Origin of the sequence: Arenimonas malthae CC-JY-1 (genome assembly GCF_000747075.1) — a bacterium.
In the GTDB taxonomy this organism is placed as follows: domain Bacteria; phylum Pseudomonadota; class Gammaproteobacteria; order Xanthomonadales; family Xanthomonadaceae; genus Arenimonas; species Arenimonas malthae.
This window is the reverse complement of the sequence record NZ_AVCH01000073.1, coordinates 1-44,352: the sequence shown is the minus strand read 5'-3', so window position 1 is coordinate 44,352 and position 44,352 is coordinate 1. Positions and strand designations below refer to the sequence as shown.

The window sequence follows — 44,352 nt, the reverse complement described above, 5'->3', positions numbered from 1 at the left end:
CTTCGGGGCCTCGGCGGCCTTCGGCGCCTCGGCCTTGGCGGCCGGGGCCGGCGCGGCGGCGCCTTCCTCGATGATGGCCACGACCTGCTGGCTGGTCACGGTGTCGCCGGCCTGGAACTTGAGCTCCCTGAGCACGCCGTCGACCGGCGAGGGCACTTCCAGCACCACCTTGTCGGTCTCGAGGTCGAGCAGGTTCTCGTCGCGACGGACGGCGTCGCCGGCCTTCTTGTGCCAGGTGGCGATGGTGGCGTCGGACACGGATTCCGGAAGGACCGGGACTTTGACTTCGATGCTCATGGACGAGGTCCTGGGTGCGTGGAAAGGAATGGCTTATTCAGCGGTGTGGGTGTTGGGCGCGTTGACGAGGGCGTCCTCGATCAGCTTCGCCTGTTCGATGTTGTGCGTGTTCAGGTGGCCCGCCGCCGGCGAGGCCGAGCGCGCGCGCCCGGCGTAGCTCAGCGACTGGCCCTTGCCCAGGCAGAAGTCGAGGTGGTGGCGGATCTGGTACCAGGCGCCCTGGTTCATGGGCTCTTCCTGGCACCACACCACTTCCTTCGCGCCGGCGAAACGCTTGAGCTCGGCCGCCAGCGCCTCGCGCGGGAACGGGTAGAGCTGCTCGACGCGCACGATGGCCACGTCGGTGACCTTCTTGGCCTCGGCCGCCTCGACCAGGTCGTAGTAGACCTTGCCGCCGCAGACCACGACGCGGCGCGCCTTCTTCGGGTCCTTGCAGGTGCTGTCGGCGATGAGCTCCTGGAAGCCGCCCTTGGCGAGTTCGTCGAGCGTGGACACCGACAGCTTGTGGCGCAGCATGGACTTGGGCGTCATCACCACCAGCGGCTTGCGGGTGGCGCGCAGCATCTGGCGGCGCAGCATGTGGAACATCTGCGCCGGCGTGGTCGGCGTGCAGACCTGGATGTTGTCGAGCGCGCACAACTGCAGGAAGCGCTCGAGGCGCGCCGAGCTGTGCTCGGGGCCCTGGCCTTCGTAGCCGTGCGGCAGGAACAGCACCAGGCCGCACAGGCGGTCCCACTTGGACTCGCCCGAGGTGATGAACTGGTCGATCACCACCTGGGCGCCGTTGGCGAAGTCGCCGAACTGGCCTTCCCAGATGTTGAGCGTGGACGGCTCGGCGGTGCTGTAGCCGTATTCGAAGGCCATCACGGCCTCCTCGCTCAGCAGCGAATCGATGACCAGCGCGTGCTCGGGGTTCTTCACCAGCGCGCGCAGCGGCATGTGCGCCTCGCCCGTGGCCTGGTCGTGCAGCACCGCGTGGCGGTGGAAGAAGGTGCCGCGGCCGGCGTCCTGGCCGACCACGCGCAGCTTGTAGCCTTCCGCGAGCAGGGTGGCGTAGGCCAGGTTCTCGGCGAAGCCCCAGTCCATGGCCAGCTCGCCGGCGGCCATCTTGCGGCGGTCGTCGTAGATCTTGGCGACGCGCGCGTGCAGCTTGAGTTCGGCCGGCAGGGTGTTGATGAGCGTGGCGAGCTTGTCGAGCTCGGCGCGCTTGACCTGGGTCTTCACCTCGTCGCGCAGCTTGCCCTTGAGCCACGGGGTCCAGTCGACCGCGTAAGGGTCGGGGCCGACCTTGACCAGGTCGGTGGTGACTTCGCCCTTGTCGAGCTTGTCGCGGTAGGCGTCGACCAGCGCCTTGGCGCCGGCGGCATCCACCACGCCCTCGGCGGCCAGCGCCTCGGCGTAGAGCTCGCGGGTGGTCTTGCGGGCGCGGATGTTCTGGTACATCAGCGGCTGCGTGGCCGCCGGCTCGTCGGCCTCGTTGTGGCCGTGGCGGCGGTAGCAGACCAGGTCGATGACCACGTCGCGCTGGAATTCCTTGCGGAAGTCGAAGGCCAGCTGGGCGCAGAAGGCCACGGCCTCCGGGTCGTCGCCGTTCACGTGCAGCACCGGCGCGCCGACGATCTTGGCCGGGTCGGTGCAGTACAGGGTGGAGCGGGTGTCGTCGGCGCGGTGGGTGGTGAAGCCCACCTGGTTGTTGACGACGATGTGCACGGTGCCGCCGACCGCGAAGCCGCGGGCCTGCGACATCTGGAACAGCTCCATCACCACGCCCTGGCCCGCGAAGGCCGAGTCGCCGTGGATCAGCACCGGCAGCACCTGCTTGCGCTGCACGTCCTCGCGGCGCATCTGGCGCGCGCGCACCGAGCCGGCCACGACCGGGTCGACGATCTCGAGGTGCGAGGGGTTGAAGGCCAGCGCCAGGTGCACCGGGCCGCCCGGGGTGGCGACGTCGGAGGAATAACCCATGTGGTACTTCACGTCGCCCGAGTGCGCCGGGTCGTCGTTGTGCTCGAACTGGCCGCGGAACTCGTTGAAGAGCTTGTGCGGCGGCTTGCCCATGGTGTTGATGAGCACGTTCAGGCGGCCGCGGTGGGCCATGCCGATCACCACGTCCTTGATGCCGTCGCTGCCGCCGCGGCGGACCAGCGTGTCCATCAGCGGGATCAGGGTGTCGCCGCCCTCGAGCGAGAAGCGCTTCTGGCCCACGAACGCGGTGTGCAGGTAGCGCTCCAGGCCTTCGGCGGCGGTGAGGCGCTCGAGCAGGCGCTGCTTGGCGGCCGCGTCGAAGCCGTACTTGCCGGCCGCGCCCTCGAGGCGCTGCTGCATCCAGCGGCGCTGGTTGGCGTCGGAGATGTGCATGAACTCGGCGCCTATGCTGCCCGAGTAGGAAGCGCGCAGGCGCGCCAGCAGGTCGCGCAGCTTGAAGCGCGGCTGGGCGAACCAGGTGTCGACGGTGAACTCGCGGTCGAGGTCGGCGTCGGTGAGGCCGTGGAAGGCCAGCTCCAGGTCGGGCGCGTCCGGGCGGGCCATCATGCCCAGCGGGTCGAGCCTGGCGCCCAGGTGGCCGCGCGAGCGGTAGGCGGTGATCAGCTTGCCGACCGCGGCCTGCTTGCGGGCCGACTCGTCGTCCAGGCCACTGGCCACGACCGGGGCGCGCGCGGCCGCCTGCACCTGGGCCATGACGGCCGAGTGCGGCACGTCGCCGGCCTCGCGGCCCTTGAAGCCGTCGAAGTAGGTTTTCCAGGCCGACGGGACGCTGTCGGGATCGACCAGGTACTGTTCGTACAGGTCTTCGATGAAGGCGGCGTTTCCGCCGGCGAGCTGAGAGGTCTGCTTAAACTGCTTGATCAGACTGTCCACGACCCTGGCCTGGCCCGCCTCAACGGCAGGTAAGTGATTGATGGAATGGGATGTCGCGGCGCCGCAACGGGGCGGCGACAAGGTCTGCGATTATAGCTGGCGCCGCCGGGCTTTAGAACCCGACGCAGGCTGTACGGGCGCCCCGCGGGGGCTGGACTTTGGTCGCAGGTTCGTACCCGCGCGCCTCAGATGCCCAGGGCCCTGAACTCGGTGACGCCGCGCGAGCGCTCCCAGACCCGGCCGAAATGGTCCACCAGCTGGCGGGTGCGGGCCGGGTTGGCCGGGCTCCAGTCGCCTTCCCAGCGGCTGCCGAGCTGGCGGAACAGGTAGCCGTCGCGGTCGTTGGCGAGGAAGGCCGAGGGGTACTGCAGGTCCACGTCGTCGGTGGGCGTGCGGAACTGGAACACCGAGGTCATGCGCTGGGCCAGGGTGAGCAGCGGGTGGCCCTGGCCCTGCACGGCGGCGGGGTCGAGCAGCAGGATGCGCACCACGCCACCGCGGCCGGCGATGGCGAACTCCTTGAAGGCCTCGAGCACGGCCGGCTGGCTGTAAAGCACCGGGTCGAGGTCGCGGCTGAAAAGCACCAGTTCGCGGCGGGCCGCCCGCACCACGGCCAGCGTGGCCTCGGTGGCGGCGGACAGGCTGTCGAATTCGGTGGAAGGCACCGAGGCCTCGCGCGCCCGGGCCGGGTAGCGCTCCGGGCCCGCCAGCGGTTCGAGGGCGCGGCGCATGGCCTGGTGCTCGATGCCGGCCTCCATGAAGCGCTCGCCGTAGGGCTGGAAGCCGTGCCGGGCGTAGAAGGCCTCGGCGCTGACCTGGGCGTTGAGGCTGACCTCGGTCCAGCCCAGGCTGCGGGCCTTGTCCATCAGCGCCACCAGCAGGGCGTCGCCGACGCCGCGCTGGCGCCACTCCTTCAGCACCGCCATGCGGCCGATCTTGTGTTCGGGCGTCAGCCGGCCGGTGCCGATGGGGCGGCCGTGGTCGTCACGGGCGATGACGTGGTGGCTGCGCGGGTCCAGGTCGTCCCATTCCTCGTCTTCCGGAACCTTCTGTTCTAGGATGAAGACGGTCTCGCGCACTTCCCTCAGGTCCTTCAGGTCGGCCTGGTAGTCGGCGGGCTCGATGCGGAAGTCGGTCGGGATCATGGGTTCACCGGCGGCGTTTGGGTTTGACCAGCTGATAGTGGCCCGCGGCCACCAGGCTTACCAGCGCTTCACGGCCGGCGGCATCGAGCCCGGCCATGTCGGCGGCGTCCAGGCGCTCGGCGCCGGCCAGGCGGCGGGCCGAGGCCACGCCCATCGGCAGCGACAGGCCGTTGGCGTGCAGGCAGGCCCTGCGGCCGTCACGCGCCCAGGCGTGGCGGGCATGCGGGTGGCGCAGCAGCATGGCGCCTTCGTCGAGCGCGGCGGTGATGGCGGCCAGGCCCGGCGGGCGGGCCGGGCGGGCGATCTCGCCGGCCGAGCGGTACTGGGTGATGAAGCGGCCGAACCAGCGGCGCAGCGTGGCCTCGTCGAGGTCCTGCAGGCGGGACAGGGCGTGGCGCACGCGGCCGAAGGCGGGGTCGTCGATTTCGTAGGGGTCGGCGGGCAGGGCCAGGTCCGGGTCGCCGTAGCGCGCTTCCTCGGGCGTCGCGGCGGCCAGTTCCTCGGCCAGGTCCACCATGAGCTCGGCCACCGAGGGCGCGCGCATGCCCACCGAAAGCGTGAGGCAGGCGTCCTGGGCCACGCCGTGGTGCGGCACGCCGGGCGGCAGGTACAGGACGTCGCCGGGGGCCAGCACCCAATCGTGGTCGGGGTGGAATTCGCTGAGCAGCTTGAGCTCGACGTCGGGGCGGAAGTCGCGCGGCGCGTCGGGGTTCGTGTCGATCTGCCAGCGGCGGTGGCCCAGGCCCTGGACCAGGAACACGTCGTACTGGTCCACGTGCGCGCCCACCGAGCCGCCGGGCGCGGCGAAGCTGACCATCACGTCGTCGACGCGCCAGGCCGGCAGGAAGCGGAACCGGTGCAGCAGGTCGCGCACGTCCATGTCCCACTTGTCCACGTCCTGCACCAGCAGGGTCCAGTCCTGGCGCGGCATGTCGGGGAACATGGCCTCGTCGAAGGGGCCGGTGCGCAACTCCCAGCGGTCGCGCTTGCGGTCGTGCAGCACCACGCGCGACAGCGCCGACTCCTCGCAGGCCAGGCCGGCCAGGTCCTCGGGCGTGATCGGCGAGACGAAGCCCGGGAAGGCGCCGCGGATGAGCAGCGGCCGCTTCTGCCAGTAATCGCGCAGGAACACCTCGGGCGGCATGCCCAGCGGGTGCTTCGGCGTGCCGGTGACTTCTATCGCGTACTGGGAGGAGGTTTTTTTGGCCACGGATTCACACGGACAAGGGCAGGTCGAGGGATCAAACGTCCCGGGCCAGCGACGCGGCGTGGCCGACGTAGCTGGCGGGGGTCAGGGCCAGCAGGCGGGCCTTGGCGTCGGCCGGCAGGTCCAGGCCTTCGATGAAGGCGCGCATGGACTCGGCGGTGATGCCCTGGCCGCGGGTGAGGGCCTTGAGCTGTTCGTAGGGGTTGGGCAGGCCGTGGCGGCGCATCACGGTCTGCACCGGCTCGGCCAGCACTTCCCAGGCGGCATCGAGGTCGGCGGCCAGGCGCTCGGGGTTGGCGCTGAGCTTGCCCAGGCCGCGCATGAGCGCGTCGAGCGCGATCAGCGAGTGGCCGAACGCAGTGCCCAGGGCGCGCAGCACGGTGGAGTCGGTGAGGTCGCGCTGCCAGCGGCTGATCGGCAGCTTTTCCGAAAAATGCGAGAGCAGGGCGTTGGCCAGGCCGAAGTTGCCCTCGGCGTTCTCGAAGTCGATCGGGTTGACCTTGTGCGGCATGGTCGAGCTGCCCACCTCGCCGGCCTTCACCGCCTGCTTGAAGTAGCCCAGCGAGATGTAGCCCCAGACGTCGCGGCACAGGTCCACCAGCACGGTGTTGATGCGGCGTTGCGCGTCGCACAGCTCGGCGATGCCGTCGTGCGGCTCGATCTGGGTGGTGTAGGGGTTGAAGTCCAGGCCCAGCGATTCGACGAAGCGCTGCGCCAGCGCCGGCCAGTCCACTTCCGGGTAGGCCACCACGTGGGCGTTGTAGTTGCCGACGGCGCCGTTGATCTTGCCGGGGAACTCGATGCCGTGCATCACCGCCACCTGGCGCTGCAGGCGCGCGACCACGTTGGCGATTTCCTTGCCCACGGTGGTGGGCGAGGCGGTCTGGCCGTGGGTGCGCGAGAGCATGGGCAGCGCCGCGTGTTCGTGCGCCATGGCGCGCAGCTTCTCCACCACTTCCCAGGTCTTGGGCGCGATGACCGTGGTGTAGGCCTCGTTGAGCATCAGCGCGTAGCTGAGGTTGTTGATGTCCTCGCTGGTGCAGGCGAAGTGCACGAATTCCAGCGCCGGGCCCAGCTCGGCGTCGTCCTTCAGGCGCTCCTTGATGAAGTACTCGACCGCCTTGACGTCGTGGTTGGTGGTGCGCTCGATCTCCTTGACGCGCGCGGCGTCTTCGACCGAGAAACCGGCGGCGAGGGCGCGCAGGCGGCCGGCGGCGGCCTCGGAGAAGGGCTTGAGCTCGGCCACGCCCGGTTCGGCGGCCAGGGCCAGCAGCCACTCCACCTCGACCCGCACGCGGGCCTTGATGAGCCCGTATTCGGAAAAGATCGGCCGCAGCGCCCCGGCCTTGCCGGCATAGCGGCCGTCGAGCGGGGAAAGGGCGGTGAGGGCGGCGTCGGACATCGGGCGGGCTCGGGTGGGGCGGAGAAGCGCCTATTCTACCCGCACACCCGAATCGGAGGACCGCCATGGCCGCCAAGACCCGCACCGAACACGACAGCCTCGGCGCCCTCGAAGTGCCCGCCGGCGCGCTCTACGGCGCCCAGACCCAGCGCGCCGTGCAGAACTTCCCGATCTCCGGGCTGGTGATGCCGCGCTATTTCCTGCGCGCCCTGGGCCTGGTCAAGGCCGCGGCGGCGACCGCCAACGCCAGCCTGGGCCACCTGCCGCCGGACGTGGCCGACGCCATCCGCGACGCCGCCCTGCAGGTGGCCGCCGGCGACCTGGACGGCCAGTTCCCGGTGGACGTGTTCCAGACCGGCTCGGGTACGTCGAGCAATATGAACGCCAACGAGGTCATCGCCACCGTGGCCTCCCGCGGCCGCAGGCAGGCGGTGCACGCCAACGACCACGTCAACATGGGCCAGAGTTCGAACGACGTGGTGCCCACCGCCCTCCAGGCGGCGGCGCTGCTGGCCTGCCGCGAGCGCTTGTTGCCCGCGCTCAAGCACCTGCGCCTCACCATCGACCGCAAGGCCCGCCGCGTCGGCAAGGTGGTCAAGACCGGCCGCACCCACCTGATGGACGCGATGCCGCTGACCCTGGGCCAGGAGCTCGGTGCCTGGTCGGCGCAGCTGGCCACGGCCATCGACCGCATCGGCGACACGCTCGACCGCGTGCGCCAGCTGCCCATCGGCGGCACCGCCGTGGGCACCGGCATCAACGCCGACCCGCGTTTCGGCAAGAAGGTGGCGAAGGAGCTGTCGGTGCTCTCGGGCCAGCGTTTCGTGCAGGCGCGCAACCTGTTCGAGGGCATCGCCGCGCAGGACAACGCCGTGGAACTTTCGGGCCAGCTCAACGTGCTGGCAGCCACGCTGATGAAGATAAGCAACGACCTGCGCTGGATGAATTCCGGCCCGCTGGCGGGGTTGGGCGAGATCGAACTGCCGGCGCTGCAGCCGGGCAGCTCGATCATGCCCGGCAAGGTGAACCCGGTGGTGCCCGAGGCGGTGTGCATGGTCTGCGCCCAGGTGATGGGCAACCACGCCACGGTGACCATCGCCGGCGCCAGCGGCAACTTCCAGCTCAACGTGATGCTGCCGCTGATCGCGCACAACCTGCTGCAGTCGATCGAGCTGCTGGCGAACGGGTCGCGGGTGCTGGCCGATTCGGCGATCCAGGGCTTCCGGGTGCGCGAGGACCGGCTGGCGGAGGCGCTGGCGCGCAATCCCATCCTGGTGACGGCGCTCAACCCGGTGATCGGCTATGAAAACGCCGCCGCCATCGCCAAGCAGGCCTACCGCGAGGGCAGGCCGGTGCTGGACGTCGCGATGCTGCGCACCGGCCTGGGTGAAAAGGCGCTGCGCAAGCTGCTCGACCCGGCCGCCCTGGCCCGGGGCGGCATCCACGGCAAGCCGGGCGGCGGGGGCGGCTGAGCCGCCTCAGTCCTCGCTGGGGACGTCCACCCGGCCGCGCACGCCCCGGTGGGACACGTCGCCGCTGCCGATGCGGCGCACGACCAGGTCGCCGCCGACGTCGCGCACGCCCGCGTCGCCCGAGTTGATGCGGCCGATGCGCACGCTGCCATCGACGCGGGAGACGTCGAGGTCGCCGGAGCCGATCTCGTCCACGTCCACGTCGCCCTTCACGTTGGCGAGCGTGAGGTCGCCCGAGCCCACCGAGCCGATGCGCACGGGGCCGCGGATGTCGCTGGCCTCGAAGTCGCCCGAGCCGACCGAGCGCAGGTCCAGTTCGCCGGCGCCTTCCACGGTCACGTCGCCCGAGCCGACGCTGGCGCGCACCAGGCCGGCGATGTCGCGCAATTCGATGTCGCCGGAGCCGACCTCGGCGCGCACCGACTTCATGCCCGATGCCCAGGCGTCGCCCGAACCCACGTCGAGCTCGATGTCCAGGCCCGCGGGCAGCTGGGCTTTGACCTCGAGGTAGGCATAGGTGGGCTTGAAGAAGATGCCGCTGGAAACGCCGCGGCGTTCGGCGCGCACCAGCAGGGTGTCGCCGCTGCGGCGCTGTTCCAGCACCAGCTGCGGGAAATAGTCCGGGTCGGAGGCGCAGGCGCGGGCGGTCAGCCCGGCGGCGCCGGTGGTCGCGCCCAGGCGCAGGTCGTTCTGGTTCACCTCGAAGCGCACCACGCGCACGCCTTCGAGGTCGAGCGCAAGGCTGCGCGGCTCGTTGAATTCGCAGTCGGCGGCCGAGGCGGCGACGGGCAGCAGCACGGCAAGCAGGGCAAGTCGTTTCATCGTTCGCTCCGGGGTCAGTTTTCGACGTGGCAGTCTTCGACGTCGCTTTCGTCCATCTGCGCGTAGGGCTCGAACTGCGGCACGGCCTGGCGCAGCGCCTGCTGCGAGGCGTACAGGGCCGGCAGGCGGTCGCACAGGGCCTTGGCGGTGTCTTCGATTTCCTTGGTGTGTTCCTTCATGCGCGCTTCCATCGAAGCGCCGTCGCCGCCGAGCAGGCCCTTGGCCGATTCGGCCACCGCGCGGGTCGCCAGTTCGGCGGCCTGCAGCCCGATCTCGGCGCCGGCTTCGGCCACGCCCGCCAGTTGGGCGCGGTACTCGAGCACGAGCTTGCGCTGCGCTTCGTCGAGCGGCACCGCCTGGCCGCCGATCAGCAGGTCGCCGGCGGGCGAGATCTCGGCCTTCGGCGCATTGCCGTCGCCGTCGCCCAGGCTGAGGTTTTCCTTGGCCAGTTCCTCGCGCATCTCGCGCAGGGCGGTTTCGGAAACCGCGGCCATGCCGGTCTTGCCTGGCTCGGCCGGGGGCTCGGACGAGCTGCAGCCCGCGAGGGCCAGCAGGGGGACCAGCAGCAGGGGAAGTCGGGACATGGGCAGGGCTCCAGCCGTGGAACGGAAAAAAGGCGGGACGACCCGGGGGTCGTCCCGCCAAGGGGGGATGTCAGCCTTCGTCGCGGGAGCGGCGGAAGTGGATGGCGCCGAACACCATCACCGCGCCGGCCACCACGCCGATCCACAGGTCCGGGGTCAGGAAGGCGCCCCAGGCATTCTGGGCCGAAAACAGGGCCACGATGTCCTGCGGGCCGTCCGGGTTGAAGTTCTGCATCGCCGGGTCGGAGGCGCCGCGGTAGACCAGGTCCATGCCCGGGGCCGTGCCCAGCAGGATGCGGCCGACGACGTGCTGCCAGAACCACTCGGCCTTGGAGCCGAACATTTCCATCACGTCGAACCAGCTGACCAGGATGCCCGAGAACACCGGCACCAGCAGCGCCCAGAGGAAGGGCTTGGTGCGGGCCCAGGCCGAAACCAGCAGCAGCCAGCCGACGGTGGGCATGGCCCACAGGGCGTAGACGGGCAGCGCGCCGGCCAGGTGCAGGGCGACGGTGAGCGGGCTCGCCGGGCCCCAGATCAGGTCGAGCGGGTTCACGCCGTGGAACAGCGCATAGCCGCTGAGCAGGACCAGGAAGCCGAACGAGGTGGCGATGGCCGCGAGCGTGGCGATGACCGGGGCCACGACCAGGGCGCTGACCAGCTTCGAGAGCACGGTCTGGCCGTCGGACACCGGCAGCGACTTCCAGAACAGCACGCTGCGGTCCTTGCGCTCGTCGTACAGCGAGCCGAGGCAGTAGAAGAACACCACGAACGCCAGCACGATGTAGGGCCAGGAGCCGGCGAGCAGGGCGCCCAGGTCGAGCGCGCCGCCCAGTTCCGCCGCTTCCTTGGGCGTGAGGGTCTTGGTGAGCTGGCTGAGCTCGACGCCGTTCATCTGCACCGATTCGCCGTCCACGCCGCGGCGGACGCTTTCACCGGCGATGATCGCCATCAGGCTGATCACCAGGAAAACCGCGCCGGCCACCACCGGGGCCCACAGGAAGCCGCCGCGGTGCTCCCAGGATTCGCGCTTGAGGAGCCATTTGAAGGTGTTCATGCGTAGGTTCCTTTCATGGTGGCGACGAACAGGTCGGCGATGCCGGGGTTGCGGACCTCGCCCAGGGCGGCCAGCTGGTCGCGCGGCACCCCGTCGAACAGCATCACGGCCTTGCCGAACACCGAGCGCTCGTCGATGGGCTTGAGGGCGCGGGCGGCCTCGGCCTTGTCGGCCGGGACCATCACCTCGCAGAAGCGCTCGCCGACTTCGTCCATGCTCGCCGAGAGCACGATCTTGCCCTCGCGGATGAACATCAGGTCGGTGAGGATGTGCTCGATCTCCTCGACCTGGTGGGTGGTGACGACGATGGTCTTCTGCTCGTCGAAGTAGTCTTCCAGCAGGTTCTGGTAGAACTGCTTGCGGTAGAGGATGTCCAGGCCCAGCGTGGGTTCGTCCAGCACCAGCAGCTTGGCGTCGATGGCCATGACCAGGGCCAGGTGCAGCTGCACGATCATGCCCTTGGACATCTGCTTGACCTTCATGTCCGGGGTCAGCTTGGTGTGGGCGATGTAGGCCTCGGCCTTCTTGCGGTCGAAGCGCGGGTGCACGCCGGCCACGAAGTCCACGGCGTCCTTCACCTTCAGCCAGCGCGGCAGCACGGCCACGTCGGCGATGAAGCAGACGTCGTGCATGAGCTCGTCGCGCTCGGTGCGCGGGTTCTTGCCCAGCACCTTGAGTTCGCCCTCGTAGGGCACCAGGCCCAGGGCGGCCTTGAGGGTGGTGGTCTTGCCCGAGCCGTTGGGGCCGATCAGGCCGACGATGCGGCCGGCCGGGATGTCGAAGCTGATCGAATCGACGGCGGGCTTGCCCTTGTAGCGCTTGGAAAGGTTGCGGGCGGAGATCACGGCGCTCATCACTTCTTCTCCTTGCCGGCCACGGCCACCAGGCGTTCGATGTCCAGGCCGAGGCGCTGGATGCGCTCGACGACCATCGGCCATTCATCCTTCAGAAAACGCTCGCGCTCGGAGGCGAGCAGCTTCTCCCGGGCCCCTTCGGTCACGTACATGCCAAGTCCCCTTCTTTTTTCCACGAGTTCCTCGTCCGCCAGCTCCTGGTAGGCGCGGGAGACGGTGATTGGGTTGAGCTGGTATTCGGCGGCGATCTGGCGGACCGAGGGCAGCGCTTCGCCCGGCTGCAGCACGCCGTCGAGCATCATCGCCACCACCTTGTCCTTGAGCTGCCGGTAGATCGGCGCGCTGTCGTTCCAGGCGATATTCATCTCAGGACTCCCGGCGCGGCATGAGGGAGGCCATGGACACGTAGGGCATGGCCATGTGCCGCTGAAGGGCGCCGCGGCGCAGCGAGCCGGCCCGCAGGGCCTCCTCGCTGGCGCTGGCGCCGAGGGTGGTCTCGTCGGCGGCCTCGTCGAGGGCGGCCAGCACCGGGTCCGGCTGGATGGCCACCGGCTGGCTGGGCGGCGCGCCGAAACCGTAGCCGGTGGCCAGGGTGCCGAGCGCCACGGCCAGGGCCATCAGGTTGGTCTTGAACTTGGGGTACATACCGCCTCCCGCTTTGGTGAGGTAATGAACAGGTGTTGTAGCGAACTATAACACCCAGATTCGGCATGTCAACACCCTTTGCACGCCAAAGGACCCAAACTGATGGCATAGACCCGGACCGTCCCGGGGGAGGGCACGAAGATGAAGAAGGGAACCGCGTTCATCCTGGCCGCGCTGCTGGCCGCGGCGCCGGCGCTGGCCAGCCAGGCGCTGCTGGACAAGGACTTCCGCCGCCTGGCGGGCAAGGAGGTCGTGAACCTGCAGCAGGCCTACGGCGGCCAGGTGCTGCTGGTGGTCAACACGGCCAGCAAGTGCGGCTTTACCCCGCAGTACGAGGGCCTGGAGGCCATGCACGCGAAGTACAAGAACCGTGGTTTCGCGGTGCTGGGCTTCCCGTCCAACGATTTCATGGGCCAGGAGCCGGGCAGCGAGGAGCAGATCCAGGAGTTCTGCACGCTCACCTACGGCGTGAAGTTCCCGATGTTCGAGAAGGTGCAGGTGCGCGGCTCCGGCGCCACGCCGCTCTACCAGGAGCTGGCGGCGGCCACCGGCGAGGCGCCGGGCTGGAACTTCCACAAGTACCTGCTCGACCGCGAGGGCAAGGTGGTGGCCAGCTTCGGCAGCCGCACCACGCCGGACGACCCGAAGCTGGTGGCGGCGATCGAGAAGCTGCTCGACGCGCCCGTCCCGGCGAAGCCTGATCGCGGCCGTTGAGTTGCCGGCGGCGGGCCGCGACAATAGGGGACGACGTGCCGACCCGGCCCGCCTTCCCCAGGAGTTGTAACCCGATGAATTCCGCCCTGCGTTTCGCCGCGCCGCTGGTGCTTGCCAGCCTGGTGCTCAGCCTCAGCGCCTGCAAGTCCGAAACCACCGACGAAGCCGCGCCCGCTGCCGAAGCCGCCGCCGCCGGCGAACCCGGCGCGCCCATCATCCCCGGCATCGCCGGCCTCGAGACCGAACGCGCCCAGGTCAGCTACATGATCGGCCGCGACATCGCCAACTCGATGAAGATCATCAAAGACGACCTCGACCTCGAGATCCTGCGCCAGGCGATGGAGGACACCTTCCAGGAGCGTGACTCCAAGCTTACCGACGAGCAGATGAAGGAGATCCAGGCCGCGTTCACCACCAAGCTGCAGGCCCGCCAGGCCGCCGAGGCCGCCGAGCTGGCCGCCAAGAGCAAGTCCGAGGGCGAAGCCTTCCTGGCCGAGAACAAGTCCAAGCCGGGCGTGCAGGTCACCGAGAGCGGCCTGCAGTACCGCGTCGAGCGCGCCGGCAATGGCGCCACCCCGACCGCCTCCGACGTGGTGCGCGTGCACTACAAGGGCACCCTGCTCAACGGCGAGACCTTCGACAGCTCCTACGACCGCGGCGAGCCGGCTGAATTCGGCCTGGGCCAGGTCATCCCGGGCTGGTCCGAGGGCGTGCAGCTGATGAAGGTCGGCAGCAAGTACACGTTCTGGATCCCGGCGGAACTGGCCTACGGTGAAGCCGGCGGCGGCCCGATCCCGGCCAATGCCATGCTGACCTTCGAGGTCGAGCTGATGGAAATCGTCAAGTAATACGCATCGGGTAGGACGGGGCGTCGGCGGCAACCCGCCGGCGCCCGTTCCCTGGGCACGGATGGCCCACGCCCGCGAGGAGGCAACATGCGCGTCACTGTTTTCGGCACCGGCTACGTCGGCCTGGTCACCGGCACCTGCCTGGCCGAGGTTGGCCACCAGGTCACCTGCGTGGACATCGACCAGGCCAAGGTGGACGGCCTCAACCGCGGCGTCGTGCCCATCTTCGAGCCTGGCCTCGAGGACATGGTGCTGGCCAACCATGGCGCCGGCCGCCTTGCCTTCACCACCGACGCCGCGCAGGCCATCGCGCACGGCGACGTGCTGTTCATCGCCGTGGGCACGCCGCCCGACGAAGACGGCAGCGCCGACCTGCAGTACGTGCTGGCCGTGGCCCGCACCATCGGCAGGCATCTTTCCCGCCCCGCCATCGTGGTGAACAAGTCCACGGTGCCGGTGGGCACCGCCGACAAGGTGCGCGCGGCCATCGCCGCCGAACTCTCGGCGCGCGGCGCCGAGATCGCCTTCGAGGTCGTCTCCAACCCCGAATTCCTGAAGGAGGGCGCGGCGGTCAACGACTGCATGCGCCCCGACCGCATCGTGCTGGGCTCGCGCTCGGCGCAGGCGGTGGAAACCATGAAGCGCCTGTACGCGCCGTTCAACCGCAACCACGACCGCATCGTGGTGATGGACGAGCGCTCGGCCGAGCTGACCAAGTACGCCGCCAACGCCATGCTGGCGACCAAGATCAGCTTCATGAACGAGATGGCGAACATCGCCGAACGCGTGGGCGCCGACATCGAGATGGTGCGCCACGGCATCGGTTCCGACCCGCGCATCGGCTACCACTTCATCTACCCGGGCGCCGGTTACGGCGGCTCGTGTTTCCCCAAGGACGTGCAGGCGCTCGGGCGCATCGCACGCCAGGCCGGCTACGAAGCGAAGCTGCTGGGCGCGGTGGAGGCGGTGAACACCGCGCAGAAGGACAAGCTGTTCGCGCTGGCCGAGCGCCATTTCGCCGGCGACCTGCGCGGCCGCACCTTCGCCGTGTGGGGCCTGGCCTTCAAGCCCAATACCGACGACATGCGCGAGGCCTCGAGCCGCCGCCTGCTGGAGCTGCTCTGGAACGCCGGCGCCACGGTGCGCGCGCACGACCCGGAGGCGATGCACGAAGCCACCCGCATCTTCGGCACGCGCCCCGACCTGGTGCTGTGCGACACCCCGGCGCAGGCGCTGGAAGGCGCCGATGCGCTGTTCGTGGTGACCGAGTGGAAGGCGTTCTGGAGCCCGGATTTCGCCGCGCTCAAGGCCGCGCTCAAGGCCGGCGTGGTGTTCGACGGCCGCAACGTCTACGACCCGGCCCAGGTCGAGGCCGCCGGCCTGGCCTACTACGGCATCGGCCGCGGCCGCAGCCTGCAGCCGCGTTGAGGAACCGCCCGTGACCGCCGCCTCCGACATCGAACAGCGCCTGGCCGAACTCGAAACCCGGCTGGCGTTCCAGGAACACTCCATCGGCGAACTCAGCGACGCCCTGGCCGACGCCCGCATGGAATCGGCGCGCAACAGCGAAACCCTGCTGCGCGTGACGGCCGAACTCAAGCAGCTGCGTACCCTGCTGTACGCCGACCCCGGCAGCGAACCTCCGCCGCCGCACTACTGATCCAAGGTTGGACCCATGAGCAATTCCCTGCGCGAAAAGCTGCTCGGCCTGGGCTTCAAGGCCCCCGAGCCCGAGCCGCGCCGCCCCGCGAAAACCGAACGCCCCGCCGCTGGTGGCGGCAAGGACCGTCCGGCCGGCGCGCGCCATGGCGGCCCCGGCAAGCCCGGCGCCGGCGGCAAACTGCGACCGCAGGGCGAACGCCGCCCCGGTGGCGGAAGGCCCGGCGGCGGCAAACCCGGCCAGGGCGGCGCGCCGCGCAAGCCGCGCACGGCCGAGGAGATCGACCTGGCCAAGGCCTACGCCATCCGCGCCCAGCGCGAGAAGGAAGAGCGCATCGAAGCCGAGCGCCTGCGCCAGGAAGAGGCCGCGCGCCGCCGCGCCGCCAAGGCGCGCTGTGCCGAACTGCTGAAGGACAAGTCGCTCAACGACGCCGCCGCCGAGCTCGTCCGCCACTTCGAATACGGCGGCAAGATCAAGCGCATCTACGTCAACCCCGACCAGCTCAGGGCGCTCAACGCCGGCGAGCTGGCGGTGGTGCAGCTCGATGGCCGCTACCTGCTGGTCACCGCGGCGCTGGCCGACGAGGTGGGCGCGCTGCTGCCCAGCCTGGTCGCGCTGAAGGTGGACCCGAACGCGCCGGCCGGCGACGATCCCTACGCCGACCCGCAGTACCAGGTGCCCGACGACCTGGTGTGGTGACTCACTCCGGGTCGTAGTCCAGGTTCGAAGCCAGCCAGCGCTCGGCCTGGGCCAGCGGCACGCCCTTGCGGCGCGCGTAGTCGGCCACCTGCTCGCGCGACAGCCGCCCGACCACGAAGTACTGGCTCTTCGGGTGCGAGAAGTACAGGCCGCTGACCGCCGCGGCCGGGTACATCGCGAAACTCTCGGTCAGCGACAGCCCGGTGTTGCGCTCCGCGTCGAGCAGGCGGAACAGCGTGGCTTTTTCGCTGTGCTCGGGGCAGGCCGGGTAACCCGGCGCCGGGCGGATGCCGCGGTACTGCTCGCGCACCAGCGCCTCGTTGTCCAGCGCCTCGTCCGGCGCGTAACCCCACAGCTCCGTGCGCACTTTCTGGTGCAGGCGTTCGGCCAGGGCTTCGGCCAGGCGGTCGGCGAGCGCCTTGAGCAGGATGGCGTTGTAGTCGTCGTGGTCGGCTTCGAAGCGGGCCAGGTGCGGCTCGATGCCCAGGCCCGCGGTCACGGCGAACCCGCCCACCCAGTCGGCGCGGCCGCTTTCGCGCGGCGCGATGAAGTCGGCCAGGCAGAAGTTCGGGCGGTCGTCGGGTTTTTCCGCCTGCTGGCGCAGGCAGTGCAGGGTGGCCAGCGGATGGCCGGCGTCGTCGAGCACGTGGATGTCGTCGCCGGCCGACTGCGCCGGCCACAGGCCCGCCACGGCCTTCGCCACCAGCCACTTCTCGCGGATGATGCGGTCGAGCATGGCGGTGGCGTCGCGGAACAGTTCGCGCGCCTGCGCACCCACCACGGCGTCCTCGAGGATGGCCGGGTAGCGGCCCGCCAGCTCCCAGGTCTGGAAGAAGGGCGTCCAGTCGATGACCTCGCGCAGGTCCTCGAGCGGGTAGTCGTCGTACACCGTCAGCCCGGGCTTGAGCGGCGCGGGCGGCACGTAATCCGACCAGCCGCCGTCGAAGCGCTTGGCGCGGGCGCGGGCCAGCGGCACCAGCGGCTTGGCTTCGCCGCGGTTGGCGTGGCGGGCGCGCACTTCGGCGTAGTCGGCGGCGTTGGCGGCCACGAACGGGCCGCGCAGCTCGGCGCTGAGCAGGGACTGGGTGACGCCGACGGCGCGCGAGGCGTCCTTCACCCATACCACCGGCGAATCGTAGTGCGGGTCGATCTTGAGCGCGGTGTGGGCGCGCGAGGTGGTGGCGCCGCCGATCATCAGCGGCAGCGAGAAGCCCTGGCGCTTCATCTCCCGGGCCACGTGGCTCATTTCCTCAAGCGAAGGCGTGATCAGGCCGGAAAGGCCGATGATGTCGGCCTTCTCCTCGCGGGCGCGGTCCAGGATCACCTGCGCCGGCACCATCACGCCCAGGTCCACGACCTCGAAGTTGTTGCAGGCCAGCACCACGCCGACGATGTTCTTGCCGATGTCGTGCACGTCGCCCTTCACCGTGGCCATCAGCACCTTGCCGCGCGGCTGGCCGGCGTCGCCGCTGCGCGCCTTCTCGGCCTCGATGTAGGGAATCAGGTGGGCGACGGCGCGTTTCATCACGCGGGCCGATTTCACCACCTGGGGCAGGAACATCTTGCCCGCGCCGAACAGGTCGCCGACCACGTTCATGCCGGCCATCAGCGGGCCCTCGATCACGTCCAGCGGCCGCGCGGAGCGCTGGCGCGCCTCCTCGGCGTCGGCCTCGACGAAGGCGTCGATGCCGTGCACCAGCGCATGGCGGATGCGCTCGTCCACCGGCCACTGGCGCCAGGCCAGGTCCGGCGCCTTCGATTCCCCCTTGCGCGCCTTGTGCCTGTCGGCCTCGGCCAGCAGGCGCTCGGTGCCGTCGGCGCGGCGGTTGAGCACCACGTCCTCGACGGCCTCGCGCAGGGCCGGGTCGAGGTCGTCGTACAGTGCCAGCGCGCCGGCGTTGACGATGCCCATGTCCATGCCGGCGCGGATGGCGTGGTACAGGAACACCGCGTGGATGGCCTCGCGCACCACGTTGTTGCCGCGGAAGGAGAACGACACGTTCGACACGCCGCCGGAGACGTGGCTGTCCGGGAAGCGGCGCTTGAGTTCGCGCGCCGCCTCGATGAAGGCCACGGCGTAACCGTCGTGCTCCTCGATGCCGGTGGCGATGGCGAAGATGTTCGGATCGAAGATGATGTCTTCCGGTGGGAAGCCGGCCTGTTCCACCAGCAGCCGGTGCGCGCGGGCGCAGATCTCCACCTTGCGTTCCAGCGTGTCGGCCTGGCCGGCCTCGTCGAAGGCCATCACCACCACCGCCGCGCCGTGGCGGCGCACCCGGGCGGCCTGCTCCAGGAACGCGGCCTCGCCTTCCTTCATCGAGATGGAGTTGACGATGGCCTTGCCCTGCACGCACTTCAGGCCGGCTTCGATCACGCTCCACTTCGAGCTGTCGATCATCACCGGCACGCGGGCGATGTCCGGCTCGGCGGCGATGAGGTTGAGGAAACGCGCCATGGCGGCCTCGGCGTCGAGCAGGCCCTCGTCCATGTTGACGTCGATGATTTGGGCGCCGTTTTCAACCTGCTGGCGGGCCACGGCCAGGGCCTCGTCGTAGCGGCCTTCCAGGATGAGCTTCTTGAACTGGATGGAGCCGGTGACGTTGGTGCGCTCGCCGACGTTGACGAAATTCGTCTCCGGCGTGATGACGAAGGGCTCCAGCCCGGCCAGGCGCGTGTACGCGGGCAGGCGGGGCAGGGCCCTGGGCGGCAGGCCGGCCACCGCGCGGGCGATGGCGGCGATGTGTTCGGGCGTGGTGCCGCAGCAGCCGCCGACCAGGTTGAGCAGGCCGGCCTCGGCGAATTCGCGCAGCACGCCGGCGGTTTCCTCGGGGCCCTCGTCGTAGCCGCCGAAGGCATTGGGCAGGCCGGCGTTCGGGTGGCAGCTGACGTGGGTATCGGCCACCTGCGAGAGCATGTCGATGTGCGCGCGCAGGTCGCGGGCGCCCAGCGCGCAGTTCAGGCCGATCGACAGCGGGCGGGCGTGGCGCAGCGAGTACCAGAAGGCCTCGGCGGTCTGGCCCGAGAGCGTGCGGCCGCTGCGGTCGGTGATGGTGCCCGACACCATCACCGGCAGGCGGGCGCCGAGCCGCTCGAACAGTTCCTCGATGGCGTAAAGCGCCGCCTTGGCGTTGAGGGTGTCGAACACCGTCTCGACCAGCAGGATGTCCGCTCCGCCCTCGACCAGGGCCGCGGCGGCCTCGAGGTAGTTCACCACCAGGGTGTCGAAATCGATGTTGCGGTAGCCGGCGTCCTCGACCTTCGGGCTGATGGACGCGGTGCGGCTGGTCGGGCCCAGCACGCCGGCGACGAAGCGCGGCTTGCCGGGGTCGGCGGCCTCGGCCTCGTCGCAGCAGGCGCGGGCCAAGCGCGCGGCCTCGCGGTTGAGTTCCGGCACAAGGTGCTCGAGCCGGTAATCGGCCTGCGACACCGCGGTGGAGTTGAAGGTGTTGGTCTCGAGGATGTCGGCGCCGGCGGCCAGGTAGGCGGCGTGGATGCCGCGGATCACGTCGGGCCGGGTCAGCGTGAGCAGGTCGTTGTTGCCCTTGAGGTCGTGGCCCTCGCAGCCGCAGCCCGGGCCGTGCGCATGGCCCTCGGAGAAACGCAGGCCGTCGAAGCCGGCGGCGAAGCGTTCGCCGCGGTAGTCGGCCTCGCCCAGCGCGTGGCGCTGGATCATGGTGCCCATGGCGCCGTCGAGCACCAGGATGCGTTCGCCCAGCGCCTGCAGCAGGCGCGCGGTGCGGGCGGAGTTTTCCCAGGGCAGCGTTTTCAAGGCTTGCGAGCCAGCAGGGTGAGCACTTCGAAGTGCGGCGGGCGCTTCTCGCGCGTCACCGGTTCGCACACTGTCACTTCCAGGCCGGCCTTCTCGGCGTGGCGGCGCAGCTCCTTCACGGTGAAGCCCAGGTTGACGTGGCCGTAGGGCGTCACTGCCGCGCGGTGCTCGTGTTTGCCCAGGCAGGTGGCCACCAGCCGGCCGCCGCGGCGCAGCACGCGCGCGGCCTCGGCGATGGCCTGGCCGGGGCGTTCGGCGTAGGTGAGCGCGTGCATCAGCAGCACCAGGTCGAACTGCGACGCGGGGAAGTCCAGGGCCTGCATGTCGCCCTCGAGCACCTCGACGTGGCGGTACTTGCGCAGGCGCTCGCGCGCGGCGCCGACCACGCGGGCGCTGGAATCGACGCAGACGTAGCGGCGTGCGTGCGGCGCCAGCAATTCGGCCAGCACGCCGTCGCCCGAGGCCACGTCGAGCACGTCGCCGGGTTCGAGCAGGGGCAGGGTGGAGCGCGCCAGGGCTTCCCAGGTGCGGCCGGGCGAGTAGTGCCGCTCCATGTCGCCGGCGACGGAGTCGGCCCAGTTCTGGTCGGCGGCGCGGGTGGCCAGCACGGCCGGCAGGCGTTCGGCGTCCTGGCGCAGCAGCGGGTCGTCGGTGCTGTCGCGCAGGGCTTCCCACAGGCGGGCCTCGCCCGGGTCCAGGGTGTCGCCGTTGAAGCGGTAGTAGGCCGAGACGCCGGCGCGGCGGTCGCGCACCAGGTCGGCTTCCTTGAGCTTGGCCAGGTGGGTGGAGACGCGAGGCTGGGCCAGGCGGGTGATGCCGGCGAGCTCGGCCACCGTCAGCTCCTCGCGTTCCAGCAGGGCCAGCAGGCGCACCCGGGTCGGGTCGGACAGGACCTTGAGGCAGGCCGACCAGGCTTCGAGGTCCATGCTTTATCCTTTCATCCGGATTCAAAGATATGCGGAGGTTAGGCGCGGCCGGCGGGGGCGTCAAGCCGCGCCGCGCCTGCTTCACGCGGCGTGGACCTGCCCGCGCCGGCCGCAGACGCTACAATCGCGTACTTCCCCGTACTGAACCTTGAGGGTGCCCCGTGGATTTCCGATTCACCGAAGAACAGCTGATGATCCAGGACGTGGCCCGCCGCATCGCGCAGGAGAAGATCGCGCCGAGCGCCGAGCACCATGACCAGACCGGCGAATTCCCGCTCGAGAACATCCGCACCCTCGGCGAGAACGGCCTGATGGGCATCGAGGTGCCGGCCGAATACGGCGGCGCCGGCATGGACCCGATCAGCTACGTGCTGGCCATGATCGAGATCGCCGAGGCCGATTGCGCCCACTCGACCATCGTTTCGGTCAACAACTCGCTGTTCTGCAACGGCATCCTCAAGTTCGGCACCGAGGCGCAGAAGCAGAAGTACGTGCGCGCGATCGCCGAGGGCAAGGAAATCGGCGCCTTCGCGCTGACCGAGCCGCAGTCGGGCTCCGACGCCACGGCCATGCGCTGCAAGGCGGTGAAACAGGCCGACGGCAGCTTCGTGATCAACGGCAAGAAGAGCTGGATCACCTCCGGCCCGGTCGCCAAGTACATCATCCTGTTCGCCGTCACCGACCCGTCCAAGGGCGCCAAGGGCATCACGGCCTTCATGGTCGACACCGCCAAGCCGGGCTTCCACCGCGGCAAGACCGAGCCCAAGCTCGGCATCCGCGCCTCGGCCACCTGCGAAATCGAATTCCAGGACTACGTGGCCACGGCCGACGAAGTGGTGGGCCAGGAAGGCGAGGGCTTCAAGATCGCCATGGGCGTGCTCGACGCCGGCCGCATCGGCATCGCCTCGCAGGCCGTGGGCCTTGCCAAGGCCGCGTACAAGGCGGCCGTCGCCTACGTGAAGGAGCGCAAGAGCTTCGGCCAGCCGATCGGCTCGTTCCAGATGATCCAGGCCAAGATCGCCGACATGAAGTGCCGCCTCGACGCGGCCGAAATCCTCACCCTGCGCGCGGCCTGGGCCAAGGCCGAGGCCGACAAGACCGGCGGCCGCTTCAGCACCGAGGCGTCGGTGGCCAAGCTCACCGCGTCCGAGGCGGCGATGTTCATCACCCACCAGGCGCTGCAGATCCACGGCGGCATGGGTTATTCGAAGGAAATGCCGCTCGAGCGCTATTTCCGCGATGCCAAGATCACCGAGATCTACGAGGGCACCAGCGAAATCCAGCGCCTGGTCATCGCCCGCAACGAGACCGGCCTGCGCTGAGCCGAACCCGTACCCCGGCGTATCCGAAGCCCCGCTGAAGCGGGGCTTCTTTTTTGCGGCCGCGCTGGCTGGCCGCGGGGCGGGGCGGGGGCTACAATTTCAGACTTTATCCACGTCCTGCGAGAACGCAGCAATGAACGCCCACGCCCTGGCATCCGCCGAGACCCTCGACGCCATCGTCGCCGCCCTTCCGGCCGGTTCGTCCGCCCCCGAGAAGGCCCTGCTGGAGACGTTCGCCCGAAGCTTCTTCGCGCGGGTCCCGGAGGACGAGCTGCTGTCGCGGCCGGCCGCCGACTGGGCCGCGATCGCGGTGTCCTTCCTGGCGTTCACGCGCCAGCGCGGCGCGGGCACGCCGAAGATCGAGGTGATCAACCCGTCCCTGGCCTCCGACGGTTTCGAGAGCACCCACACCGCGGTGCGCATCGTCAACGACGACATGCCCTTCCTGGTGGACTCGGTGCGCATGGCGCTGTCGCAGTTCAACATCACGCTGCACCAGATCGCGCACCCGGTGATGCCGGTTCGCCGCGACGCCGCCGGCGTGCTGCGGGCGGTGGGCGAGGGCGCGGCCGAGTCGCTGATGTACCTGGAGATCGACCGCCAGGCCGACTCCGGCGCGATGGCCGAGATCGAGAAGACCATCCTGGCCGCGCTGGCCGACGTGCGCGCCGCCGTGGCCGACTGGCAGCCGATGCGCGAGGCCATGCTGCGCATCGCCGATGAATTCGACACCCGGCAGCTGCCGGTGGACGCCGCCACGCGCGCCGAGACGCAGGCCTTCCTGCGCTGGGCGGCCGACAACCACTTCACCTTCCTCGGTTACCGCGAGTACGAGGTGGTGGGCCGCGAACTGCGGGCCGTGGCCGGCACCGGCCTGGGCCTGCTCAAGGGCAAGGACAGCCAGGCGCAGGCGCGCCCGGTCACCGGCCTGGCCGCGGCCGACCTGCCGCCGGGCGCCTCGCTCGACCCGCTGATCCTGACCAAGACCAATGCCCGCGCCACCGTGCACCGCCCGGGTTACATGGACTACATCGGCGTGCTGCAGTTCGACGAAACCGGCCGCGCCGTGCGCGAGCAACGTTTCCTCGGCCTGTACACCTCCAGCGCCTACAACCGCCGTCCGTGGGAAATCCCGCTGGTGCGCGAGCGCCACGAGTCGGTGATGAAGGCCTCCGGCCTGGCCCTCAACAGCCACAGCGGCAAGGCCCTGCGCCACATCCTGGAAACGCTGCCGCGCGAGGAGCTGTTCCAGTCCAGCACCGAGGAACTGCAGCGCACCGCGATGGGCATCCTGGGCCTGCAGGAACGCGCCCGCACCCGCCTGTTCCTGCGCCGCGACCGCTACGGCCGCTACTTCTCCGCGCTGGTCTACATCCCGCGCGACCGCTTCAACACCGGCATCCGCCACCGCATCGAAGCGCTGCTGATGCAGGCGCTGCAGGGCGAGCGGCTCGACCACGCCGTGCAGATCGGCGAATCGCCGCTGGCCCAGCTGCACCTGGTGATCCGCCCGAAGGCCGGCGCTGTGGTCGAGTTCGACCAGGCGGCGCTGGAGGCCGAGCTGGCGCGCATCGTGCGCGACTGGCACGACGAGCTGCGCGAGATCCTGGTGCGCGAGCACGGCGAGGAGCAGGGCCTGCGCCTCGCCCAGCGCTACGGCCGCGCGCTGCCCGCCGGCTACCTCGAGGCGGTGACGCCCGAAGCCGCCGCCGGCGACGTGCTGGAAGCCTCGCGCCTGGCCGCCGAGGGCGACCAGCGCATCACCTTCGCCCGCGCCGGCGAGCAGCTGCGCCTGAAGCTGCTGCGCCGCGCCGAGGACGTGGCCCTGTCCGACGTGCTGCCGGTGATGGAGAACCTCGGCCTGCGCGTGCTCACCGAGCACCCGTACGTGATCGACGCCGAGGACGGCCGCATCTCGCTGCAGGACTTCGAGGTCGAGGCCCGCGGCGAAGTGGACGTGGAAGCCGCCCGCGTGCCGTTCCAGGAGGCCTTCGCGGCCATCTGGGGCGGTGAAGCGGAGAACGACGGCTTCAACCAGCTGCTGCTCAGCGCCCGCCTGGAATGGCGCGACATCGCCATGCTGCGCGGTTACACCAAGTACGCGCTGCAGACCGGCATCCCGTTCTCCCAGCCGTACATGGAAGAGACGCTGCAGCGCTACCCGGTGATCGCGCGCCTGCTGTACGAGCTGTTCGCCGCGCGCTTCGAGCCGGGCCGCGAGACCCCGCTCGACGCCGCCGGCCAGCAGGCCCTGCACGACCAGATCGCCTGGCTGCTGCCGAAGGAGCGCCGCGCCGCGCTCGACACCATCCCGCAGGAGGTGGCCTCCGCCCGCGCGCTCGACCGCGACGCCCAGGCCGACGCCATCACCGACGCGCTGGAGATCCTGCTCGACACCCTCGTCAGCAGCATCGACGACGACCGCATCCTTCGCCGCTACATGGCGCTGGTCAAGGCCACGCTGCGCACGAACTTCTACCAGCGCCGGAACGGCTCCTTCCGCGACTACATCTCCTTCAAGTTCGATCCCTCGCGCGTGCCCGAGCTGCCCAAGCCGGTGCCTTACCGCGAGATCTTCGTCTACTCGCCCTACGTCGAGGGCGTGCACCTGCGCTTCGGCCCGGTGGCGCGCGGCGGCCTGCGCTGGTCCGACCGCCGCGAGGACTTCCGCACCGAGGTGCTGGGCCTGGTGAAGGCGCAGATGGTGAAGAACACCGTCATCGTGCCCGTGGGTTCCAAGGGTGGCTTCGTGGTCAAGCGCCCGCCGGTGGGCGGCGACCGCGACGCCCAGCTGGCCGAGGGCATCGCCTGCTACAAGCGTTTCATCAACGGCCTGCTCGACATCACCGACAACCTGGTCGACGGCCAGGTGGTGCACCCGCAGGACGTGGTGCGCCACGACGGCGACGACCCCTACCTGGTGGTCGCGGCCGACAAGGGCACCGCCACCTTCTCCGACATCGCCAACGGCATCTCGGCCGAGCACGGCTTCTGGCTGGGCGACGCCTTCGCCTCGGGCGGCTCGGTGGGCTACGACCACAAGGGCATGGGCATCACCGCCAAGGGCGCCTGGGAGTCGGTGAAGCGCCACTTCCGCGCGCTGGGCATCGATTCCCAGAGCCAGGACTTCACCTGCGTGGGCATCGGCGACATGTCGGGCGACGTGTTCGGCAACGGCATGCTGCTGTCGAAGCACATCCGCCTGGTGGCCGCGTTCGACCACCGCCACATCTTCCTCGACCCGAACCCGGATTCGGCGCGCAGCTACGCCGAGCGCGAGCGTTTGTTCAAGGTGCCGCGCTCGAGCTGGGAGGACTACGACAAGTCGCTCATTTCCGAAGGCGGCGGCGTGTACGCGCGTTCGCTCAAGTCCATCGCCATCACGCCGCAGGTGCGCGAGGCCCTGGGCCTGGCCGAGGGCGTCGAGCAGCTGAGCCCGATGGAGCTGATGAACGCCATCCTCAAGGCGCCGGTCGACCTGCTCTGGAACGGCGGCATCGGCACCTACGTCAAGGCCTCCACCGAGAGCCACGCCGACGCCGGCGACCGCGCCAACAACGGCCTGCGCGTGAACGGCAACGAGCTGCGCTGCAAGGCGGTGGGCGAGGGCGGCAACCTGGGCTTCACCCAGCGCGGCCGCATCGAGGCCGCCATGAACGGCGTGCTGGTGAACACCGACTTCATCGACAACTCGGCCGGCGTGGACACCTCCGACCACGAGGTGAACATCAAGATCCTGCTCTCGGCCCCGGTGCTGCGCGGCGAGCTCAGCACCCCGCAGCGCAACGAGCTGTTGGCGAGCATGACCGACGAGGTCGCCGAACTGGTGCTCAACGACAACTACCGCCAGAACCAGGCCATCAGCCTGATGGAGAACATGAGCGTGGCCCGCCTGGGCTCGTTCGGCCACTTCATCCGCGTGCTCGAGGGCCAGGGCCTGCTGGACCGCGCCATCGAGTTCCTGCCCAGCGACGCCGAACTCAACGAGCGCAAGGCGCGCGGCCAGGGCCTCACCCGCCCCGAGCTGTCGGTGCTGCTGAGCTACGACAAGATCGTGGTGTTCAACCAGATGCTCGATTCCGACGTGCCGGAAGACCCGTACCTCTCCAAGGAGCTGGTGCGCTACTTCCCGAACGCGCTGCAGGAGCGCTTCGCGGCCGACATGGAGAACCATCGCCTGCGCCGCGAGATCATCGCCACCGCGGTCACCAACTCCACCGTCAACCGCATGGGCGCCACCTTCCTGCTGCGCATGCAGGAAGACACCGGCCAGTCGGCGGCGCAGATCGCCAAGGCCTTCACCATCAGCCGCGAGGTGCTCGACGCCCGCGCGCTGTGGGCCGGCATCGACGCGCTGGACCTGAAGGTGGGCGAGGACGCCCAGCTCGAGGCCCTGGGCAGCATCTGGCACCTGCAGCGCAACCTCACGCGCTGGCTGCTCAACCGCCCGGGCGAGTCGCTCAACATCGCCGAGAAGGTCGAGCGTTACGCCGGCGGCGTGGCCGAGCTGCGCCGTTCGCTGGCCGAGGTGCTGCCGGCCGACGCCCGCGCCCAGCTGGTGGCCGACCTGGCCGCCTGGCGCGAGCGTGGTTTCCCGGAGGACCTGGCCAGCGCCTTCGCCAGCCTGCCGTTCCTGGCTTATGCGCTGGACATCGTCGAAGTGGCGACGGAGCAGGGCCTGCCGGTGGCGGAAGTCGCGGCGACCTACTTCAGCCTGTCCGACGCGCTGCACACCAAGTGGCTGATGGATGCCGTGGAGGCGCTGCCGGTGGAGGGCCGCTGGCATGCCCAGGCCCGCGGCGTGCTGCGCGACGAACTGCAGTCCCAGCAGCGGGCGCTGGTGGGCCAGGTGCTGGCCTTCGGCGGCCGCGGCGCGAAACCGCAGGCGCGCGTGGACCAGTGGCTCGAGCGCGACGACACCGTGCTCAAGGTGACGCTGGCGATGCTGGCCGACATGCGCAACCTGCGCGGCCTCGACTACCCGACGCTGTCGGTGGCCGTGCGCCGCCTGGCCCAGGTGGTTGCCGCCGGCGCCCGCTGATCGCCCGCGGCAGCCGGGGTCGGGGCCACCAGGCCCCGGCCCCGCATGCGATTCCCGGCAAGCCTGCGTTATGCTCCCGGCCATGAGCCTGCCTGCCCAGCCGCGCATCGCCTTCCTCGCCAGTTCGACGCCCGAGGCCCAGGCGGCCAGACAGGGTTTCGCCAAGGTCTTCGGTGACCACGCCCCGGAAGAGGCCGACGTGCTCTGCGTGCTCGGCGGCGACGGCTTCATGCTGCACACGCTGCACCGCCACGGCGCGCTGGGAAAACCGGTGTACGGCATGAAGCTGGGCACCGTGGGTTTCCTGATGAACCAGCACCGGCCCGAAAGCCTGGTCGAGCGCCTGCATGCGGCCGAAGCCGCGGTGCTCAAGCCGCTGGAAATGGCCGCCACCAGCGAATCCGGCGCCACCGTGCGCCTGCTGGCCTACAACGAAGTCTCGATGCTGCGGCAGACTCGGCAGACCGCGCACCTGCGCATCTCGCTCAACGGCCAGGTGCGGCTCGAGGAACTCGTCTGCGACGGCGTGCTGGTGGCCACCCCGGCCGGAAGCACGGCCTACAATTTCTCCGCCCACGGCCCGATCCTGCCGCTGGGCTCGCAGGTGGTGGCGCTGACGCCCATCGCGGCGTTCCGGCCCCGGCGCTGGCGCGGCGCGCTGCTGCGTTCCGACACCGTGGTGCGCATCGAGGTGCTCGACGGCCACAAGCGCCCCGTCAGCGCCACCGCCGATTCGCACGAGGTGCGCGACGTCGCCGAGATCGAGGTGCGCGAGGCCACCGAACGCACCGTCACCCTGCTGTTCGACCCCGAGCACAACCTCGAGGAACGCATCCTCAACGAGCAGTTCACCACCTAGGCGCGTCGCGCCCGGTGAGACTGCGAACGGCCATAATGCCGCCATGAGCCCGCTCTCCCAGCCCCCTGAAACGCCCGCCCAGCGCCTGGTGGTGGCCATCACCGCCCGCGCGCTGTTCGACCTCGAGGACAGCCACGCGCTGTTCCAGTCCAGCGGCCTGGAGGCCTACGCCGAGTTCCAGCGCAGCCGGGAAAAGGAAGTGCTGGCGCCCGGCATCGCCTTCCCGCTGGTGCAGAAGCTGCTGGCGCTCAACGCCGGCGCGCCGCCGGAAACGCCGCGGGTGGAAGTGGTGCTGCTCTCGCGCAACTCTTCCGACACCGGCCTGCGCATCTTCAATTCCATCCGCCACTACGGCCTGGGCATCGTGCGCGCGGTGTTCACCAGCGGCGCCGAGGTCTGGCCCTACATCCGGCCCTTCGGCGCCCAGCTGTTCCTGTCGGCCAACCCGGATTCGGTGCGCAGCGCGCTCGAACACGGCGTGGCCGCGGCCACCATCCTGCCGTCGAAGGCGCCGGAGCACCGCCACGACCAGCTGCGCATCGCCTTCGACGGCGACGCGGTGATCTTCGGCGACGAATCCGAGCGCGTCTCGCAGCAGGATGGCCTGGCCGCCTTCCACCACAACGAAGCCAGCCGCGCCGGCGAACCGCTCTCGGGCGGGCCCTTCCGCGGTTTCCTGGCCGCGCTGCACGAACTGCAGCAGGCCTTCCCGCCGGGCGAGGCCTCGCCGCTGCGCACGGCCCTGGTCACGGCGCGTTCGGCGCCCGCGCACGAACGCGTCATCCTCACCCTGCGCGAGTGGGGCGTGCGGCTGGACGAAGCCATGTTCCTGGGCGGCCGCGACAAGGGCCCGTTCCTGGAAACCTTCGGCGCCGACATCTTCTTCGACGACTCCCGCCACAACGTCGAAAACGCCCGCCGCCACGTCGCCACCGGCCACGTGCCCTACGGCGTCACCAACGAAGCCTAGGCGGCCGGCACCGGCCGCCGCAGCGCGTAAACGCCCCAGGCCAGCGCCGTCACCAGCGCGCCCAGCGCGAAGGCCAGCGGGCCGCCGCCGGCGCTTTCCCAGGCCAGCGCGGCCAGACCCGCGCCCAGCACGCCGCCCACGCCGGAACTGAAGCCGTAGAGCAGGCTCTGGCCGGCCGCCGCGCGCCGGCCCGGGAAATAGTCGGAAATCAGCCGCATGCAGCAGGCGTGGAAGGTGGCGAAGCTCAGTGCATGCGTGGCCTGGGCCAGCGCCATCAGCGTGAACGATTCCGCGAACGCCGCCACCAGCGCCCAGCGCAGCACCGTCACGCCCAGGCAGGCCATCAGCAGCGGCCCGGCGCCGAAGCGCGTGATCAGCCGCGGGGCCTGCCAGAACATGGCGATCTCGATCAGCACGCCGATGGCCCACAGCGCGCCGATGGCCGCGCCCGAATGCCCGGCCGCCTGCAGGTGCAGGGTGTAGAACACGTAGAACGGCCCGAAGCCCACCTGCATCAGCAGCGCCACCAGCAGGAAGCGGCGCACGCCGGGGCGCTTGAACAGGTGCCCGGCGTCGGCCACGCCGGGCGCGGCTTCCGGTGGCCTGTCGCCGCGGTGCGGCCAGGCGGCGGCCACCATGCCCGCGAACAGCGGCAGCACCAGCCACGGGAACCAGGCGTCGCCGACCCGGTCCATCAGCGCGCCGTAGCTGCCGGCCACGAACAGGAAGCCGATCGAGCCCCAGACGCGCAGCCGGCCGTACAGCTCGGGCCGCGGCCCCAGCGCGGTCAGCGTCATCGCTTCGAACTGCGGCATCACCGCGTTGTAGAACAGCCCGAAGGCCGCCATCACCGCCAGCAGCGCCCAGGCCTGGTGGGTGAACAGGAAGCCGGCGAAACACAGCAGCGTGGCCACGCAGCCGGCGAAGAACCATTCGCCCGGCCGCGCGCTGCGGCCGGTGAGCGCCGCCCAGGCCGGCGGCGCGACGATGCGCGTGCCATACCACAGCCCCAGCATGCCGCCGACCACGAAACCGCCGTGCCCCAGCGCGTCCACCCAGCGGCCGATGTAGGGCGTGTAGGCGCCCAGCGCGGCGTAGTAGAAGAAATAGAAAACCGCGTAGCGGCGCAGCGAAGGATCCATCGGGTCGGGCCGAAAAAGAAAGGCCGGACCCGAAGGCCCGGCCTCTCCATCATCGCCGGTTTGGCCGGCGGCCGGAACTACCGCTCCTGCCGGCGCTCGCGCACCGGGGCCGGGCGGCCCGCCTCGCGCAGGGCGATCTCACGGGTGTCGAGCGTGCCCATGCGCGCCTGGTCCTTGAGCTCCAGGAAACGCAACTCGTAGGGCGCGCCGTAGCCGGCCGGCAGCTTGTCCGGGCCGAAGGCCAGGTCGAGCTTGCGCTGGCCCGGGTCGAGCCAGTTGGCCGAGTGCGCCACCGCCACCGGCTCGGCCAGGCCCGAGGGCCCGGTGGCGAACAGGGTGGCGCGCACTTCGTAGCGGCCCGGGGCCGCCACCTGCACCGGCAGGCTGAAGCGTAGCGCCGCAGGCTCGAAGGCGTAGCCGCCGCCCAGCTTGGCGGTGGGGCGGCTGACTTCGATGGCGGTGCGGGCGTCGCGCTGCACCAGGCCACCCGCGGCCTGGCCGCCGGCGAACAGCTGCACTTCCCACAGGCCCGGCGCCGGGTCGGCGTCGAGCGGCAGCCGGGCCGTGGCCTTTTCACCGGCGAACACCAGCGGGTAGGCCTGGCCCGAGGGCGAGACCAGCTGGCCTTCCATCTGGCCACCGCCGACCTTCGCTTCGCCCTGGCGCAGCTGGGCCGCGACTTCGACCACGTCGCCCGCCAGCAGGCGGCCGCGCTGGGCCTGGGCCTTGAGCACGACGTCGCTGTTGGGCTCGTACACATGCACCAGGTAGCGGCCGCCGGCCTTGGGCATCTGCAGCTGGAAGCGGCCCTGGCCGAGCCGCTCGTCGAGCTGCACGATGGCCGAACCGTCCGGCACGTCCATGCCGGCTTCCTGCAGTTGCTTGGCGTTGGCGCGCTGCTGGAACGAACGCGGCTCGTCGATCAGACGGCCATCCTTGAACACGCGCAGCTCCGCCGGCTCGACGGCGCCGGATTTCTCCATGGCCACCGGGCTGATGCGGATGAGCGCTCCGGGCGCGGTGGTGTCGATGGCGACACCGGCCTTCATTTCGCCGGCTTCGACCACGGCCCAGTATTCGCGGCTTTCGGCCAGGAAGGGCGCCGGGGTTTCCAGCGCGGCCTTCGGGTCGAGCGCCCAGGCGAAGGACACCGGCTGGCGTTCGAACTCACCGGCGGGCAGGGGCGCGGCCACCAGGCGCGTGGGCGACTGGTCGTTGGCGCCGGGCGGCAAGAGGCTGCCGGCGTTGGCGGTGGAGGCCAGGGCCAGGCCCACCAGGCAGGACATCAGGGTCTTTTTCATGGCTCAGCTCCCCATGTCCGTGCGCAGGATGGTGTCGAGGCCGAAGCAGGCGCGACGGCTCTGGTTGTGGCTCAGCGGTTCGGATCCGCGCATGCGCGCCTTGTCCTGGAACCACACGCTGCCGGCGGCCGACTGGCTGGAGCAGTTGAGGAAGCCGTCGGAGCAGGAATTGAGCCAGTTCTGCGTGGTCTCGAGGCCCACGTTCTCGGCGTAGCCGCCGCAGTAGCTGTCGGAATCCCAGATCGCCGAGTCCACGTCGGTGCCCACGACGCTGCGGAAGGCCTTGGGCAGGGCCGGGCGGCCGCTGGTGCCGTAGAGGTAGTTGGCGTTGTAGCTGGCCATCCAGCTGGTCTGCTGCATGCGCACGGCGTCGTTCTGGTAGCCGAGCAGCCAGCCCAGCGCGCCTTCGAACACGTTGCCGTTGATCACGGCGTCGGCGAGCGGCGTGCCCGCCGAGGACGGCGCCAGCGCGTTCACCCTCACCGTCTTCGCGATGATGTTGGGGTAGCGGCTGTCCCAGGTCGGGTTGCTCATGATCCAGCGCATGACGTTGCCGCCGTTGCTGTGGGTGATCACGATCAGGCGGGTGATGCCCTTGCCGTTGATGAAGGTCGTCAGCTGGCCGGCCAGGCAGCCGGCGGCCGCGCTGTCCCACATGTACTTGGTGAAGTCGCAGTTGATGACGACGTAGTTCGCCGGGTTCGGCAGGCCGCCGCGCACGTTGTTGACGAAGGTGGACGTCCAGTAGTCGGCGGTGGCGTTGGTCTGCTTGCCCGTGCCGTGCACGAAGGCCACGCCGGTGTTCGCGTTGCACACGCTTGAAGCGGCCGCCAGGGCAGCCAAGAGTAGATAGCGCACGATCCCTCCCCAGGAATTCGATGCGTAACGCGGTGTCCCCGTCCTTGCGTCGCCACGTCCGGTGGAAACCGGCGCTCCCCTGCGCCGGCGTATGGGGAGCGACCATGCCCGCCCTGAAGCGTGATGGTCAACACATTTCGATGCTGCAATGCGGCAGCGTATGGCCGTTCAGGCTGAACCGGGTACAGGTGCGCTGTCGGGGTGCCCGGATTGGTAGGGTTGCGCTGTCAGAACTCGAGGTCGAGCGCCGCGCACAGGTAGTCCACCAGCGGCGCCAGGCCGGTGAAGCCGGCCACCACCTGCTGCCGCAGCCGCGGTCCGAGCACGGTGGCGTCGTCCAGGGCTTCGCCGGCGGTGAAGTCCTTGCGCTTGATGTCCTCGATGAGCGGATGGTCGGCGGGGAAACCGCGCGGCGGCCGCACCAGCGATTCGCCCCACATCTCGTAGCGGCGCTTGAACGCGGGCGCCTGCACCGCCTTCTGCCAGCCGGCCGGGTTGTCGGCCAGGAACTCGCGGATGCGCCGCTGCACCGGCGGCTCGGGGTGCCAGATGCCGGCGCCCAGGAAACAGTTGCCCGGCTGCACGTGCAGGTAGAACGAGGGCGCCGGCACCTGCTTGCTGCGGGCGTGGAAAAAACGGGCGCCGCCCCAGGTCTTGTAGGGCGTCTTGTCGTTCGAGAAGCGGGTGTCGCGGTTGATGCGGAACAGCGAGCCGCCGGTGCCGCGCGGGTCGGCGCGGTAGTGCGGGCTGATCGCCAGCAGGTCCGGCGCCAGGTCGGCGATCAGGCGCTGGAAGGGTTCCTTGAGGTGCTGCTCGTACTCGCCGCGATGTTCGTTGAACCACTCGCGGCCGTTGTGGCGCGCCAGGGCGCGCAGGAACTTGAAGGTCTTGTCGCTGAAGTAGGCGCTCATGCCAGGGTTCGCTCCAGGTCGCGCCCCCAGGCTTCCAGGGCGTCCAGCCAGGCTTGCCGGGGGCCGGGTTCGTTGGCCGCGCGCAGCGTGGCGATTTCGGCGTAATACGTCGTGAAGTCGTATTCGCTCAGCGTGGTGCCGGACAGGCGAGTCCGGCGGTAGTCGTCCCAGCGCGTGCGCTCGTCGGCCGACAGGGCTTCGGGCCAGTTGCGCGCCTTGTAGCGGAACAGCAGCTCGGCGAAGCGCGGGTCGTCGAAGCGCGGGCCGTAGCTGTCCAGCTCGGCCGGCGACGCGCTGCGCACGCGCGGGAACAGGCGCTTGTCGGCGTCCGACGGGAAACCGTCGTACAGCGCCGCGTCGGCGTCGGCCGGCTCGCGCGCGGGTTCGGCGGCGAACACCTGGCGCACGCGTTCGGCCAGGCCCGGCGTTTCGCGCAGGGCGGCGGCATTGGCCAGGCAGGCCTCGCGGTCGATGCCAAGGCGTTCGAAATCGGCCTCGCGCAGGTGCGCCAGCGGCAGCAGCACCGGGCACTTGTTGGTGTGCACTTCCTTGAGCGGGATGCGCGATTCGCCTTCGGGCAGCTCGGCGGCCGGGGTGTAGAGGCGGTCGGCGATCTCGTCGGGCGCAAGCGCGCTCCAGCGCGCCGGGTCCTCGTCCAGCCCGCAGACGATCACCCGCGATTCGATGCGCGGGTGCCGGGCGACCGGCGCCACCAGGGCCGCGCAGTGGCGGCTGGCCGGGTAGCGCGAGGAGATGTGCAGCAGCGGCGTCATGTTCGCCACGTCGAGCAGCGCGCCCACCTTGCGCTTGTCGCGCAGGGCGAAGGCGTAGTCCCACAGGCGCGGCTGGGCCGCCTTGAACTTTCGCGCCAGGCCGATCAGGGCGCGCACGTCGCTCAGCGCCTCGTGGGCGTCGCCTTCGCGCACGCCGTTGGCTTCGGCCAGGTGTTCGAGCTTGAAGCTGGGCGCGCCGTCCTCGCGCCTGGGCCATGCCAGGCCCTCGGGGCGAAGCGCCTCGGCCAGGCGCAGCACGTCCAGCAGGTCCCAGCGCGAATTGCCGTTGCGCCATTCGCGCTCGTAGGCGTCGTGGAAGTTGCGGTACAGGCCGAAGCGCACGAACTCGTCGTCGAAGCGGATCGAGTTGTAGCCCACGGCGCAGGTGCCCGGCTGGCTGAGTTCTTCGTGCACGCGGGCCATGAACTCCGCCTCGCGCAAGCCTTCGGCCAGGGCGCGCTGGGGCGTGATGCCGGTGATCATCGTGGCGCCGGGCGAGGGCAGCAGGTCGAGCGCCGGCTGGCAGAACAGGCTGGTGGGCTCGCCGATCGGGTTGAGGTCGAGGTCGGTGCGGATGGCGGCGAACTGCGCGATGCGGGAACGGCGCGGGTCGCGGCCGAAGGTTTCCAGGTCGTACCAGAGCAGGCTGGGCGTCATTCCAGCGGCGCCAGGCGCGCGAGCACCGCGGCGTCGGCGGCGGCCAGGTCCACTTCGTCCAGGCGCGCCAGGCCGCGCGTGGCCTGCACCAGGATCTCGCGCTGCACCTTGCCGCGCTCGAAGGCGGTGGCGTAGGGCGTGCGCAGGAAGCTGACCATCGAATAACGCGGCACGAAGCGGCCCGGGTGGCGGTCGGCCAGCACCCGCTCCAGCGCGCGCTGCAGCAGGAAATCGGCGTCGTCCACGCGGTCGCGCATCTCGATGTAGTTCTCCAGCGCCATGGCCTGGATGGCCTCGGCGTTGGGCCGGCGCTCGGCCTCGAAGGCTTCGAACGCGGCGCCGAAATCGGCGGCTTCGCCGATGTGGCGGTCGAGCGCCACGCAGTCCTCGAAGGCGCAGTTCATGCCCTGGCCGTGGAAGGGCACCATGGCGTGGGCGGCGTCGCCCAGCAGCACGGCGCGGTCGCCCAGGCGCCAGTTCCGAAGCCGCAGCGTACCCAAGCCACCGGTGGGGTTGTTGGTCCAGTCGGCGTCGAAATCGGTGATCAGCGGCAGCGCGTCGGCGAAGTCGCGCTCGAAGAAGGCGCGTGCGGCCTGGAGGTCGGGCAGGGTGGCGAAGCTGGGTTCGCCCTCGTTGGGCAGGAACAGCGTGACCGTGAAGGTGCGCTCGGTGTTGGGCAGGGCGATGCACATGTAGCCGCCGCGCGGCCAGATGTGCAGGGCGTTGCCCTCGATGCGGAAACCGCCGTCGGCCGCCGGCGGGATTTCCAGCTCCTTGTAGCCATGGCCCAGCGGTTCGAAGGATTCGCCCAGCGCCACGTGCGGCGCCATGGCCGCGCGCAGGCCGGAGCCGGCGCCGTCGCAGCCCAGCAGCACGGCGAAGTCGTGCTCGCGGTGCACGCGGTCGTGGTCGTTGGTGAAGCGGGCGCGGCGGGCGTCGAAATCGACGCTTTCCAGCCGCTGGTTGAAGTGCAGGCGCGCGCCGGCGGCTTCGGCGGCGTCGAGCATGGCGATGTTGAGCCGGCCGCGGTGCACCGACCAGATCACCTCGCTGTCGTCGCGGCCGTAGCGCAGCAGCTGCGACTGGCCACCCAGCGGGTGCACCATGCGGCCGCGCATCATCACCGCCTGCGCCATCACCGCGTCCTGCAGGCCGGCCAGGCGCAGCGCGTGCAGGCCCCGTTCGGCCAGCGCCAGGTTGATCGAGCGGCCGCCCTCGTAGCCGCGCGAGCGCGGGTCGGGGCGTTTTTCGAACACGTCCACCGACCAGCCGCGGCGGGCCAGCAGGGTGGCGAGCAGGGCACCGGCGAGGCCGGCGCCGACCAGGCTGAGCGAACCTTGCGGCTTCATGCCACGGCTCCGGCGGGCGCGGCCCAGGCCTCGACCGCGGCGATGAAACGGCGGACGTCGGCGAACTGGTTGTACAGCGGCACCGGCGAAATGCGGATCACGTCGGGTTCGCGCCAGTCGCCGACGATGCCCTGGGCCACCAGGTGTTCGAACAGGGCGCGGCCCTGGTCGCGGCCGCCGCGCACGCGCAGCGAGAGTTGGCAGCCGCGGCGCTCGGGTTCGGCCGGCGTGACGATGTCGAGCACGTCGGGCAGGCGCGCCCGCACCAGCGCCTCGAGGTAGGCGGTGAGCTTTTCCGATTTCTCGCGCAGCGCCGGCAGGCCGGCGCGGCCGAACAGTTCCAGCGACACCCGCAGCGGCGCCAGCGCCAGGATTGGCGGGTTGCTCAGCTGCCAGCCGTCGGCGCCGGGCGTGGGCACGAACTCGGGGCCCATCTTGAAGCGCGTGGCCTGGTCGTGGCCCCACCAGCCGGCGAAACGCGGCAGGTCGGCGCGGGCGTGGCGTTCGTGCACGAAGGCGCCGGCCACCGCGCCGGGGCCGGCGTTGAGGTACTTGTAGCTGCACCAGGCGGCGAAATCGGCGCCGCTGTCGTGCAGGGCCAGCGGCAGGTTGCCGGCCGCGTGGGCCAGGTCGAAACCCACCCGGCAGCCGCGCGCGTGCGCCAGCCGGGTGATGGCCGCCAGGTCGAAGGCCTGGCCGGTGCGGTACTGCACGCCCGGCCACAGCACCAGCGCGATGCGGTGCCCGTGTTCGCCCAGCACGCGGTCGATGGCGGCCAGCGAAATGGTGCCGTTGGGTTCGTCGGGCTCGAGCTCGATCAGGTCGCGGGCCGGGTCGAAGCCGTGGAAACGGATCTGCGTGGCCACCGCGTGGCGGTCCGAGGGAAACGCACCGGCTTCGATCAGGATGGCGGGGCGCTCGGCCGTGGGCCGGTAGAAGCTCACCATCAGCAGGTGCAGGTTGGCGGTGAGCGAGTTCATCGCCACCACTTCCGAGGGCAGGGCGCCGGCGATGTGCGCCAGGCCGTCGCGCACCTCGTTATGGTAGGGCATCCACGGGTGGCGGCCGTGGAAATGCGCCTCCACGCCCAGCGCGGCCCAGTCGTCGAGCTCCTGCAGCAGCGCGTCGCGCACGCCGCGCGGCTGCAGGCCAAGCGAATTGCCGCAGAAATAGGCCTGCTCGCCGTCGCCGTGGCGCGGCAGCAGGAACTGGTCGCGGAAGTGGCGCAGCGGGTCGGCGGCGTCCAGGGCTTCGGCCGGGACCTGGTGCAAGTGCTCGCTCATTCGAACCTCGCGTGGGGCAGGCCGAGCCATTCCAGCGCGGTGCCGTGGTAGAGCCTGGCCTCGTCGGCGGGCGGCAGGCCCAGCGCGGCGATGCCGGCGCCCGGTTCCTGTTCGCCCAGCGGGAAGGGGTAGTCGGTGCCCAGCATCACCCGCGGCACGCCGACGGTGTCGAGCAGGTAGCGCAGGGCGCGGTTGTCCGCGACCCAGCTGTCGAAATACAGCTGGTCGAGGTACTTGCGCGGGTTGTGCGGGTTGTCGGTGGCCACCAGGTCGGGGCGCATGTTGAAGCCGTGTTCGATGCGGCCGATGGTGTAGGGGAAGCTGCCGCCGCCGTGGGCCAGGCAGACTTTCAGGCGCGGGAAGCGTTCGAGCACGCCGCCGAAGATCAGCGCGCAGGCGGCGCGGCTCTGTTCGGCCGGCATGCCCACCAGCCAGGGCATCCAGTACTTGGGCATGGACTCGGCGCCCATCATGTCCCAGGGGTGCACCAGGATGGCCGCGCCCAGGTCCTGCGCGGCCTCGAAGAAGGGCTGCAATTCGGGCGCGTCGAGGTTCCATTCGCCGATGTGCGAACCGATCTGCACGCCCTGCAGGCCCAGCTGCTCCATGCATCGCTCGAGCTCCTGGATGGCCAGGCGCGGCGACTGCATGGGCACCGTGCCGATGCCGGCGTAGTGGCGGCGGTGTTCGCGGCAGGCCTCGGCCATGTGGTCGTTGAGCGCCTGGTGCAGCTCCAGCGCATGCTGCGCCTTGGCCCAGTAGCTGAACATCACCGGCACCGTGCTGATCACCTGCACCTGCACGCCGAACTTGGCGTAGTCGGCGATGCGTTCGCGCGGGTCCCAGGTCTTGGACCAGATTTCGCGGAAGAACTTGCCGTCCTTGTAGATGCGCGCCCGGCCGTCCTCGTGGTGGATCACCGGGAAGCGGGCGTCGCCGTACTTCTCGGCCAGGTTCGGCCAGGTGCGGGGCAGGTAGTGCGCGTGGGTGTCGATCTTGAGCATGGCGCCATTCTAGCCCGCGCCGCTCAGGCGCCCAGCCAGCCCGCGAAGGCCGCGTAGGCAGGAATGCCCAGCGCCAGGTTGAAGGGGAAGGTCAGGCCCAGCGCGGCGGTGATGCAGCGGCCGGTGTCGGCTTCGGGCAACGAGGCCCGCACCGAGGCCGGCGCGGCGATGTAGGACGCGCTGGCGAGCATGGCGCCGAACACCGTGGCGCCCGCCTGGCCCAACCCGAGCGCGTGGCCGATGCCCACGCCGGCCAGGCCGTGCACGATGGGCAGCGCCGTGGCGTACACCAGCAGCCGGCCCATGCCGCGGCCCAGCTGGCGCAGCTGGCCGGCGGCCACCAGGCCCATGTCGAGCATGAACAGCATGAGCATGCCCTGGAACAGCTGGAAGTACATGGCGTCCACCGCCTGCACGCCCGACTTTCCGGCGATGGCGCCGATGGCCAGGCCGCCCAGCAGCAGCACCGCGGTGCGGCCCGTGAGCACTTCGCGCACCTGCGGCCAGCTCGGCCGCCCGCCGCCGCGGGCCAGGCCGATGCCGAGCAGGATGGCCGGGATTTCCAGCGCCACCACCAGGGCCACCAGCACTTCCACCGGCTGGCCGCCGGTGCGTTCCACGAACTGCTGCGCGGCGATGAAGGTGACCGCCGACACCGAGCCGTAGTGCGCGGCCAACGCGCCGGCCTGCAGGGGCACGTCGCGCAGCCAGGCCCGGGCGACCAGGTAGGCCGAGGCGGCCGTGGCCACGCCGGCCAGCACGGTCACGGCCAGCAGCAGGGCCAGGTTGTCGGGCGGGTCCTGGCGCAGGGCCACTCCGCCCTTGAGGCCAATGGCCAGCAGCAGGAACAGCGACAGGTAGGCCTGGATGGCCGGCGGGATTTCCAGGTCGCTGCGCAGCGTGCGCGCCACCAGGCCCAGGCCGAAGGCCAGGACCACGGGGGAGAGCAGGTTGGCGGCCAGAAGTTCGGTCGCGATCGACATGGCTCAGCCCGCGTCGTACTTCGCGGGCGCCGGGTTCACGTGGCCGCAGGCCTTGCAGGTGCGGTGCTCGCGCGAACGGTAGAAACGGTCGAACACGGCGTGGAACTGGTTCTCGATGTCCACCAGCTCGAAGTACTCGGAATAGAGCGGGTGGTTGCAGTCCTCGCAGTACCAGAGCAGGCCGTCCTTCTCGCCGGCGCGGCGCTTGCGCTCGATCACCAGGCCGATGCCGCCCGCCATCCGCTGCGGCGAATGCGGCACGCAGGGCGGCAGGTAAAAGACTTCGCCCGCCTTGATGGGGATGTCGCGCACCTTGCCGCCTTCCTGCACCTTCAGCACCATCTCGCCCTCGAGCTGGTGGAAGAACTCGGGGCCTTCCTCGACGTGGAAGTCGGTGCGCTCGTTCGGGCCGCCGACGACCATCACGATGAAGTCGCCGTCGACGATGCACTTGTTGCCGACCGGCGGCTTGAGCAGGTGCCGGTGTTCGTCGATCCACTGCTGCAGGTTGAAGGCGGGGGTGAGCATGTCAGCGGGCCTCCGGGAAAGCCGCCACGCATTTCAGTTCGATCGCGATCGGCGTGGGCAGGGCGGTGATGCCCAGCGTGGTGCGGCAGGGCGCCTTGTTGATGTCGGGGAAATACTCGGCCCAGACGGCATTGTAGGCCTGGAAATCGCGCTGCATGTCGGTGAGGTAGACGGTGACGTCCACCAGCCAGTCCCAGCGGCACTGGCTGGCCTCGAGCACGGCGCGCACGTTGGCGAACACCGAATGGCACTGGGTGACGATGTCGTAGTCGATCAGCCGGCCGGCGGCGTTGTAGACGTTGCCGGGGATGGCGTTGCTGCCCGGCGTGCGCGGGCCGATGCCGGACAGGAACAGCAGCTGGCCGACGCGGCGGGCATGCGGGTACAGGCCCACCGGGCGCGGCGCGGTGTCGGTGCGGATGATGTCGCTCATGCTTCGTCCTTGAGCTTGCCGCGGATGTGGGTCATGGCCAGGTCGTAGGCCTGCGGCAGTTCCTCGGGCGAATCCACGCCCATGCCCAGCTCGCGCACGCGGCCGTCGAGCAGGGAATACACCCAGGCGTGCACGCTCAGCTTCTGGCCGCGCGCCCAGGCGTCCTGCACGATGGTGGTCTGGCAGACGTTCACCACCTGCTCGACCACGTTCAGCTCGCAAAGGCGTGCGTGCCGCAGTGATTCGAATTCGACCTCGGCCAGCATCGGCGCATGCTTGCGGGCCACGTCGCCGACGTGGCACAGCCAGTTGTCGGCCAGGCCCACGCGGGTGCCGGTGAGCGCGGCATGCACGCCGCCGCAGCCGTAGTGGCCCACCACCAGGATGTGTTCGACCTTGAGCACGTCGACGGCGAACTGGATGGTGCTCAGGCAGTTGAGGTCGGTGTGCACGACCACGTTGGCGACGTTGCGGTGCACGAACACTTCGCCCGGCTGCAGGCCGGTGATCTGGTTGGCCGGCACGCGCGAATCCGAGCAGCCGATCCACAGGTACTTGGGCGACTGCAGCTGCGACAGCCGCTTGAAGAACTGCGGGTCCTCGGCGCGCACTTTCGCCGCCCATTCCCGGTTCTTGTCGAGCAGTTCCTTCAGGGGCATCGGTTCATCCCAGGTCGATGGTGACGTTCTTGGCCTCGGTGAAGAAGCGCATGGCTTCCTGGCCACCCTCGCGGCCGATGCCGGACTGCTTCACGCCGCCGAAGGGCGTGCGCAGGTCGCGGTTCATCCAGGTGTTGACCCAGACCACGCCGGCCTCGATGGCGCCGGCGAGGCGGTGCGCGCGGCCCAGGTTCCCGGTCCAGACGCTGGCGGCCAGGCCGTAGGGCGCGGCGTTGGCCAGCGCCAGCGCTTCCTCGTCGGTGTCGAAGGGCTGCAGCGTGACCACGGGGCCGAAGATTTCCTCGGTGTTGGTGCGGCACTGCGGGCCCAGGCCTTCGATGACGGTGGGCGCGACGAACCAGCCGTCGGCGCAGCGGCCCGCGGGTTTCACCGCCTCGCCGCCGCAAAGCACGCGGCCGCCTTCGGCGCGGGCGAGTTCGATGCAGCCCATCACCTTGTCGAAGTGCGGCTTCGAGACCACCGGGCCGACCTGGGTGGCCGGGTCGGTGGGGTCGCCCACCACCAGGGCGCGGGCGCGCGCCACCAGGGCGTCGCGGAATTCGTCGTAATACGCGCGCTCGACCAGGATGCGCGAGCCGCACAGGCAGATCTGCCCGGAGTTCAGGAAGGCCGAGCGCTGCACGGTGTCGAGCAGTTTTTCGCGCGGGGCGTCGGCGAACACCAGGGTGGGGTTCTTGCCGCCCAGCTCCAGCGACACCTTCTTCAGCGAACGCGCGCAGCTTTCGGCGATGCGCGTGCCCACCGCGGTGCTGCCGGTGAAGCTGACGGCCTTGACGCCCGGGTGGTCCACGAGCGCCTGGCCGACGCGGGCGCCGTGGCCCTGCACGATGTTGAACACGCCGGCGGGGAAGCCGATCTCGCGGGCCAGTTCGCCCAGCATCCAGGCCGTCACCGGCGTCACTTCCGACGGCTTGCCGACCACGGTGTTGCCGGCGGCCAGCGCAGGCGCGAACTTCCAGGTGAACAGGTAGAGCGGCAGGTTCCAGGGGCTGATGCAGGCCACCACGCCCAGCGGCTGGCGCAGGGTGTAGTGCACCACGCCGGGCGCGGCGTGCGATTCGCTGGCGAACTGGGTGGCGGCCGCGGCGAAGAAGCGCAGGTTGGTGACGGCGCGCGGGATGTCGAGGTTGCGGGCCAGGGACAGCGGCTTGCCGACGTCGCGGGATTCGGCGGCGGCGAAATCGTCCAGGCGCGCTTCCAGGGCGTCGGCCAGGCGGTTCATCCAGGCGGCGCGCTCGGCGGCGGGCAGGTTCGACCAGGCGGGGAAGGCGGCCTTGGCGGCGGCCACGGCGGCGTCCACGTCGTCCGCGGTGCCGTCGGGGCACTGCGCCCAGGGCTGGCCGGTGGCGGGTTCGAAGACCTCCAGACAGCCGCCGCCGGAGGCGGAGCGGGCGTCACCGCCGATCAGGTGGCTCAGTCGCAGGCTCATGGGCGCAAGCTTACCCGCGCGCACCTCCGTACGGACAGGTCGGGAAGCGGGAGGGCCCGGGCGCGAAGGCTCAGCGCTGGCAATTCCGGCACCAGTACAGGCGCCGGCTGCCGAGTTCCTGCCGCACCACCACGTCGCCGCAGCGCGGGCAGGGTTCGCCCTCGCGGTCGAAGACCTGGAAGCGGAAGCCGGCGGGCGTGTCGGTGAGGTAGTCGCTCTTCATGCCCGCGGCGGGTTCGATGCCGCGGGTGCGGTAGCTGGCGCGGGGTACGTCGAGCAGGGCCTTGGCCAGCCGCTTGCGTTCGGCCGCGCCGAGCTCCGAAGGCCGCCGCTCCGGGGCGATGCCGGCCACGAACAGCACCTCCGAGCGCAGGTAGTTGCCCATGCCGGCCAGGAAGGCCTGGTCGAGCAGCAGCGCCACCAGCGAATGCCCGGCGAAGCGCGGGTCCTGCAGGCGTTTGGCCACGGCGGCGGCGGTGAGCGTGGCATCGAGCACGTCGGGGCCGAGCTTGGCCAGGAAGGGGTGGCGCGCCAGCTCGGCGGTCTTCCACAGGGCCACGTCCGAGGCCGAATACAGCAGGATGGCGCGCTCGTCGGTTTCCAGCGCCACCCGCAGCGAACGCGCGCCTTCGACGGGGCGTTCGCCTGCCGCGGCGATCTTCCACACGCCGTAGAGCTGGTTGTGCGAATACAGGCTCAGGCCGTGGTCGAAGTGGGTGAGCAGGGCCTTGCCGTGCGGTTCGATGGCCGTGATCGTGCGGCCCACCAGACCCTTCTGGTGCGGCTTGAGCGCGGGGAAGTGGAACCAGGCGGCGGCCAGGGGCCGGCCGACCACGGCCTCGGCGAGTCGGTCGGCGGCGCGGCGGATTTCGGGACCTTCGGGCATGTCGCAAGCCTGGCGCGGCGGCCGTGCAGGGCGCGTGTGCGCTTAGCGGCGGACCGGCGGCACCTGCTGCGGCTCGTGGTACTCGAAGCCCAGCGTGCCGCCCTGCCGGCGCGCCACGCGGGCGCCCACCAGCACGGCCGGGCCGGGCTCCTCGAAGAACACCAGCTGCACCACGTCCGCCACGTCCAGCACGCAGCCCTCCGGGCGGAACAGGCCGCAGCCGCCTTCGGAAAGGTCGACCACCTCGCCCAGCCAGGCGTCGTCGCCGCGGATGACCAGGACGCGGGCGGCGAAGGGCACGCGCGGCGCGAAGCGGTGTTCGCTCATGCCCGGGCGCTCAGAGCGACTTCGTCCGCCCGCCGTCTACCGGCAGGTTGACGCCGTTGACGTAGGTCGCGGCCGGCGAGGCCAGGAAGGCGATGGCCGCCGCCACTTCCGACGGTTCGGCGAAGCGGCCGGCCGGCACCGTGGCCAGCATGCCGCGGGCGATCTCCTCCGCCGGCTTGCCGGTGGCCGCCGCGCGTTCGGCCAGGATCTGGTCCAGGCGCTGGGTGCGGGTGTAGCCGGGCAGCACGTTGTTGACGGTGATGCCGAACGGGCCCAGCTCGGCCGACAGCGTCTTGGCCCAGCTGGCCACCGCGCCGCGGATGGTGTTGGAGACGCCCAGGTTCGGGATGGGTTCCTTCACCGAGGTGGAAATGACGTTGACGATGCGGCCCCAGCCCGCCGCCTGCATGCCCGGCAGAACGGCCTGCACCAGCACCTGTCCGGCCAGCAGGTGCTGGCGGAATACCGTGGCGTAGGCCTCGGGCGTGGCGAGGTGGGCGGGGCCGCCCGGCGGGCCGGCGGTGTTGTTGAGCAGCACGTGCACCGGGTGCGCGGCGCACAGGGCGGCCACGGCCACGCCCAGCGCCTCGGTGTCGGCGGCGTCGGCGGCGAGGAAGCCGTGCCGCTGCGCCGCGTGCACGCGCGGAAGCGCCGCG

38 protein-coding genes and 1 pseudogene are annotated in these 44,352 nt (G+C 70.5%); 10 read left to right on the top strand and 29 right to left on the bottom strand.

Annotated elements, in window-relative coordinates; all coding sequences use genetic code 11:
• From N790_RS04525 to purB, 5 genes are all read right to left on the bottom strand, one after another.
• A partial coding sequence (locus tag N790_RS04525; RefSeq protein WP_043801316.1) for a biotin/lipoyl-containing protein occupies nucleotides 1-297 on the bottom strand: 297 nt, incomplete at its 3' end.
• 33 nt (nucleotides 298-330) lie between these two features.
• The gene (locus N790_RS04520) at nucleotides 331-3,156 is read right to left on the bottom strand and encodes a 2-oxoglutarate dehydrogenase E1 component (RefSeq protein WP_043801313.1); all 2,826 of its coding nucleotides are present in this window, start codon (nucleotides 3,154-3,156) and stop codon (nucleotides 331-333) included.
• A gap of 185 nt (nucleotides 3,157-3,341) precedes the next feature.
• Complete coding sequence (locus tag N790_RS04515; RefSeq protein WP_043801311.1) at nucleotides 3,342-4,301, bottom strand: GNAT family N-acetyltransferase; 960 nt, start codon at nucleotides 4,299-4,301, stop codon at nucleotides 3,342-3,344.
• 4 nt (nucleotides 4,302-4,305) lie between these two features.
• Complete coding sequence (locus tag N790_RS04510) at nucleotides 4,306-5,511, bottom strand: ribosomal protein uL16 3-hydroxylase (RefSeq protein ID WP_043801309.1); 1,206 nt, start codon at nucleotides 5,509-5,511, stop codon at nucleotides 4,306-4,308.
• Nucleotides 5,512-5,542: 31 nt separating this feature from the next.
• Nucleotides 5,543-6,910, bottom strand: a complete 1,368-nt coding sequence (purB, locus tag N790_RS04505; protein ID WP_043801307.1) for an adenylosuccinate lyase — start codon at nucleotides 6,908-6,910, stop codon at nucleotides 5,543-5,545.
• Nucleotides 6,911-6,975: 65 nt separating this feature from the next.
• Between purB and N790_RS04500 the strand changes: the two genes are divergently transcribed.
• Complete coding sequence (locus N790_RS04500) at nucleotides 6,976-8,382, top strand: class II fumarate hydratase (protein WP_043801305.1); 1,407 nt, start codon at nucleotides 6,976-6,978, stop codon at nucleotides 8,380-8,382.
• Between the two features lie 6 nt (nucleotides 8,383-8,388).
• Here the strand turns inward: N790_RS04500 and N790_RS04495 are convergent, their stop codons facing one another.
• The 6 genes from N790_RS04495 to N790_RS04470 all read right to left on the bottom strand — a co-directional run bounded on the left by N790_RS04495 (nucleotide 8,389) and on the right by N790_RS04470 (nucleotide 12,344).
• On the bottom strand, nucleotides 8,389-9,204 hold the full coding sequence (locus tag N790_RS04495; RefSeq protein ID WP_043801303.1) for a DUF4097 family beta strand repeat-containing protein: 816 nt from the start codon (nucleotides 9,202-9,204) through the stop codon (nucleotides 8,389-8,391).
• 14 nt (nucleotides 9,205-9,218) lie between these two features.
• On the bottom strand, nucleotides 9,219-9,788 hold the full coding sequence (locus tag N790_RS04490) for a DUF2884 family protein (protein ID WP_043801300.1): 570 nt from the start codon (nucleotides 9,786-9,788) through the stop codon (nucleotides 9,219-9,221).
• Between the two features lie 70 nt (nucleotides 9,789-9,858).
• Nucleotides 9,859-10,845 (bottom strand): ABC-2 transporter permease, encoded by a 987-nt coding sequence (locus tag N790_RS04485; RefSeq protein WP_043801299.1) that lies wholly within the window; start codon nucleotides 10,843-10,845, stop codon nucleotides 9,859-9,861.
• On the bottom strand, nucleotides 10,842-11,699 hold the full coding sequence (locus tag N790_RS04480) for an ABC transporter ATP-binding protein (RefSeq protein WP_043801296.1): 858 nt from the start codon (nucleotides 11,697-11,699) through the stop codon (nucleotides 10,842-10,844). Before N790_RS04480 ends, N790_RS04485 begins: the two co-directional genes overlap by 4 nt.
• Nucleotides 11,699-12,064: a GntR family transcriptional regulator gene (locus N790_RS04475; protein WP_043801295.1), complete on the bottom strand. Its 366-nt coding sequence runs from the start codon at nucleotides 12,062-12,064 to the stop codon at nucleotides 11,699-11,701. The genes N790_RS04480 and N790_RS04475 overlap by 1 nt, the downstream gene beginning before the upstream one ends.
• 1 nt (nucleotide 12,065) lies before the next feature.
• Complete coding sequence (locus tag N790_RS04470) at nucleotides 12,066-12,344, bottom strand: hypothetical protein (protein WP_043801293.1); 279 nt, start codon at nucleotides 12,342-12,344, stop codon at nucleotides 12,066-12,068.
• 141 nt (nucleotides 12,345-12,485) lie between these two features.
• Here N790_RS04470 and N790_RS04465 point away from each other — a divergent pair, with 141 nt between their 5' ends.
• The 5 genes from N790_RS04465 (at nucleotide 12,486) to N790_RS04445 (ending at nucleotide 16,265) form a co-directional block, all read left to right on the top strand.
• A complete protein-coding gene (locus N790_RS04465; RefSeq protein WP_043801291.1) occupies nucleotides 12,486-13,058 on the top strand; it encodes a glutathione peroxidase in 573 nt (190 codons plus the stop codon).
• 74 nt (nucleotides 13,059-13,132) lie between these two features.
• Nucleotides 13,133-13,906 carry a BamJ family beta-barrel-assembly machinery protein gene (bamJ, locus tag N790_RS04460; protein ID WP_043801288.1) on the top strand — a complete coding sequence of 258 codons (774 nt, stop codon included), beginning with the start codon at nucleotides 13,133-13,135 and terminating at the stop codon, nucleotides 13,904-13,906.
• 87 nt (nucleotides 13,907-13,993) lie between these two features.
• Nucleotides 13,994-15,334 carry a UDP-glucose dehydrogenase family protein gene (locus tag N790_RS04455; protein WP_043801287.1) on the top strand — a complete coding sequence of 447 codons (1,341 nt, stop codon included), beginning with the start codon at nucleotides 13,994-13,996 and terminating at the stop codon, nucleotides 15,332-15,334.
• 10 nt (nucleotides 15,335-15,344) lie between these two features.
• Nucleotides 15,345-15,566: a SlyX family protein gene (locus tag N790_RS04450; protein WP_043801284.1), complete on the top strand. Its 222-nt coding sequence runs from the start codon at nucleotides 15,345-15,347 to the stop codon at nucleotides 15,564-15,566.
• 15 nt (nucleotides 15,567-15,581) lie between these two features.
• Nucleotides 15,582-16,265, top strand: coding sequence for a DUF2058 domain-containing protein (locus N790_RS04445; RefSeq protein WP_043801282.1), 684 nt, complete (start codon nucleotides 15,582-15,584; stop codon nucleotides 16,263-16,265).
• 1 nt (nucleotide 16,266) lies between these two features.
• On the opposite strand, the gene metH is transcribed toward N790_RS04445, so the two are convergent.
• Together metH and N790_RS04435 are read right to left on the bottom strand one after the other, a co-directional pair.
• On the bottom strand, nucleotides 16,267-20,034 hold the full coding sequence (metH, locus tag N790_RS04440; RefSeq protein ID WP_425388021.1) for a methionine synthase: 3,768 nt from the start codon (nucleotides 20,032-20,034) through the stop codon (nucleotides 16,267-16,269).
• Nucleotides 20,034-20,960: pseudogene (locus tag N790_RS04435) on the bottom strand (ArsR/SmtB family transcription factor); the annotation flags it as partial. The gene metH and the pseudogene N790_RS04435, both read right to left, overlap by 1 nt.
• Before the next feature lie 161 nt (nucleotides 20,961-21,121).
• Between N790_RS04435 and N790_RS04430 the strand changes: the two are divergent.
• From N790_RS04430 to N790_RS04415, 4 genes are all read left to right on the top strand, one after another.
• Nucleotides 21,122-22,282 (top strand): acyl-CoA dehydrogenase family protein, encoded by a 1,161-nt coding sequence (locus N790_RS04430; protein WP_043801280.1) that lies wholly within the window; start codon nucleotides 21,122-21,124, stop codon nucleotides 22,280-22,282.
• A gap of 133 nt (nucleotides 22,283-22,415) precedes the next feature.
• On the top strand, nucleotides 22,416-27,323 hold the full coding sequence (locus tag N790_RS04425; protein ID WP_052385682.1) for an NAD-glutamate dehydrogenase: 4,908 nt from the start codon (nucleotides 22,416-22,418) through the stop codon (nucleotides 27,321-27,323).
• A gap of 88 nt (nucleotides 27,324-27,411) precedes the next feature.
• Nucleotides 27,412-28,182, top strand: coding sequence for an NAD kinase (locus N790_RS04420; protein ID WP_211251951.1), 771 nt, complete (start codon nucleotides 27,412-27,414; stop codon nucleotides 28,180-28,182).
• A 43-nt stretch (nucleotides 28,183-28,225) separates the two neighbouring features.
• On the top strand, nucleotides 28,226-29,152 hold the full coding sequence (locus tag N790_RS04415; protein ID WP_052385681.1) for a 5'-nucleotidase: 927 nt from the start codon (nucleotides 28,226-28,228) through the stop codon (nucleotides 29,150-29,152).
• Here N790_RS04415 and N790_RS04410 read toward each other — a convergent pair.
• From N790_RS04410 to N790_RS04335, 16 genes are all read right to left on the bottom strand, one after another.
• Complete coding sequence (locus N790_RS04410; RefSeq protein WP_043801277.1) at nucleotides 29,149-30,294, bottom strand: MFS transporter; 1,146 nt, start codon at nucleotides 30,292-30,294, stop codon at nucleotides 29,149-29,151. The genes N790_RS04415 and N790_RS04410 overlap by 4 nt on opposite strands.
• 77 nt (nucleotides 30,295-30,371) lie before the next feature.
• Complete coding sequence (locus N790_RS04405; RefSeq protein ID WP_052385680.1) at nucleotides 30,372-31,595, bottom strand: DUF4785 domain-containing protein; 1,224 nt, start codon at nucleotides 31,593-31,595, stop codon at nucleotides 30,372-30,374.
• 3 nt (nucleotides 31,596-31,598) lie between these two features.
• The gene (locus N790_RS04400) at nucleotides 31,599-32,456 is read right to left on the bottom strand and encodes a hypothetical protein (protein WP_043801275.1); all 858 of its coding nucleotides are present in this window, start codon (nucleotides 32,454-32,456) and stop codon (nucleotides 31,599-31,601) included.
• 224 nt (nucleotides 32,457-32,680) lie between these two features.
• Nucleotides 32,681-33,364 (bottom strand): DUF2461 domain-containing protein, encoded by a 684-nt coding sequence (locus N790_RS04395; RefSeq protein WP_043801274.1) that lies wholly within the window; start codon nucleotides 33,362-33,364, stop codon nucleotides 32,681-32,683.
• Nucleotides 33,361-34,794 carry an exodeoxyribonuclease I gene (sbcB, locus tag N790_RS04390; RefSeq protein ID WP_043801271.1) on the bottom strand — a complete coding sequence of 478 codons (1,434 nt, stop codon included), beginning with the start codon at nucleotides 34,792-34,794 and terminating at the stop codon, nucleotides 33,361-33,363. Before sbcB ends, N790_RS04395 begins: the two co-directional genes overlap by 4 nt.
• Entirely contained in the window at nucleotides 34,791-36,143 is a 1,353-nt protein-coding gene (locus N790_RS04385) for an FAD-dependent oxidoreductase (RefSeq protein WP_043801269.1), read from the bottom strand. The genes sbcB and N790_RS04385 overlap by 4 nt, the downstream gene beginning before the upstream one ends.
• A complete protein-coding gene (gene kynU, locus N790_RS04380; protein ID WP_043801266.1) occupies nucleotides 36,140-37,426 on the bottom strand; it encodes a kynureninase in 1,287 nt (428 codons plus the stop codon). The genes N790_RS04385 and kynU overlap by 4 nt, the downstream gene beginning before the upstream one ends.
• A complete protein-coding gene (locus N790_RS04375; RefSeq protein ID WP_043801263.1) occupies nucleotides 37,423-38,430 on the bottom strand; it encodes an amidohydrolase family protein in 1,008 nt (335 codons plus the stop codon). Before N790_RS04375 ends, kynU begins: the two co-directional genes overlap by 4 nt.
• 23 nt (nucleotides 38,431-38,453) lie before the next feature.
• The gene (locus N790_RS04370; RefSeq protein WP_043801261.1) at nucleotides 38,454-39,413 is read right to left on the bottom strand and encodes a sodium-dependent bicarbonate transport family permease; all 960 of its coding nucleotides are present in this window, start codon (nucleotides 39,411-39,413) and stop codon (nucleotides 38,454-38,456) included.
• A 3-nt stretch (nucleotides 39,414-39,416) separates the two neighbouring features.
• Nucleotides 39,417-39,941 (bottom strand): 3-hydroxyanthranilate 3,4-dioxygenase, encoded by a 525-nt coding sequence (locus N790_RS04365; protein WP_043801259.1) that lies wholly within the window; start codon nucleotides 39,939-39,941, stop codon nucleotides 39,417-39,419.
• A gap of 1 nt (nucleotide 39,942) precedes the next feature.
• A complete protein-coding gene (locus tag N790_RS04360) occupies nucleotides 39,943-40,374 on the bottom strand; it encodes a RidA family protein (protein WP_043801257.1) in 432 nt (143 codons plus the stop codon).
• Nucleotides 40,371-41,033 carry a carbonate dehydratase gene (can, locus tag N790_RS04355; protein WP_043801256.1) on the bottom strand — a complete coding sequence of 221 codons (663 nt, stop codon included), beginning with the start codon at nucleotides 41,031-41,033 and terminating at the stop codon, nucleotides 40,371-40,373. Before can ends, N790_RS04360 begins: the two co-directional genes overlap by 4 nt.
• A 4-nt stretch (nucleotides 41,034-41,037) precedes the next feature.
• Nucleotides 41,038-42,483: an aldehyde dehydrogenase gene (locus tag N790_RS04350; RefSeq protein ID WP_043801254.1), complete on the bottom strand. Its 1,446-nt coding sequence runs from the start codon at nucleotides 42,481-42,483 to the stop codon at nucleotides 41,038-41,040.
• A gap of 70 nt (nucleotides 42,484-42,553) precedes the next feature.
• Nucleotides 42,554-43,369 carry an endonuclease VIII gene (gene nei / locus N790_RS04345; RefSeq protein WP_043801251.1) on the bottom strand — a complete coding sequence of 272 codons (816 nt, stop codon included), beginning with the start codon at nucleotides 43,367-43,369 and terminating at the stop codon, nucleotides 42,554-42,556.
• Nucleotides 43,370-43,411: 42 nt separating this feature from the next.
• Nucleotides 43,412-43,696, bottom strand: a complete 285-nt coding sequence (locus N790_RS04340) for a PilZ domain-containing protein (protein WP_043801250.1) — start codon at nucleotides 43,694-43,696, stop codon at nucleotides 43,412-43,414.
• A 10-nt stretch (nucleotides 43,697-43,706) separates the two neighbouring features.
• Nucleotides 43,707-44,352, bottom strand: a 646-nt coding sequence (locus N790_RS04335) for an SDR family oxidoreductase (RefSeq protein WP_043801248.1), incomplete at its 5' end; no start/stop codon positions are given.

What these genes read in the sequence shown, in the direction of transcription:
- N790_RS04515 (WP_043801311.1), bottom strand. Translation starts at nt 4,301, where the DNA reads ATGATCCCGACCGACTTCCGCATCGAGCCCGCCGACTACCAGGCCGAC.
- purB (WP_043801307.1), bottom strand. Translation starts at nt 6,910, where the DNA reads ATGTCCGACGCCGCCCTCACCGCCCTTTCCCCGCTCGACGGCCGCTAT.
- N790_RS04500 (WP_043801305.1), top strand. Translation starts at nt 6,976, where the DNA reads ATGGCCGCCAAGACCCGCACCGAACACGACAGCCTCGGCGCCCTCGAA.
- N790_RS04495 (WP_043801303.1), bottom strand. Translation starts at nt 9,204, where the DNA reads ATGAAACGACTTGCCCTGCTTGCCGTGCTGCTGCCCGTCGCCGCCTCG.
- N790_RS04490 (WP_043801300.1), bottom strand. Translation starts at nt 9,788, where the DNA reads ATGTCCCGACTTCCCCTGCTGCTGGTCCCCCTGCTGGCCCTCGCGGGC.
- N790_RS04485 (WP_043801299.1), bottom strand. Translation starts at nt 10,845, where the DNA reads ATGAACACCTTCAAATGGCTCCTCAAGCGCGAATCCTGGGAGCACCGC.
- N790_RS04480 (WP_043801296.1), bottom strand. Translation starts at nt 11,699, where the DNA reads ATGAGCGCCGTGATCTCCGCCCGCAACCTTTCCAAGCGCTACAAGGGC.
- N790_RS04475 (WP_043801295.1), bottom strand. Translation starts at nt 12,064, where the DNA reads ATGAATATCGCCTGGAACGACAGCGCGCCGATCTACCGGCAGCTCAAG.
- N790_RS04470 (WP_043801293.1), bottom strand. Translation starts at nt 12,344, where the DNA reads ATGTACCCCAAGTTCAAGACCAACCTGATGGCCCTGGCCGTGGCGCTC.
- N790_RS04465 (WP_043801291.1), top strand. Translation starts at nt 12,486, where the DNA reads ATGAAGAAGGGAACCGCGTTCATCCTGGCCGCGCTGCTGGCCGCGGCG.
- bamJ (WP_043801288.1), top strand. Translation starts at nt 13,133, where the DNA reads ATGAATTCCGCCCTGCGTTTCGCCGCGCCGCTGGTGCTTGCCAGCCTG.
- N790_RS04455 (WP_043801287.1), top strand. Translation starts at nt 13,994, where the DNA reads ATGCGCGTCACTGTTTTCGGCACCGGCTACGTCGGCCTGGTCACCGGC.
- N790_RS04445 (WP_043801282.1), top strand. Translation starts at nt 15,582, where the DNA reads ATGAGCAATTCCCTGCGCGAAAAGCTGCTCGGCCTGGGCTTCAAGGCC.
- N790_RS04425 (WP_052385682.1), top strand. Translation starts at nt 22,416, where the DNA reads ATGAACGCCCACGCCCTGGCATCCGCCGAGACCCTCGACGCCATCGTC.
- N790_RS04415 (WP_052385681.1), top strand. Translation starts at nt 28,226, where the DNA reads ATGAGCCCGCTCTCCCAGCCCCCTGAAACGCCCGCCCAGCGCCTGGTG.
- N790_RS04410 (WP_043801277.1), bottom strand. Translation starts at nt 30,294, where the DNA reads ATGGATCCTTCGCTGCGCCGCTACGCGGTTTTCTATTTCTTCTACTAC.
- N790_RS04405 (WP_052385680.1), bottom strand. Translation starts at nt 31,595, where the DNA reads ATGAAAAAGACCCTGATGTCCTGCCTGGTGGGCCTGGCCCTGGCCTCC.
- N790_RS04395 (WP_043801274.1), bottom strand. Translation starts at nt 33,364, where the DNA reads ATGAGCGCCTACTTCAGCGACAAGACCTTCAAGTTCCTGCGCGCCCTG.
- sbcB (WP_043801271.1), bottom strand. Translation starts at nt 34,794, where the DNA reads ATGACGCCCAGCCTGCTCTGGTACGACCTGGAAACCTTCGGCCGCGAC.
- N790_RS04385 (WP_043801269.1), bottom strand. Translation starts at nt 36,143, where the DNA reads ATGAAGCCGCAAGGTTCGCTCAGCCTGGTCGGCGCCGGCCTCGCCGGT.
- kynU (WP_043801266.1), bottom strand. Translation starts at nt 37,426, where the DNA reads ATGAGCGAGCACTTGCACCAGGTCCCGGCCGAAGCCCTGGACGCCGCC.
- N790_RS04375 (WP_043801263.1), bottom strand. Translation starts at nt 38,430, where the DNA reads ATGCTCAAGATCGACACCCACGCGCACTACCTGCCCCGCACCTGGCCG.
- N790_RS04370 (WP_043801261.1), bottom strand. Translation starts at nt 39,413, where the DNA reads ATGTCGATCGCGACCGAACTTCTGGCCGCCAACCTGCTCTCCCCCGTG.
- N790_RS04365 (WP_043801259.1), bottom strand. Translation starts at nt 39,941, where the DNA reads ATGCTCACCCCCGCCTTCAACCTGCAGCAGTGGATCGACGAACACCGG.
- N790_RS04360 (WP_043801257.1), bottom strand. Translation starts at nt 40,374, where the DNA reads ATGAGCGACATCATCCGCACCGACACCGCGCCGCGCCCGGTGGGCCTG.
- can (WP_043801256.1), bottom strand. Translation starts at nt 41,033, where the DNA reads ATGCCCCTGAAGGAACTGCTCGACAAGAACCGGGAATGGGCGGCGAAA.
- N790_RS04350 (WP_043801254.1), bottom strand. Translation starts at nt 42,483, where the DNA reads ATGAGCCTGCGACTGAGCCACCTGATCGGCGGTGACGCCCGCTCCGCC.
- nei (WP_043801251.1), bottom strand. Translation starts at nt 43,369, where the DNA reads ATGCCCGAAGGTCCCGAAATCCGCCGCGCCGCCGACCGACTCGCCGAG.
- N790_RS04340 (WP_043801250.1), bottom strand. Translation starts at nt 43,696, where the DNA reads ATGAGCGAACACCGCTTCGCGCCGCGCGTGCCCTTCGCCGCCCGCGTC.